Below are 55,249 nucleotides of genomic sequence, written 5' to 3' on the forward strand. Positions count from 1 at the left end.
CCGGCAGGCCTGGACAGGGCGAAGGCCGCAAAAGTGGGCCTGCGCATGTTCCTGGTGGTGGTGACCTCGCTGTTCCTGCTGTTCCTGCTGGCCTTCATCGCGCGTTCGCAAATGGCGGACTGGCAGCCGCTGACCGAGCCGTTGGCGCCGCTGGCCAGTGCCCGGCAACTCTGGCTGAACACGCTCCTACTGGTGCTGGGCAGTATCAGCCTGCAGTGGGCGCGAATGGCCGCCCGGCGGGGTGTGTCGAACGGGGCCAGCCTCGGCTTCGCCCTGGGCGGTGTTTTCGCGATCGCCTTTCTCGGGGGGCAACTCTGGGTCTGGAAGCAGTTCGTCGACTGGGGCTATTTCGTCTCCGCCAATCCGGCCAACAGCTTTTTCTATCTGCTGACCGGCGTGCACGGGCTGCACCTGCTGGGAGGCCTGGTGGCCTGGGGCAGAGTCGGCGCCAGGTTCCTGCGACGGGTTCCGTTGTCGCGACTGGCGCCCAGCGTGGAACTCTGCGCCATCTACTGGCACTACCTGCTGGGGCTGTGGATCGTCCTCTTCGCCCTGCTGACCAGCACGCCGGAAACCTATCAAGCCATCGCCGCGTTCTGCGGCCTGAGGTGAAGCCATGGCATTGCCCTCAGCAACAGCTCCGGAAGATCCCGTCCCGCCCCCACCCGATACGCTGGTAGCGGGGTGGAAGAGCATCGCCACCGACTGGGCCTCGGATCAGGATGTGTTCAAGCGGGTGCCCTGGGGCAAGGCGATGATGTGGATCTTCCTGCTCAGCGACACCTTCATCTTCACCTGCTTCCTGACCGGCTACATGTCGGTGCGCATCAGCGCCACCGTCCCCTGGCCGAACCCCAGCGAAGTGTTCGCCCTGACCATCGGTGGCGTTGAAATCCCCCTGATCCTGATCGCCATCATGACCTTCGTGCTGATCAGCAGCAGCGGCACCATGGCCATGGCCGTGAACTTCGCCTATCGCCGTGTGCGCGGCAAATGCGCGGCCCTGATGCTGGCGACCGCGGCCTTCGGTGCGACCTTCGTCAGCATGCAGGCGTTCGAGTGGAGCAAGCTCATCGCCGAAGGCGTGCGCCCCTGGTCGAACCCCATGGGTGCGGCGCAGTTCGGCGCTAGTTTTTTCATGATTACCGGTTTCCACGGGCTGCATGTATCGGTCGGCGTCATCTACCTGTGCATCGTCGCCTTCAAGGTGTTGCGCGGGGACTATGAGCGCTCCGGCAACTATCAGATCGTCGAGATCGCCGGGCTGTACTGGCACTTCGTGGATCTGGTGTGGGTATTTATCTTCGCTTTCTTCTATTTATGGTAGCCCGCAGAGGAGTACCGGCGATGGCACATGCACAAGGTCAACAGCATCCACTGAGCCTGTACCTGAAGATCTGGGGGCTGCTGTTCGTACTCAGTACCCTGTCCTACCTGGTCGACTACTTTCACTTCCAGGGCTACTTCAGGTGGTCGCTGATCCTGGTCCTCATGTTGTTGAAGGCCGGCCTGATCGTTTCCATCTTCATGCACATGGCCTGGGAGCGCCTGGCAATGGTCTACGCCATCCTCGTCCCGCCGTTGTGCCTGCTGGTGCTGGTTGGCCTGATGGCCGCCGAGGCGGACTACGTGTTTTCCACCCGGGGGATTTTCCTCGGGCAATGACCGGCTTCCGCCTCCGGCGCTCAAGCGCCGCGGCGTCCTATATCGTGCGCTTGAACTGATGCCATTTCTGCAGCCAGGCCACTATCCAGTGAGGCGCTGCTGCACCGGTCCCGGCGACCTGCAGTTGTGGGTGATGGCTGATGACCTGATCCAGGATCGGTTCCTGAGCGGGTTCGACGTCCACGAAGAAAATATGCTCGCCGTCTTTTATCGTCTTTTTCAAATTGCTGAAGTGGCTATTGGGCACCTGGATACCGAAGAAGCCGCCTTCCCAGATGCTGAAGCCCAGTATCACGATCGCCAGAAAGATGAACGGCACCCAGCCTGCCGCGGACTCGGTCCAACCTGCCAGATAGGCACCGAGCAGTACCAATGCCGCGAGCGGTAGGCCAATGACCGCGCCAATCTCGCCAGAGTGAACGACATCCTGCTTCATGAGTGAATTCACATCATGCAGGTGATGCTGTTCCACATCCGCATCCCGGTCGCTGAGCACATGAATCTGCTCGGTACTGATACCGCTGGCTTCCAGCTCGTTTTCAACGGTTTCCAGATCGTCGAGGTTATTGCTGATGTAAAAATGCCGGTTCATGAGTCACCTCCTACTTCATCGTCGCAGAGGCCCCCATTTTTTCTGCAGTCGTTATCTGAAATTCCAGACCGTTTTTCCTGCCGCTCTGGATAACACCGCACGCTGATTACTAGCTAAAAAAGTATAGCACCGCCCCTGTCAACGCCTCGCTGGAGGCCGCGGACTGCGGGCGTATGCAGTAATCGGAGGGGCCTGGATCCGTCTGTCCGGACTCTGTATCTGTGTGGGTAATCGGGCGAGTGACGGCCGTTGGATCTACCACGCCCTGCAAAGACAAGGACGCCAGTTGGCGCCCTTGTTTTAAGTTCTTCAAACGGTCGAATGACAGGCGAATGTCAGAGAGTGGAGGGGCTATTTATAAAAAACATCGATCGTCGCGGTGGCGTTGAATGGCCCGAGAATCGCCTTGCTGGTGCGCCATTTCAGCTGAGCCAGGAAGTCACTCACCACCACCTGATCACGGCTGTTCTCCACCAGGGTGAACTCTTTGTTGAAGGGTATGACACTGCGGCCCTGTTGCTTGAGCAGGCTGATGCCCACCGATGAGTTGTTGTTCGGCACCAGTGTGTAGCCATCCGCCACGGTAGCGGCGACCGGCGTGAGCCGTGCGTTCAGCCCGTAAGCGCTAGTGCAGTTCTTGAGCGCGGTGATGCTGAACGGGACTTCCTTGATCACCTTGTCGGCTTGCGCCAAGGCAGCAGCGATACTGCCAAAGTCGACGGTCTTGGGGGAGACAGACAGGGTCGATGAGCAGGCGATATAGCGCATCTTGTTCAAGCCGATCAGTGACATGAAAAAGTTGCTATCAGGGTTGATGTTCATACCGCCCCCTCCATCCAACTGGAACGCTGGATAAACCACGGCTCCTGTCAGGCTTCCCTCCTTGCCTGGGCTGGGCGAGCTTTTTTTGGAGATAAAGAAGTTGAAGTTCAATGGGAAGGTTTGAGCTTTGTCCTTACAACCGGCCCAAACGTAACAGCCTTGGAAAAGGATGGGGAGTTGCACCCGGCATCCCGACAATTGAGTACAACGCAGGTCGGTTCCGTTCAGGTTGATACCTACCTCCAGGTCTGGTCCCAATATAGTGAGGCCTTGGTCGCGAGGGCTTAGATAAAAGTAAACGTATTCTTTGCCATACCCGTAGTTGTCCTGCCAGCAGGTCACGCTGATGCTGTAATTATCGGAGCGCCAGAGCACGGTGTTCTTTGGCAGGGTATTGGGCACCGCGATGGTAGTGTTGATCGTGATCGCATCGGAGGCTTGGGTGCCATCTTTCTTGCAGGCCAGGGCATAGCTCTTCTGAGTCAGCGCCAGTAGCAGGGCCAGGCAAACCAACTGGTAGATTTTCTTCATCATGTCTCCTCCATTGACCTCAGAATTGAGCCGAGCCGTGGTTTTTCTTGTCGGCGGATAGTGTTGCCCCGTAGGGGCGCAGGTTGCCTGCGTCGCTGACGATCTGGTAACGCAGGCTGGCAGGTTGGCAGGCCGGCATGTCGACGGGCTGTGTCGAGAACGGCGGGAGCATCAGGTGCTCGATCGGCTGGCCGCAGGGTTGGCCATTCGGGCCTATGGCTTCGATATCGCTGAGGGTCAGGTAGTAGGGGGATGGGTTGTCGGCGATGAGCCTGCCTGCGGTTTCTCTCTGCGTTTCCCAGGACAATCCGGCCATGGCGTCGTCCAAGGTGTTCTTCAGCGGTGGGCGATAGAGCAGCTTGAAGCGGTGCCGCAAAGCGACGGTCATGGTGTGAGGCTTCTTGGCGGCCGGAGGCACGTCCAGGACGCTCAACAGAAGATAAGATTCGCGGTCAGTAGGCAGGCCTGTTCCCTGGTAGAAAATTTCCACGGTGGCTTTCTGTCCGCTGGAGATTTGCAGCAACGGTTTGGAGATCGCCAGGGGCAGTGTCTGGCTGCGCCCAGACTCTTTCTCTCCCCAGTCCAGCGAAATTTGCGCCAGGGCGACCCTCTTGCCGTCGTTGACCAGGGTTACAGCCATTCGCTGGCCCGTCATGATGAAGCGGTTCTTCCCATCGAAGGAGAGGTCCGCCAGGGCGGTACCGGATTGGTAGGCAAGGAGCAGTCCAATGACAAGAGAAGGCATCATGCACCTGTGTCGAGAGAGCGTTTCTCGTGCACAAGGATGCAGGGTGATGTTAGGTCTGGGATGCATTCCATTTCCCCATAGGTGTGAAAGCCTGCAGATATACCGGTGGCTTTATTAGTGAGCCCGGATATCGACTGAAGCCGGCATTCTGGTTTTGATGCAGTTGCACAAGAAATGAGACCTTTCTGAATCGGGCTCTCTATGGCGTATGCCTCAGGAAAATAAGATGGTCTGATCCTGCTTTTCCTCCATTTCCCTCTTCAAATACGCATATTCCAGATGAGCACTGTTTCCAATTCCTTAAAGTGGCAAGAGAACCGTCGTCACCGCTGGGCACGTTTTGACACTTACCAAGGGCTGATGCCTTTAAGGGGATGGCCCTGAAAAAATACGGCCGGGCGGATGTTCGTTTTCAGTAGCGATCAATTGAGGGGGGGGGGAATAGCCGCTGGGAGTGCTGACGATGGGGCTGGGCTCGACCGGAGGTTGCGATTTGCGCGCATTGATGGTCATAACCAAGAGACAGGGGCTTGTTACGTCGCTTGTTACGTAGACAGAAACAACCAAGCCCTCGCATTGCTGCGAGGGCTTGGTTTTGTCTCCGGACCTGCTGATTACAGAGCGCGCTTGGCAGTGTCTGTCTCAGCTCGGCCTGGCGAGCGCCTACTTGCTCAGTTTGACCGCCAGCTGGGCCACGTACTGGCCTTGATGACGGGCGATCTCCAGTTCCCGGGCATCAGGCTGGCGCGAGCCGTCACCACCGGCAATGGTGGATGCGCCATAAGGCGTGCCACCGCCGACACTGGACGTATCGAACAAGGCTGGCGAGCTGTAACCGATGGGCACAATGATCATGCCGTGGTGAGCCAGGGTGGTCCACGTGGAGGTAATGGTCATCTCCTGGCCGCCGCCGGTACCTGTCGAGGTGAATACACTGGCGAGCTTGCCAACCAGGCCGCCCTTGGCCCACAACCCGCCAGTCTGGTCGAGGAAGTTGCGCATCTGGCCGGACATATTGCCGAAGCGGGTCGGAGTACCCAGGATGATTGCGTCGTAGTCGCCCAGCTCGTTTGGCGTGGCAACCGGAGCGCTCTGATCCACTTTGCCATGGGCAGCCTTGAAGGCTTCCGGGTCCATGGTCTCGGGTACGCGTTTGAGGGTGACTTCAACCCCGGGAACGCTCCGGGCACCTTCCGACACGCTCTGGGCCATTGTTTCGATATGACCGTACATCGAATGATAAAGAACCAATACCTTAGCCATGCGTACTTCCTCTTGAGGTGTGTCTTGAGCTGACTGACGGCCTGTTAAAGAGGCGATCAGGTTAGTTATCCATCCCACTGTTTCACCCGCATCTGCGTGAGTCGTGGCGCATGATCGATCTAATTGGCTTCTGTGAATATGAGAAAATATCGAACGGGATGTTCGAAAAAACTGATCATGGAAAGCAACAAAGGCCAACCCGAAGGTTGGCCTTTGACGTACTACGTATGGGTACCAGAGAAAAACGTAATGACATGAAAGCCTCAGAATCGCCCACTGATCCCCAACAGTGGCCCCTTCTGGACAATGTCGTAGACAAAACCGTCATGGCGATAATTCACCCCCATGGCCCGGTAACCGGCCACCGCCGAAAAGCCCGGCAGGAACTCCCAGCCCGCCAGCGCGGCCAGGTCCCAGTCTTCCCGCGACTGCCCGGCGCCCGCCATGCCCCAGGACGACAACCAGAATCGCTCGTTCACGGCATAGTGCCCACGCAGCCCCGCCATGGCGTCGGCCCAGGTGGCCTTGTCGGACCCGGACAGGCCGCCGGCGGGCCCGCCGTGCAGGGTGATGGCGGTGCTGCTGTACCAGACGCGCACGCCGCCCGCGACGTCCAACCGATGATCGTCATCCCCCCACACCTGGTATCCGCCCCCCAGGAATCCCGAGGCCGTCTTGCTTTCCACCTCAAGCTTGGACGCCGGGGCGCCCGCTGGTAGACGGTTGCGGGTGTCGGTGTCGATGTACATCAGGTCGGCGAGTACGCTGTAGGGCCCGCGCCGCGCCTCGCCCATCAGCATCACCGACATATCGACGCTACGCGCGATGTCGGAGAAGTCGGATTTTATAAACTGGGTCCCGGTGCTGCGGTGGCCCACGTGCCCACGGATACCGGCGCCCCACAGGTAAGGCCCGCCATTGAACTGCCAGCCATCAGCGTCTGCCGCCATGGCCACCATCGGCAGACTGGAGCCCGCGGTCGTCAAGGCGCTGACCAGCAGCGCCAGGCGGGCCTGCTTGCACCGCAACAGCGAGCGTGGGTTGTCACTGTGCATCATGGTGTTTCTCCGATCAGTGCTGGGTCAGCGAGAGCGCCACGCCCTCGGCCGCACAGTCCTCTGTAGGCTTCAGGCCCGCCTTTTGCGCAGCCTTGACCTCCTCCTTCGCGGCCGCCAGGTCCGCCAGGAACGCCGGATTGCCATGCAGGCTCGCCACCGTGGCGGCCCCCATGATGCGGCCTGCATCCACGTCGCTCTGCCAGTGCGCATCGCAGATGACCCGGCTCTGGCCGTATGACAGGCCACGGGTCATCAATTCGGTGGCGCGTGCCGGATTGATTTCAGCCAATACCAGGCTCCAGGCCCAGCCCGCGGCAGAGTGGCCGGACGGCCAGGAACCATCCGTGCGCAGCAGTGGCTCCATGTCTTTGCGGCACGTGCTTTGGTTATGCACCACGAAAGGACGGGGACGGTTATAGGCATTCTTCCCGGCGTAGGTGGAGCCGCCCGCATCGGTCAGGGTGCGCTGCATCAAGGTGTAAAGATGCGGTGTACTTTTCTCGGTGATCGGCGTGCCCAGCGCGCAGGAGAATGTTTTCGCCGGGCCAGGGAATGACAGCGCCGCATCCGCTGCCGCGAGTTTCTCCCGAACGGTGCCACGCAGCGCCAGCGCCGCACGCCGTGCTTCCTCATCCCGCGCCAGCGCCGCGGAGTCTGGTTTGGGCGGGGCACCGAGCAGCGCCAGGCGCACTGGCAGGTCAGCCGGGTCCAGATAGCCTGGAGCCAGTTTGAAGTGAGGGTCCGTGACCTGGGTGGCGGCATCTTCGGCGAGCAGCAGTCCCGAGCCGAATAGGCCGGCCAGGGACACGGTCATCCCCAACTGCTTAGGTAGTTTTTTCATCGATCATTCCCTTATCTGTATCGGATGGCGCCGGTATTACCGGTTTATCAAAACCGGTATAGAGCGTTCAGATAGGCACCGGCACCGACCTTCTCACCCGTCAGCGGGCTGTCGCGGGCGTCGGCGACCAGGGCGTAGGTCTTGATGCCGCCTTCCAGTGCCAGCTGTGGCTGCCATTGCCAGGTGAGGCCCAGCTTCAAGGTCACGTCGCGCATCCCGCCACCCGGGCGGTATTCATCGAACCGGGTGCGCGCGGCTTGCTGGGCCGTGACGCCGAAGCGCGCCATCATGTCGTTCTCATTGCTCCAGGTGCCGTACAGCGTCGAGTCCAGGGTCAAGCTCGAAGACAGTGGGTATGCCGTGGCGACCCCGGCTTCCAGGTACGCCGTGCGCCCCAGGCTTTCGCCACCGTAATGACGGTTCTGGCTCGATTGCAGGCCGCGCACGAACAGGCGGCCGGCCGGCAGGATCCAGTACGCTTCCGCCCCGACCAGGGCGGTGCTGTCCAGGTTGCCCATTCCCTTCAAGTAGTCATCACGGCCGTCCAGGGTATGAATGCGTTCCTTGCGTCCCGGGTCATAACCGATCAACAAGGCCACTCCGAAAGGAGCCAGCCCCGGCAAGTCCCAACGCAGCCCGTCCGGGAAGGCCGCGGTAAAGGTGCCCCAGTCCTGGGTAGGCAAGAGCGCCTTCAGTTTCAGCGACGGGAACGCGGCATAGTGTGAAGAGCCTTGGTACAACGGGCCAACGGCAACTCCGCCGCCTACCGTCACGGATGGAGCGCCGTTTGAATCGTCAATGGCTGCATGTGCAGGCAACACCAGCGTCAATGCGAGGGCTGCACCCATGATGAACATCAGCGGGTGTCTAGAAGAATTTGAATGGTCTTTGCTTGTCATTGTTTAGTTCCTTTGGTGTGAACTCTGTAGTTCAGAGCCATCCCTGACTTAATAAGCCATATCAAACTTGGTAGCCGTGCGTTTAACGCTACTAAGGCGTCTGCCAATTGATCTAAATAACCAGTCGTTATTTGAATGATCGAACTTATAGAACGACGGGCTGCGGCTGTGGAAAACGCCATTGGCCATTTAGTATTTCGTTGCTCGGCTGATAAAGCCTGACCGTATAGTTCCAACCAGGCATAACGGGCAGGCAATTAGTGATCTTTGCGTCACAACCACCGAACTGAATGACAATTGAGCCATCATCGCTTTTCTTGGCAGTGAGGTTATTCAACGAGTAGGTGTCATATGGGTTTTTCTGAAAGTATCCCTCTGCGTTGTAAACACTCACAGACCAGAAACTGCGGACCGGAACCTGTCCAACTTTGAGACGGTAAACGGTTTTCCCATCGTTCTGCGGCATCACACCGCCGAGGTAGATGGCGTCCTTGCTCGGATTTCCGCCCCACCCCGTCGCGGTTCCGATCAGGTGCTGGATCGGATCGACGCTACCTTTAGGGCCAAAGGACTGGTTGTAGTTGGGGATTGTCGAACCCAGGACAGCCAGGGCATCACGCATCTTTTTCTGGCTCGCCTGATCCCACTTCGGTACTACGAACTCCCCTGGCTTGGCCTGGCTGACCTGGATTGCGTCCTGCAGCTCATGCACCTGCTCAAGGTCTTCGCGATCCGTGGGATCGAAGAAAATGCGCACAGCGACAAACACATAGCGTGTGCCGATATCCTCTTTCGTCAGCGTATGGCGACCGGCACCGTAAATGACGGCGGGTACGTAGTGATCTTCGTTGACCATTTGCATCGACATGAACCGCTCACCGGCCTCAGGCAATGTGATCGTGACTGGACCGGCATCGAGATCGAACACCGCTGATGAGTAGAGGGTGTCCCGATTCATTCGGACGACATTCTGAGCGTCGATAGGAACCGGTTCACGGTTATGAACAAACTGACCAAAGCCTCCACTCGTCACCGTTTTGCCCATGTACAGGTCGGACTCGGCACGAACAAAGTTATCGACACCCACCAGCGTCGCCGCGGCAGGGGATGACTGCGCGTTTGCACTGGCAAAAGTTGCCAGCGTCAGGGCGACGATGCAGGCCGTGGATGAGTAGGACATTTAAACCTCTTGATCTTATAAGAAGTGATTCCCTTCCCCGGCTTCAGGCTTTTCTTGTGCATGGATCGCTTGCTGCAGTGCTTGCTGGGGTTGGCATTACCTTTTAAAACTGTATAAGAACGCCTCGATGGAAACTTGCCATTTGATGCCAAAAGGCCAAGCCATTACTTACCGATCAGCTTGCCGGCGGCGCTCGTACAGAAATGGCTGCTCAGATCAGGACGGCAAGCCCTATCCCGGTAGTTCGAGGCTATTGGAAGGCTTAGCCCGAAGTGGGCCGAAGGGGCGGGTGGGAGAGGGAGCAAGTGGTCAGGCGAAGACGCTGTCTTGAATTTTAATAATCATGTTTCAAGGCCGAGCGGTAGCGCGACGGCGAGTTCCCGGTCCAGCGTTTGAAGGCTCGAGTAAAGTGCGCTTGATCGCTGTAACCCACCATGTAGGCAATTTCGGTTGCGGTGTATTTACCGCTGGCTATGAGTTGAAGTGCTTCGCTGCGACGCGTCTCGTCGCGTAGATCTTCGAAGTCGATGCCGCAATACTTGAGACGGCGCTGCAGCGTTCGAGAAGACAGTCCGATGTTTCTTGAGATAGCGGTAAGTTTGGATTGATCCTGATCCGATATCTGCTCGATGAGCACGCCCGCTGCTTGTGCTGTCGACTTCAAGGCTTCGGTGACTTTCCAGGCGTCATCCCGAACAGGTTGCAGAGGCGTGTCGAGCAGCTCACGGTCGAATTCGATCATGTTGTATTGCGCGTTCATTTCGAGATTCGGCCCCAGGTATTCTTCAAGCGCCTCATCGCCTCTTTCCCTCGGGTTTTGCAGATGCACGCGTATGGCGCCAGGCTCACCGGACATGAGCGGTACTTTTCTAAGCAGCGCAAGCGTGCCGAGAATGACTTGCTTCGGATCAGCCCCGTGCTGTCCGGTAAATTGGTGGATCAGTTTCGTCGTACGGCCTTCGGTGACGATTTCTACTTCTCCTCCTTGATGCAGCAAGTCGGTATAGATCGCCGCCGTTGCACAAGCCTGAGCGAGGTTGGTCGAGCCCAATATCAACTCGCCCCAGGCACCGAGCGAGCGTACTTCGATCAGGTGTCCCACACAGGCACCGCCGAAGGGGTCCTGTGCGATAGCCGCCATTTCATTGGCTATATGAAAACAGGCCGCTCGCGGTACCCAGGCATCGGGGTTTTGAAAAACATGAGGGGAAATGCCGTAACGCCGAAAGAACTCCAGCGGCGACACCCCACGCATGCTCAGGTAGGGGGCTATTTGCCGAAGAGTGCTGAGTTTGATGGATGGCGTGGCATTCGTCATAAGCGTTCGCACCTGTTTTTAAAGGCAATGCACGGGAAAACCGTCTTGGCCCGCAGGAAACACTAGCGCAAAACTTTTGCCAAAGTCGCGTTATTGACAGCACAGGCAGGTCGATTCAGCGACAGGATCATCGCTTTTGCAGAACCCCAAAACGAAAAAACCCGCCAGAAGGCGGGTTTTTCGGGGGGGCCAGAGATTTTGAAAGCCTTCTCTGCAACCTTGTATGGTGCCGGCACCAGGAGTCAAAATAAACTGTAATTAACTGAAACAGCGCGTTTTTTAAAAAGAACTTTTCGTCTCTATCCCTAGGAGTACCCTAAGTTAGGAAATTTGTTTGATGTTCAGATAACGAAATGTATGGGTGTAATAGTTATTATGCACTTGATTTATTGGTTGTGGTCTTTTGATAACTTAAAGCTATTAAGTGCTTTAGTATTTCCTGCGAAATGGACGCTTCTCGTAGAGTTAAATTTTAGCTTTGGCTCAGTCACCTACCATTAAATCGAGTATGGTTTCAGAAAACGTTTTCAGTTATATTGGGTGGAGTATTCTATTATCAGTTTTAGCTAATGGTAGTAGGCAGACTTGGATAAGCTGTTTCTCATGAGGCAATGATGCAGTCAGAACTTAAATCTTTATCGAAAATATTTTCGGAAGTTATTTTTAGAATACCTGACTATCAACGTGGATATTCTTGGGAGGAAAAGCATCTTAAAGACTTTTGGAGTGATATCGAGCAGTTGCCAAAAGATAAAAGCCATTATACAGGTGTTTTAACTCTCGAGCCTGTAACACAGGATAGTTATCAGCGCTGGGATGATGATATTTGGATTATTGAAGCCAAGCGTTATAGCCCAATGTACGTGGTTGACGGACAGCAGCGGCTTACAACGGCAGTTATACTGCTCCAGTCTATACTGGATAGAATTAATGATGGCGACCTTCTGAACTATACAGAAAAGGAAGATATTAGAAGGAAGTACATATGCGAGGTCAAGGGGAAGGGGATCTCAAGATCGTATATATTTGGCTATGAAAAAGATAATCCAAGTTATGAATTTCTTAAGCAAAAAATATTTGGTGATGAGTCCGTAAATCATTCGCTTTATGAAGAAACCATCTATACAAAAAATTTGCTGGCTGCTAAGAAATATTTTGCGAAAAAGCTTGAGTCTTTAGATGAGAATGGATTGGGGGAAATATATACTAAACTGACTCAGCATCTCCAGTTTAATATCTTCTATATCGAACAAGATCTTGATGTTTTTGTTACATTTGAAACAATGAATAATCGAGGGAAATTGCTATCTCATTTAGAATTGCTGAAGAATCGACTGATTTATCTTTCGACCAAGTTCGACGTTGAAAAACGGGAGAGTGAGCACCTCAGAAAGGCGATTAATGAAAGCTGGAAAGCAGTCTATCATTTTCTTGGCCTGATTGACTCCGAAAAATTCAACGATGATGTTTTTTTACGAACGCATTACGTAGTTTATTTTGGCGCTAAACTAGCCTCCTCAGAAGATAGGCCGAGGTCTTTTCAGCGCTACCTAAGATATGAGCAGCGATATAAGGATGCACTACTGGAGGAGGTATTCACACCTAAGCGCCTATTTTTGGATGACGACTCAGATCCTTTGTTGATCGAAGACGTTTACGACTATGCTGCTAGTATAAAATCTGTAGTTAAAGTCTTCTATGAAGTAGCCTATCCTGATCTAGCTAAATGGTCGGATCAAGAAAAGGTTTCTTTTAATCAGATTAATAGGTTGTCAGATTACAACTTGTTTTTACTGGTCGTGGCAAGTGTTTTATCATTTAAGCATACTCCAGACAGAGAGCATATGCTCATCTCTGGTGAGCGCTTTGGGTTTATATCTAGGCTTGTCCCTTACCATGCCGACCTTGAACTTGGTGAGCTAACCATGAAGGTCCTTTCTGGCGATGGGGCACCACTTCAAATTAGCAAGGTTATGGATGATGCGTGTGATAAGGTTATAAAGTCTTCTGAGTTCAAGGATGCTATTAAAGGGCTTGGGAAACATAGCAATGGATACTATGGATGGTATCTTATACGGTATTTTATGTTTGAATATGAACAGCACCTTAGAGTTCTGTCGAAAACAAGTAGACAGTTGCTTAGCTGGTCGGAGGACTCCTCGCGAGAAATTTATGCAGAAGACTATAAGACGGTCGAGCATATTTATCCACAGCAAGCTAAGGACGGATATTGGAAAAGTAAATTCGCGGGATATAGCGTGCCAGAGCGTAATAAGCTGCGTAACTCGATAGGTAATCTATTGCCGGTATCGCATGGAAAGAATGCGTCGCTGAGCAATAAATCATTTCACCTGAAAAAAGGGTCTGAAAAAAATCAAGTAGGCTATAAGTACGGATGTTTATCAGAAATACAGGTTTCTAACTCTGCAGAGTGGGGGCCTAAAGAGATACTCCGCCGTGGTATTTATCTCTTGGATTTCATGGAGAAACGGTGGTCATTTAAAATTGGAGATGCAGCTAAAAAGGCCCAATGGTTGGGGTTAAGTTTCGTTCTAGAACGAGAAAAGATATCCGTGGTTTCATTAGTCGCAGATGAACCGATAATTCCAACGGCGCCCGACGAGCTTGTCGAAGAGCGCTCGGATGCTTTGGAATTTTAGTTTTGTCTAAGTGGGCGCGTTTCTTTGATGCGTCCATTTTTATGTGAACATGAGTTTCTAAGTTTTTGAGTATCTCAAGGTTTCATATGAACTCTACTTGTTGGGATGTCTCCCGCACGCTATCCAAGTCTGCATTGCATTTTGGAGAGAAACTTCTCATGATGTAGGCTTAAACTTTCCGAGTCTTGTCTGTGCGGACTGGAAGAATTCGGATCGTGAATAATTAATAATGCGTGTCGAATCCGCTTGCTCTGCCAAGTGAAAATTTATAAATCAAACAAGATGCTTTCGTCTCCATCTCCATGGGTTATTTCGACCCCAGCGGTCAGCAATAGCTCCTTGGATAGCATTGGCTTGTCGTATGTGGCGCTTGCGAGTTGCATGAGTCCAGCCAACACTCGACCAAGGAACGCCTCCATATTAAATGACCTAGTCATCCTTGCCCCCTACGTAGGCGGCTAGTACGTCAACTCTACCGTGTCCGAGCTTGTAGCTGATTTGCGCTCTGGCCTCCTGATCTAATTATCGACCGAGCTGGTAGCACTTGCCGCCGTTGATAGGCGCAAGGTGTTGCGTGATTTGCTCATAGCGTTTGCACGCATAGGCCGTGCGCAGCTCATGGAAGCCTTTGAGGTTGTGCGTATGGAGGATATTTTGGGCGAGCCGGACGATTCCCTGTTGGAAGTCGATGTAGCTCTCGTTCGGTGCAAGCAGGTTGGTGAGTACGCCCTCGGCCAGCTCGTTGGCATCTGTCAGGGTGACGACCTCGATACCCCGCAGGCGGCACAGGTAGGCAGCGAAGTCTCCTGCGTCGAGGCGCCACCATGATGGTGCCCAAGACGTCGTCCTGGGCACCCTGGCCAGCGGAGAGAACGCCCTCGATATATGGCACGTACTCGCCAAGCATCGTGGCCTTGACTACGGCCTTACGCTGGGTCGACTGGACCTGCTTGAGGCGGAATTGGTCTTGCTGGAGCTTGGCCAGCATCACCTCATAGTTGGTGGCTCTCTCCATGAGAGCCAAGGGGGCGACGGCTGCTGCCTCCGCGGCTGCGCGTTTGCGTAGTTGGGTACGTTGGGCAAGGGGCAGGGTCATGGCTTTAGACCTTCTCGATGTTTTCGACCAGAGCGGAGGCGCCGAAGTCCTCGATGACATAGGCCTCGTTGGAGGACTGGTAGTCGGCGACCTGGTCGTAGTCCGGCTCGTCGCGGATATTGCGGCGGCGCTTTCCGGTCTGTACGTAGATTGACAGGTTGTTCAGTGGGGTGACGAACACACCGCCTTCGATGAAGAACGGAGCGTCGTACTCGATAGGCAGACCGCCGAGGCGGGTCTTGACCATGATCTCGTCGGCGGCGTTGGCCTCCTGGTTGGACTCCGCGCCCTTTTCCACGGCCTTGAGCTGCTTTTCATGCAGCAGAGCTAGGTCGACGATAACGACCAGGTCTTTGCGCTTGCGGTGCCATGGGTCCAGCAACTGGACGGCATCGAGCACCAGACCATCAAGGGTCTTGTAGTCGCCGGTAGGGCCCAGGGTGACTTTGCCGGCGACGGCGCCTTCATCGATCACACGATCAGGTGCGCCGGTACGGATTTTCTGGAGCCAACCAATGTTCACGTCTTGGAGCATTGGGTAGAGGGCCAGGTCGGTGTCATCAGCGGCAGTGGTGCCGTTGAAACCGACCATGATGCGGTCCAGGCCCTGCTGTACGGCAATGGAGCCGGAAAGGCGGGTCTGAAAGTCCTGGAACTTCGCCCAGGCGTCGAGCATGTTGTAGGGGAACGCGGTGTCAAAGTTCGTCTTCTTGCAGGCGTAGGCGTCCTTGCTCAGCGCGTGGACATCCCGCGGTTTGCGAGGTTTGCCCGGACCGGTTTTGGTACGGCTCGCGGTCGGGCCATTCACGCCCAGGAGAAGGGCTTCACCTTCGGTCTCGTCGACCGGAATGATGTTGATCTTCTTGAGGAAGGCGGAGGATTCCTGGATCGCCGTTTCCAGCTTCTGGGATGGGCTCGGGGCGACAGTGAAAGTCTCTGCAGCCGATGCTACGTCATTGATTCGCGCCTGCTGGCTCAAATAGGCGTTGAAGGCGACGCGGGTTTCTTTCTGCATGGTGTTTCTCCGAACTGGTGTCGTGGTGGCGGCTGGAAATTAGTACTCGGCGACGACTTGGCCGTTGCCGCCGGTTACCGGCGGGCGTGTCTTCTGACTGTGGTCTTCGGTATCACCCAGGCGCTTGACCAGGTCGGCGAATTCGCCGGCCAGTTTTTCGTGGGCGGATTTCAGGGCGACGAGCTGATTACGCTCAGTTGCAAAGGATTCACCCTGCTCCTTGGCGTGAGAGGCGAGAGCCTCGACCGCCGTGGTCAGTTCGGAGAATTGGGCGTCGTCCCTGACGGATTTATCCTTGCTCTTGCCGAGGGCTTCCATCACGCGAGCGAACAGGCCGATGGCCTTGTTCTCTGCATCAGGAAGCTCCTCGAATTCGATGACCGCTTCATTCTGCTGCGGTAAACAGGTTGTCCTTGTCCTGTTTGCGGTTGGCCAGGGTGCCGTGTTTGGCGCTGAACTGCAGCGCCTCGGTACCCAAGCTGGCCGGAGTGTCGGTGATGGCCAGACCGACCAGGTACGCCTTGCCGGTGTCGGCGAAGCTCGGGTTGATCTCGACGGAGGTGTAGACCTTCTGCCCTTGTTTATTCAGGGCGAGCAGCGCCTCGTTCGGCTCCAACTGAGCGAACAAGGCGAGCTTCTTCTCGTCGTTGATCTCAACCGCTTCGGCCTTGCAGGCCAGCACGTCGCCATAGGCGCCGAACTCGCCGCCAGGCCATGACCATTTGATGTGTTCACAGTTGATACGAGCGCCGTAGGTGTCAGGGCTCTACTGGGCTGCCATTTGCTCGATCCAGGCGCGTTCGATGTTGCGGCCGTCAGTGGTGGCGCCTTCCACGGCGACACGGAACCACTTAGAGCGGAATTTTTTGGCAGGTGCGGTGCTTGCGACCATGCGGGCTGTCCTCGATGCGGTGGCGGGGCATGGTTGACAGTGGCGCGGAGAGCGGCAACGAGGTGAGGTTGTAGCGCAAGACGTTACAGGGGACGGAGATAGGGACTCGCGCGCGCGAACGGCAGCATCGGCGCCATGAACGCTATCGTCGAACTGCCCACCGATCACCGCCGCCACGCCAGATACCTGTATTGGCAGGGCTACCGCGTGTGCGAGATTGCCGAGCTAATCGGCGAGAAGGAAAAGACCCTCCCACAGCTGGAAAGCCCGTGACGAGTGTGAGCCACGACGCGCTGCAGCAGGGGCGGTTGGTCGGGAAACCTCTACCTGGAGAAGCGCGACAACATGCTGCGCCAGGCCATCGGGCTACAGTCGTGCCTAGCCAAGTACATGCGCCGCGATACCGACCTGAAGACCTACTTCCAGGGCCGCGGAGGGAAGGACGAACATGAGTTCAAGCTCGGCAGCGTGTGCCAACTGCGCGTGGCCGATATCAACCAGAAGATTTACGGGTTGCCGGAGTGGCTGCCTGCCTTGCAGAGTGCGCTGCTCAACGAGAACGCCACGCTGTTCCGCCGTAAATACTTCGAGAACGGCAGTCACGCCGGCTTCATTCTGTACATGACCGACGCCGCCCAGAACGAGGACTTTGTTACCGACCTGCGTTCAGCGATGAAGAACAGCAAAGGGCCGGGCAACTTCCGCAACTTGTTCATGTACGCCCCGGGCGGGAAAAAGGACGGCCTGCAGATGATCCCGATCAGCGAGGTAGCAGCCAAGGACGACTTCGGCGCAATCAAAAACATCAGCCGCGACGATCAGCTGGCCATGCTGCGTATCCTGCCCCAGTTGATGGGGGTGGTGCCGCAGAACGCTGGGGGCTTTGGCTCTATCCGGGACGCGGCCACAGTCTGGGCAGTCAACGAGCTGGAGCCGGAGCAGGCAAGGCTGTTGCAAATCAACGATTGGCTGGGGGAGGAGGAGGTGCGCTTCCGGGAGTATGACCTTCCTGCGCAGGGCTAGTTTCGTCTACGCCCACCCGGTCATAGAGAAAGGCCATGTCATCCGTCTTGATGTGCCACTTGGTCGCCAGTTCAAAGGCTTCCCCGGAGTGTTCCAATATCTCTTTAGCTGTAGGAAACAGTTCGGCGTAAAAGTGGGAAAAGTGGCCGATCATCAAGAGGCTGATTTGTAACGATGCTACGCCGAGGGAGTACTGCACGTTTAAGGTCTGTGCCTGGCCGATCTGCAAGCAGCTAATGAAATCGCTATGCGTGTAGCCGCTCAGATACGGATAGATCGACGTGAAGTAAATGCGATGTAAGCCGGCTTTTTCAGCTAGATCATTCCAATTTGATCCCGCACTCCAGTTACCTTTACGCAAGCTCTTCTTGTCCGCGACGCTGTAGTCCTTGAAGTAGGGTGATGCCTCTATCCGTGCCATCAGCTCAGCGGCGGTATCCACAGCCTCCTGGTGGCTTATCTTGGCCTCTTCAATTGTAGGGACCAGCTTGCTTCGCTTCTTCCAGCCACAATATTTCCAGACTGTGTGACGGAACTCCCTGAGCGATTCATCCCCGTTGCTATAAAGCCAGTACATCACTAGGTAGTTCTCGACAGCCGTCCTTGTTAGGGCTGAGACCGATGAGTGGTCGATATACCCGAAGCGGGGTAGTGTGCCTGTTTCGAGTCCGCACGGCTTCAGAAGCGTTCGAATAGAGCATAGGTGCTTGAACAGCTTCATCGATAGTACATGCAGGTCGAGCGCCCACTTAGGAGGGTGGACATGTTGATTGGCTTCGGCATGCCCCATGATCATGTCTGCCATCAGCGTTATCAGCACCTCGAACTCCCTTTCCACCTCAGAGCTTCGTTCGTTCGTCAACGAATCGATCATTCTCGTCCCCTGCGTTTATTGATTGTCGGCGACCATTTTGCACCTGGCACTCGCCCTCGTCCCCCCGCCACGCCGGTGGGCTAAATGTGTCGTTTTTTCTGCGCCCCTGCGGAGCTATGCCGGCGGTGCAGGCGCTGGCCGGATAGGGGGGAGCTGGACCTGTTTTCCCTGCGAGTCCCTGCACAGAAGGGGCAAATACGGCTTATTCCTGGATGGCTTTCAGAGGTGGGATAGGGGGGCTTTGCAAAAAGAGTAATTTCAGTAATAGAGCGGGGAGGCTTGGCTGGAGCCCGCGTTTTACGGGACTTTGCTGATTACAAAAGGTAGTAACCAAGGAGTAATCAAGGAGTAATCAAAAAGATAATCGATTTATAAGGGTTTTAAGAATGAAGGAAATCACCTTTTTAAAGAGTAATCAGATTACTTCAAGGTTACTTAAAGATTATTCTTGCCTGTTCCTGAAAAGCATAGACTTTTCAATGGCTTGCGAGGTTATGGCGGGCAAGATTACCGATGTTACTCTTTTTGAAGACCCCCAGTATTAGAGAAAAAATCTTCTATTCCGGGGCGGGCGCGTGTGCTTCTAGGCTTGCATTGATGCGCTTCAACTGTGCACTAACCCACTGACACATCTCTGCCATGTTCATCGCATCGTTGAAGTTGACGCTCTCTTCGGTCACATGGACTGCTGTGTTCCTGATGCGCCGAAGATTGGCCAACGTCTGTATTGTCAACTGATCCAAAATCCCTTGCTCTCGCAGCGGTCGGAGCTGCCGCAATGCAGGCATGCCTGGCTGAATTTTGAGGCCACTCTTGGCCGCAATCTCGTTGAGCTCGATTTCCACTGGTAGCCAAGCGCTGAGGATGGCCGCACGGGGATCTGCTTGGGCCAGAGACCGAAAACTAATCGGTGGCTCCTCAATCAATGCGTTAGGCGTCTCGCTGTTGGCGTCTACCTGGTCTTTTACCCGTTCCAACTCCTCTGCAATGTCGAGATGCAGTTCCCCATATTTCACGCTGCGGAGTCGTGGGATTAATTTGGCTAGCGGCGCGCGAGCCAAGCAAGCAAGTGCGACGACTGCTGCTGGCCATGCAAGCGACCCAACGACAGAGGAGAAGAACTGCAACCAATCCATGGGCTTAGCACCTCTCAAATAGCACTTGTTACGTCGCTTGTTACGTGTGGTGCAAAAAACAAAGGCCTGCATCGCTGCAAGCCCTTGATTTGTCTGGTGCCGGCACCAGGAGTCGAACCCGGGACCTACTGATTACAAGTCAGTTGCTCTACCAACTGAGCTATACCGGCGTGTGGGCGACGATTATAGCGATTGGCGAGGTTCTGTAAACCCCTGAAATCTGACTATTTTTGCAGATGCTCCGGCTACCTTGGGATCGATGTTCATACGGAGGCTCTTGGAGTGGTCCCAGCGGAAAGTGGTGTAACTCTCATCGGAGTCGCGTTATACCGCCGAACTGGCCGGTCAGGGGGCGCTGCCGGGGCCGCTGCTTGTATAACCTTGAGCACGCAGCCGGTCCTTGAGCGTGTACTGGCTGCTGAGTGCGGGCTGTTCGTTGAGTTTGTGCTGATAGGCGCTTAGCTCGGACAGCGGCACATCAAAGCGTTTCAACCATTGATCCGCCGACCACCCGGTAAGACGAACTTCGCCATCATGAGAGCCACCATGAAGGTCGCCCACTGTTTCGTAGCGCAGTTCCTTGAGCTCATGGTTCAGCAGCACGTAGGCTGGAGGCCGTGGGAAGTCGGCATCGCCTATCACGGCCGGTTCGTTTCCGGCCTGGATGATCACGCCGGCACCGTAGTCATAAAAAGCGAAATGGCTGTCGGGCAGCCTGGCCTGCAGTGGTTTCAAACCTCCTGCGCTTTCCAGGCGTGGCTTGTTGAGTACGGTCAGCCAGCTCACGGTTTTGATTTTGTTCTTCTGGAACTCGGGCCGGTTGGCCAAGAGTGGTGCCAGGCCTGCATCCAGCCCGGGCATGCTTTCGCTCATGTAGGCTTCTGTTGCTTCGTTACCGTCTCTTTTGGTTACGGACAGGTTTAGCGCATAACCTGCATAGCCCTGCTCCGCTTTCAGGCGGGCTGCACAATCGAGGAACAAGCGCAGGAAGTCGAGACGGTGCTTCTCGAAGAAGAGGATCGGGACTGAAAACTCCAGCACGCTGAGGTCATCCCCCATTTTTGCTTCCCAGCCACGCTGGCCGAATAACTCGAAAAACCAGGGACTGGCGTCGACCGCTTCACGGCCACCGGTGTAGTAGAAACTCAGGTGATCGTTTTCCTTCATGGTGGCCAGCATCTCGGTCAGGGATCTGGCCTTGTTGTAAGGGGTCAATGCTGAACCTTCAGGTGGTTCTTCCCGCCATAGCCATCTCAACTCCGGCTCTGCCAGGCGCTTGTAGTCGTTGAAGCATCGACCCAGTTCTTCGCGTACCGGAATGGTATGGGCATCCTTGAAATACAAGGTGCCTCGGATGCAGAGCGCTGCTCCAATGTAGTCTTGCCGCCCCCCCTTCATCAGCAAATGGCCCGGTATCTCCAGGGCGAAAGGCATTTTTTCCAGCTCGGCGGCTAAGTCGAAAGGTTCACTCATGGTCGGTTCCTTTAAATCACATGGCGCCGGCGGGTACCGGGAATCTCGGGGCGGGCGTCTTGCCACGGCTCAGTAGCCACGCAGCGGCGGCGGCAATCGCTGCGGCCCATCCCAGCTCTTCAGACGGAACTTTGGACGTTTGCTCTTCCTGGGTGCAGTCGCATTCTCTGGCATCGAGGGTAACGACCTTATTGCTGCCCCCTGCAATTTTCGCGTATTCAGCAGCCTGTTTCGTGTTTGGAGAATCGGGTGGAAATTTCATTTCCACAACCTGTTTGATGTTGTCCTGGGTCGGGGGTTTTCTAGGGTCATTCACGATGACGACGTCCGGACGGCGAATCATGCCCGTACCTGCTTCGAACGGTGGGTGATCTGGGCCCTGATCCCAGTATTTCTTGATCCAGCCAGGGATCCAGCTATGAGGGTTATCGCCACTCTGACTGTCCATGATCGGAACGGGCGGTTTTTTGGTCATGTCGTAGCTGACTTCCGGCCTCAGCGTGCTTCGCCCCATAAGGAGTTTGTCCAGCCCGTTCAGGCGCGCGGCGACGCACTGCTGTTTCAGGTTTTTACCGTCCACCGCTACGTTAGGTGTCGCCTGGCAGTAACAAGCCGCCGAACAGAGAACTTTTTTGTCTCCAGGGGAGAGCCTGGGTTTTGTCAGGCCTACATCCGTTGTCTGCCCTGGTGCTGACATGCCGCCGGTCGACAAGGGGTTATCACCGCTCATTGATCATCTCCATAGATCAGGTCGAACTTCAGTGTTTCCGGCTGTTCGTTGTTCACCCAGGATGTGTAGCCTTCGGCATCGGTACTTTGTATCGACTCCCCACTGCTGGAGCTGATACGCACTCGTTGGCCTGCGATGGCCTTGCCGGTTTCTCTGTCGAATACCCGGAAGCGGCCCTTGAATGGACTTGTGCTCATGCCCTGGATCGGTGCCATGGGGCTGGGGACGAAGGTATCGCCAATGATGATTGTCCCGGAGCCACCGATCACTACGTTGCCATGGGTGCCGAGGCTATCGACCGTTGCAGCGTTTTTCCCGTTTATGAATACCGTTGCCGAGAGGTTGCCGGACAGCTTTCCTCCACATGCTGAAGGGTCATCCAGGCGAGCGGCCGGTAGTCCGTCGAACAGCACATCGGGGGAGCCTGAGGTGATTGGATTGGTACCGTGGCCGGGTAGTGGGCAGGCGGTAGGGTCGGTAACGCGAGCTGCAGGTTTTCCGCTCATATCGGGCTCCGTGCCAGGTCGGGCAGAAGAGATTGAATACGTGGCAGGCAGGTGTTTGGTCTGCGCGAAGCAGGGAGCGTAGCGAGGAGAGCTGGTGCCTTGGGATGACGCACGCTGTTCAGATGGCGCGATAGACGCCCAACCTGAGGGCCATGCCGCGTTTGTGGGCAAAAAGAAGTCATGGTCGTCTCGTCCTTGTGACCGTGTGTGTCTGATAACATCTCGCTGAAACATATCCCTGTCTGAGCTGAGGTAGTCGGAAATACTCTGTCGTCGGGACTGTTTTTGCAAGTCTGCTGGGAAAGTGCGAGTCAAGCAGTCACAGCGCAGCACGAGGTTATTGCTTGATTGACGCTCTCAGCGACGTCCGCCGCGGACCAGCACTTTCTTGAGTTTTTCGAGGGCGCGCCACGAGCGGCTGTTGCGCAGGGCGTGCAGTGCAGCTTCGGCGCGGTCGGCGCGTTGGCGTTCGGCGATCAGGGCCTGTTCCAGGTCGGTGGCGGGGGCGACGAAGCGGTGGCCGGGGTTGAACTGGAACTCGTCGAGGTTGCACGGCGGGATGTCGAAGGCGCCCTTGAGGTTCAGGTGTTCTTCGGCCAGGTAGAAGGTGTTGATGCCGTCGAACACCACCGGGTGGTAGCCCGCGCCGGTGACCAGGGTTTCCCAGGCCTGGTCGCGGTTCCATGGGGTTTCGATCAGCAGGATCCACGGCCGCCAGCGGTTGAAGTCCATGCTGCGCAGCACGGTTTCTTCGTGGCCTTCGACGTCGATCTTGAGGAAGTGGATGGGGCCGCCGACGTGGGCCTCGCAGATGTCGCTCAGGGTGCGTGAGCTGACGATCTGGGTCTGCACCTGCATGCCGGCGTCCTTGTGTTGCTGGGCGATGGCGGGGTCGAGGGTGGACAGGCCGGTGTCGGCGATGCCATAGAAGGTCAGGGCCTCGGCGTTATCGCCGGCAGCGCATTGCAGGTTGGTGTCCCTGGGCCGCTCCTGGCACAGGGCGTGGTAATAGCTCGGCACCGGTTCGACGTTGATGCCGCGCCAGCCGCGATCGTAGAAGGCGCGGGTCACCGAGTCGGCAGTGGGGTGGTTGGCGCCGACGTCGATGTAGAAGCCGTTTTCAACGTGTTTGAGCGCGCGCCACAGGCGGATGTCTTCGAAATTTTGTGCATAAGAAATGAACGTCACTGTCTTTTCCCGTTAATCACAAAGGTTCTGGGCGCCCGCGAGCGCCTGCGTCTGTATAACAAGCGTCGCCGACCGGCGCAATTTGCCTCGCCTGTGGTGCCGGTTTTCGGCTGTTATGTCCTTTGGCATTGACGCTTATGCACAATCGATGGCTGTCGCGCGGCTGTTTTCGCTGATTTTGTGGATCCGTTCTCAACTCGCCGCAACTGGCTGTTTTTTCGCTGATTTATTTTTATGAACAAAAAATGACCAGCTCTGTATTGAGGCTGTAGCAGGCGCTTTCAGCGGCTTTGGCGGGATTTCATCAACAGAGTTATCCACAGGCTGGATAGGATGATGGATCCAACTTATCCACGTTCCGCCAGCAGCATCAGATTGCGTGGGGTGAGTGGTGCCGGGCAGAACAGGCCCAGTTGCACGCGGTAACCCTGTTCCTGCAAAAACAGCCCGCGATCGAGCACCAGCCACAGCTCCAAGGGCCGGCGAAACAGGCCGCGCAGCAGCTCCAGGTTGCGGACCCGGGCCAGGCGCTGCCAGCCGGCGGCTTCCAGCGCCGGCCAGTCCTGCGAACCGACTGTGGGTAAGTCCTTGAGGGCCGCCAGGTCGCGGCAGTAGTCGGCGAAGGGTTTGTCCAGCCAGCTGGCGGGTAGCGACGGGGTGGGCAGGTATTCGTCGACCCCGCGCAGCCGGCGTTGCAGCAGGTCGAAGGCCAGGCGGCGGGCCATGGAGCTGTCGCGTTGGCGGCGCACCCGGGCGCCGGCGGTGACGGTCTCGCTCAGGGGCAGGCCCAGGTCGTCGAGGGACAGTTGCAGCGCCGAGCCCTTGGCCGGGCCGGAGAGCGGCTGGTACTCGGCATGGCTGATGCGGTTGTAGCAGCAGGGCGCGATAGCCAGCTGGCGGCAGCCGCGTTCGCTGGCCAGTTGCATCAGGCGTACATGCAGGTCGCCGCAGGCGTGCAGGGCCACCGGTGTGTGTTCGGCGCTGAGGCGGGCAGCGGCGTCGGCGGCGAGTACGTCCTGCTGCAGGTGGCTGGCCGGCAGCCGATGGTGTTCGCTCAACTGCCGGCCGCTGGCGACCAGCGCCGGGTCGTATTCCAGGCAGGTCAGCCGTTGCCCGGGTTGCAGCAGGCGGCGGCCGAGATGGCCCTTGCCCGAGCACCAGTCCAGCCAGTGGCCGGGTGCCCGGGTGAACTCCAGGCAGGCGGCGAAGGCTTCGATCTGCTGCCATTTGCGCCCGGGCACATCGACGTTGAGGCGCTGGCGGGCGGCTGGCACCTCGTGCATCGGCAGCTCGGCCACGGTACCGAGCGCGGCGGCGGTCCGAGCCAGATCGGGGAAGGGCGCTGGAGCATCGAGCCGTTCTGGGTGGTTATGGCTGACCTCGGCATCGTCCAGGCTGCGCTGGCGCAGCCACTGGGCGAGTTCGCGGTGTCGGGCTTCCCAGGGCAGCTGCGGCTCGGTGAAGGGGCGTGGGCGCCAGAGCGGTTGATGGTCCAGCAGGAAGCGGTCCAGGGCCTGGAAGCGGCTGAGGAGTTCGGGGCCTTGGAGGATGGAGGGCATGCTGGGCTCGGCGGGGTCTGGGGAGGGCGATCGCGAGCAAGGCTCGCTCCTACAGGTTAGCGGGACGCCGGTAGGAGCGAACGGCTCAGCGGCCTTGGCACTGCTCGACGCGCAGCCAGCGTTCCAGCAGCTTGAAGCCTTGCACCAGCACATAGGACATCAGCAGGTAGAACACCCCGGCGGCGAAGAAAATCTCCACCGGCAGGTAGGTGCGGGCAATGATGGTGCGGGCCATGCCGGTCAGTTCCAGCAGGGTCACGGTGCTGGCCAGGGCGCTGGCCTTGAGCATCAGGATCACTTCGTTGCTGTAGGCTGGCAGGCCGATGCGCGCCGCCCGGGGCAGGATGATGTAGAACAGCGCCTTGGGCTTGGACATGCCCAGCGCCCGCGCCGCTTCGATCTCGCCCGGCGGGATGGCCTGGATCGCCCCGCGCAGGATCTCGGCGATATAGGCTGCGGTGTGCAGGGTCATGGTGGCGGTGGCGCACCAGAACGGATCGCGCAGGTACGGCCACATCGCGCTGTTACGCACTGCGTCGAACTGCGCCAGGCCGTAGTAGACCAGGAACAGTTGCACCAGCAGCGGCGTGCCGCGGAAGAAGAAAATGTAGGCATAGGGCAGGGCGCGCACGTACCACAGGCGCGATGAGCGGGCGATGCCCAGCGGAATGGCCAGCAGCAGGCCGGCGATGACCGCGATGGCCACCAGCTCCAGGGTCAGCGTGGCGCCCTGGGCCAGCTTGGGCAGCCACTTGATGATCACTTCCCAGTTCATTGGGCGCTCCTCGCGAAGCCGCGGGCGGCGCGTTTTTCCAGGAAGTGCATGCCGGTCATGGCCAGCACGGTCAGGCCCAGGTACATGAAGGCCGCCACCATATAGAAGGTGAAAGGTTGCTTGGACACGGTCACGGCGATCTGCGAGTGACGCATGATTTCTTCCAGGCCGATCACCGACACCAGCGCGGTGTCCTTCATCAGGATCATGAACAGGTTGCCCAGGCCCGGCAGGGCGATGCGCCACATCTGCGGCATGATCAGCCTGGTGAAGATCCGCCATTTCGACAGGCCCAGGGCCACGCCGGCCTCACGATGGCCCTTGGGAATGGCGAGGATCGCGCCACGGAACACTTCGGTGGCGTAGGCACCGAAGCACAGGCCGAGGGCGATGACCCCGGCGGCGAAGGCATTGAGTTCCAGCTCCGGGTTGCCGAAGAACTCACCCAGGGCGCGCATCAGGTTGACGGTGCCGAAGTAGATCAGCAGCACCCAGAGCAGTTCGGGAACGCCGCGCACCAGGGTCGAATAGGTGCCGCCAAGCCATTGCAGCGGCTTGTACGGGGAAGTCTTGGCCAAGGCGCCGAGCAGGCCGAGCACCAGCCCCAGGCACAGCGCCGAAAGAGCCAGCTTGACGGTCATCAGCGCGCCAGCGGCGAGCGCCGGGCCGAATCCGTAGAGATCGATATTCATGGATGGTTATTCAAGTCGCGGCAGGCTTTGCTAAGGACCGGCGCCCTCGGGGAAGGGCGCCGGGCAGGCCAGTCAGTATCAGTAGATGCTGAACGGGAAGTACTTGTCGTTGATCTTCTTGTAGGTGCCGTCGGCCACGATTTCCTTCAGGGCGGCGTTGAGCTTCTCGCGGATCGGATCGTTCTTGCGCACGGCGATGCCGATCTTGTCGCTTTCTTCAACCGGGTCGCCCTTGAACTCGTAAGGCTTGCCCGCTTCGCTTTTGAGCCACTCGTAGTTGACGTACTTGTCGGCCAGGATCGCGTCCAGGCGGCCGGACGTCAGGTCGAGGAAGGCGTTTTCCTGGGTGTCGTAGAGCTTGATGGTGATGTCGTCGCCCAGGTTGTCTTCCAGCCAGGTGCCGGCCAGGGTGGCGCGCTGCGCACCGATGATCTTGCCCTTGAGGGAAGCCTTGTCGGTCTTGAAGTCGGCCTTGTCTTTAGGCGCGATGAACTGCAGCTTGTTGGAGTAGTACGGGTCGGTGAAGTCCACCGCCTGCTTGCGCTCGTCGGTGATCGACATCGAGGAGATCAGGAAGTCGAACTTCTTGGCGTTCAGGGCCGGGATGATGCCGTCCCAGTCGGAGGTGACCACTTCGCACTCGACTTTCATCTTGGCGCACAGGGCGTCGCCGATGTCTTTGTCGAAACCGACGACCTGGCCGCTGGCATCCTTGTTGTTGAATGGCGGGTAGGCCGCTTCGATGCCCATCTTCAGTTTGTCGGCGGCCATCGCGTTGGCCGAGAACACCAGAGTGGCGGCAGCGGCCAGGAGGAATTTCTTATAGCTCTGCATGCGTGTTGCTCCGTTAGCGGTTGCTGGACATGAATTGTTTGCAGCGTGCCGAAAGCGGGTTCTCGAACACCTGCTGTGGCGATCCTTGCTCTTCCACCAGGCCCTGGTGCAGGAACACCACTTCACTGGAGACCTGACGGGCAAAGCCCATTTCGTGGGTGACCAGCAGCATGGTCCGGCCTTCTTCGGCCAGGGCGCGGATCACGTTGAGCACTTCCTGGACCATTTCCGGGTCCAGTGCCGAGGTCGGCTCGTCGAACAGGATGACTTTGGGCTGCATCGCCAGGGTGCGGGCGATGGCGGCGCGTTGCTGCTGGCCGCCGGAGAGCTGAGCCGGGTAGGCGTGGCGCTTGTCGGCGATGCCGACCTTGGCCAGCAGCGCTTCGGCCACTTCGATGGCTTCGGCCTTGCTCTGGCCGAGCACCCGGCGCGGCGCCTCGATGATGTTGTCGAGCACGCTCATGTGCGGCCAGAGGTTGAAGTTCTGGAACACGAAGCCGATTTCGCTGCGCAGGCGGTTGATCTGCTTGCCGTCGGCGGCAACCAGTTCGCCGTTCTTGGCGGCCTTGAGCTTGAGTTCTTCGCCGGCCACCAGGATCTGGCCCTGGTGCGGGTTTTCCAGGAGGTTGATGCAACGCAGGAAGGTGGACTTGCCGGAACCGGAGGAACCCAGGATCGAGATCACATCGCCGTCGCGCGCGGTCAGCGAGACACCCTTGAGTACCTCCAGCGAGCCGTACCGTTTGTGCAAGTTGCGGATTTCAAGCGCGGGCGTGGCCTCAGCCATGTGCGGTCCTCATGAGTTCATTGCGCTCCTGCTGGTAGCGGCTTTTCTGGCGAGGCGCCAACCTAGCATAGCGTTCGAATGACAGCCAACAGCGCTTCAGGGTGTAAGCAGACGGCGTGTGACAGGTTGTCGCATCGGCACAGCAGACTGTCGCCCCGTCAACAACCGAACGCCCGTTTGAACCCTGTTCCCAGCGGGTGTCGCGTAAAAAAAGGCGCGATGGTGCCAGCTTTGGCCAGGTGTTGGAAGGGTAAAACGGCCAAAGGTTGCGTATCCGCCCTCTATTTGTGCGTCGCATACTTTTTATGTGTGTTTCTGGTGCGCTGCTTCGTTCTACAAATGGGTGGTGCGGTAACGTTCTGGCGCAAGGCCATTAATCTCAAGGACTTGCGCTCATCCGTCGGTCACCTTTGCAGCCCGCGCCCGCTGGGAGCCTGTAACATTTTGGCGCAAATCTTGCGTAAGAAATAAAGAACGCCCTGTTGGATTCTTTTTACGAGAAAGAATATCCAGGCCGGGTAGACGCTTTCGCTTTCTTCGCAAAGGTAGTTTCAATGAGCAGTACGCAGACCTCCAATGACCTCGAACAGGGGCTCAAACCGCGGCATGTCACCATGCTGTCGATCGCCGGGGTAATCGGCGCCGGGCTGTTCGTCGGTTCCGGCCACGCCATCGCCGAAGCCGGCCCTGCCGTGCTGCTGGCCTATGCGGCCGCGGGCACCCTGGTGGTGCTGGTGATGCGCATGCTGGCCGAAATGGCCGTCGCCTCGCCGGACACGGGCTCCTTCTCGACTTATGCCGACCGCGCCATCGGCCACTGGGCCGGTTTCACCATCGGCTGGCTGTACTGGTGGTTCTGGGTGCTGGTGATTCCGCTGGAGGCCAACGCCGCCGCGACCATCCTGCATGCCTGGTTCCCTGATATAGCGATCTGGGCCTTTACCCTGGTCATCACCTTGCTGCTGACCGCGACCAACCTGTTCAGCGTGAAGAACTACGGTGAGTTCGAGTTCTGGTTCGCCCTGATCAAGGTCGTGGCGATCATCGGCTTCGTGGTGCTCGGCCTGCTGGCAATCTTCGGCCTGCTGCCGACCAGCAATGTCAGCGGCGTTTCGCACCTGTTCGATACCCAGGGCTTTTTGCCCAACGGCATGGGCGCGGTACTCGCCGCCATGCTGACCACCATGTTCTCGTTCATGGGCACCGAGATCGTCACCATCGCCGCCGCCGAATCGAAGAACCCGGGCCAGCAGATCAGCAAGGCCACCAACTCGGTGATCTGGCGGATCGGCCTGTTCTACCTGGTATCGATCTTCATCGTCGTGGCCCTGGTGCCATGGAATGACCCGAGCCTGGCCCAGGTCGGTTCTTATCAGACCGTGCTCGACCGCATGGGTATCCCCAACGCCAAGCTGATCGTCGATCTGGTGGTGCTGGTGGCGGTGACCAGCTGCCTGAACTCGGCGCTCTACACCGCCTCGCGCATGCTGTTCTCCCTGGGCAAGCGTGGCGATGCCCCGGCCGCGGCCAAGCGCACCAACACTAGCGGCACGCCTTACTGGGCGGTGATCCTGTCCACCGCGGCCGCCTTCCTCGCGGTATTCGCCAACTACGTGGCACCCGCCGCGGTGTTCGAATTCCTGTTGGCCAGTTCCGGCGCCATCGCCTTGCTGGTGTACCTGGTGATCGCGGTATCGCAGCTGCGCATGCGCCAGAAACGCACGGCGGCCGGCGAGAAGATCGCCTTCCGCATGTGGCTGTTCCCGGGCCTGACCTACGCGGTGATCGTGTTCATCGTCGGGGTGCTGACCATCATGCTGTTCCAGGAAGGGCACCGCATGGAGATCATTGCCACCGGCCTGCTGAGCATGGTCGTGATCGCGGCGGGCCTGCTGGTTGCGCGTCGGCGCAAGCTGGAGAAGCAGGCGGCCGGTGTATTGAGCCGCGCCTGAGTTTTTCCCGCTAACGAAAAAGGCCGCTGTCAGTGCTGACAGCGGCCATTTTTATGGCCTGTACCGGCGCTTTCGCGGGCAAGCCTCGCTCCTGCAGATCGTGTTGAAGCTTATTTCTGCATCAGTGCTTCCGAAGCGGCCAGGTAGGCGGCCTGGAATTCCGGGCTTTCGATCCAGGCCAGGGCGCCGGCCTCGTCGGTCTCGGTGGACCACTGGCGGTACTCGATCAGCGCGGCGAGGATGAAGTCCATGGCGCCTTCCTCGCCTTCCTGCTCGTAGACGATCTCCAGCAGCGGGTCCTCCAGGAACGCCGCGCACATCGCCTGCTGGCTGATCTTCTCGGCGTCGATCATCTTCTTGAACAGCTCGGTCAGGTCCACCGATTCGAAGTCGATGCGGTCGTCGTTCGGGTCCAGTTCCACTGGCGCGGCGTTGCGCTGGGTGCGGTTCTGCTTGGCCTTGGTTTTCGCCCGCTGGGCTCTTTTGTGTTGCTTGTTCGCAGATGCCATGGGCGTCGTACCTTTTGCGCAAATTGGGGGCCAGGGATGGATACAGTGTCCGGCCTGGCTTTCAGGCGGCAGAGAATGCCAGTAAATGCGCTGCCTGGCACGTTCAACGGCTACCGCTGATCAGGCGTCCCGGGGTGTCGCTGGGCAATGTGGCGTGTTGCAGCCAGGCCAGGGCGATCGGCCATAGGCGGTCCTGGTAATGGCTGCGGAAAAACGCGAAGTGCCCGACTTCCTGCTCGCCGATGTCCGCAGGTTCGATGCGCCAATGGCTGCGCTGGCTGGCGGTGAAGTAGCCCAGCAGGCGCTCGATGGCCGGCACGGTGCCGTAAGGGTCGTCGCTGATGCTGATGGCCAGCAGCTGTGCCTTGACCCGGGCGAAGGGCAGCGCCGGATCCCGGCGCGCCAGGTGGCGCCCGCTGGGCCGCCGTTGATAGTGCGCGGTGGGCGTGGCCCAGTCGCGCACCACGCCGGCGGGGGTGTCCTCCAGCCAGCCCAGGCGCTTGCCGGGGAAGTAACCGTAAATCGCCGTCAGCAGCGGCATTACGACATGCCATTTGCCCAGCATGCGCCAGCGGCTCGCCGGGGCGTAGTCGCGCCAGTAGGCGAACTGCGCGCCCACTGTCACTACGCGGCGGATCAACTGCCCGGATGCGCCCAGCCCCGCCGCGCAACCGCCGAAGCTGTGCCCGACTACGTCGATGGGCTGTCCGGGGAATTCCCGCTGCGCGCGTTGCAGCATGGCTTCGAAGTCCAGGCTGCCCCAGTCCGACCAGGACGCCTTCAGCTTGCGCATCGAGGCCGGCCGCGACTCGCCGATACCGCGGTAGTCGTAGGTGATGACGTCGAAGCCATGGCTGAACAGGTAATCGGCGAACCGCGAATAGTGCCGACAACGCACGGAGGTGGCGGCATTGATGATCACCACCGCACGCGCGGGGTCCGGTTCGGCATGGCGCCAGGTGAAACCGCCCAGGATAAAGCCATCGGCGGCGGGCTCGCGGAACGCCGTGCCGGGGCTGCTGGTCGCGGTGCTGGCCGGGTGCAGGGGCGAGGGCGGGGATTGCACGGTCATCGGCGCGTATTCCTTTGCGGGCGAAAAGGCGTGTCGGCTCTTTTTAGGTGCAAGCATTAATAACCGCCTTGTCCGCGCGCTGGCAACCGTCGGGATTGGCGCCGCTGCTAGGTACTTTTGGTTAAAAGCCTCACACCGAATCGATCTAAACGGCCTGGCATCGGGGCGTACACTGAATATCAGGGCCTGGGGGCGATCACGGATGCATGACGCTCACGGGCTGTTCATTCGAGCATCGTTTGCCTGAGGCGTAGCTGGGCCATTCAAGATGAAAAGGGGAGACCCGGACGCCGCCGTTCTGGGGCTGGGCTCTTGGCGGTGGCGTTCCCATTCAGTGGTTCGAGACGAACCCGGGAGTGCTCATCATGAAGTCCTTTTACTTGTGTGTCGTAACAGGCGTTCTCGCGGCGTTCCTGTCACTCGCGCCGTTCAGCGTACAGTCCGCCACCCCCAGCAACGAACCCATCGACCCGGCGGGCGTGCAGCTGGAACCTCAACAGCAGAACGGCATTACCTATCTGTCCGGCGGTATCGGCCTGGACGAATCGCGGGCGCTCTTGCAGACCAAGGGGTACAACCTGCACATGACCTTTTCCGTCGGCCCGGAAAACAAATACACCTCGGATGTCGACCTGGCGATCCAGAACCCGCAAGGGCAGCCGGTCCTGACCCTGAATCAGGTGGGCCCCATCGTCTTTGTGCAACTGCCGGCCGGCAAGTACCAGGTTATCGCCACCCGTGGCGGACATACCGAGCGCAACACGGTGGATATGAAAGTGGCGGGTATTCGCGACCTCAACCTGCACTGGAATGACAGTTATTGAGTGAAGGCTGCAATGCTGAAAACAGGCGCATCAAATCGCAGGCAATAAAAAACCCCTGAATCTTGCGATTCAGGGGTTTCGGTATTAGTGGTGCCCAGAGACGGAATCGAACCGCCGACACGGGGATTTTCAATCCCCTGCTCTACCGACTGAGCTATCTGGGCAACGGGGCGCATTAAACGGGTTTTTCGGGGGGGCGTCAAGCAAGTTTTGAAAAAAAGTTTAATTATTACCGCCGCTTACGTTCCCGCCCCGATTTGAGTGCAATTACTCGGACGGCGGCACGTAGCCGTCGGCCTTGGCGTATTCCTCGCCGGAGAAGAACTTGTCCATCTCGCCCTGCAGGTATTTGCGGTCTTCGGCGTTCATCATGTTCAGGCGCTTTTCGTTGATCAGCAGGGTCTGGTGTTTCTGCCAGTCGGCCCAGGCCTTGGCGGACACGTGCTCGAAAATCTCCTGGCCCTTGGCGCCCGGATACGGAGGACGCTCCAGGCCCGGCAATTGTTCTTTGTACTTGCGGCACATTACGGTGCGGGTCATTGCAACTCTCCTGCGTTCAATACGTCGGCCGCGCGTTTGAGCAGCTTTTTCACCGGGGCGGCAAGGCCCAGGCGCGGCGGGGTGGCGAGGTTATACCAGAGCCAGTCGGCCTCGGCCACGTGATGGGCGGATGCCTGGACCTGCACCAGCCAGGGCTCGATGGCCAGTTGGAAGTGACTGAAGGTGTGCACCAGCCCGGGCATTTCCTGTTGCTTGCCCAGCTCCAGCGAGTGCTGCGAAGCCAGGTGTTCCAGGTCCGCCAGATCGTCCAGCTCCGGCAGGCTCCACAAACCGCCCCACAGGCCGGTGGAGGGCCGGCGGTACAGCAGGATGGCGCCTTCGTGGTTGGCCAGCATCGGCATGAGCGTGCGTTTCTGCGGGACCGTCTTGCGTGGCTTGGGAATCGGGTAGCGGGTTTCCAGGCCCAGCATGTGCGCTTCGCAGCCTCTTTCCAGGGGGCACAGCAGGCAGCTGGGTTTGCTCCGGGTGCAGAGGGTGGCGCCCAGGTCCATCATCGCCTGGGTGTAATGGTTCACCCGGGTCTGCGGGGTGAAGCGCTCGGCCGCGGCCCACAGCTGCTTGGCCACCTTGGGTTCGCCCGGGTAGCCCTCCTGCGCGGTAAAGCGCGCCAGCACCCGCTTGACGTTTCCGTCGAGGATCGGCGCGCGCAGGCCCATGCTGATGCTGGCGATGGCGCCGGCGGTGGACAGGCCGATGCCCGGCAGCTCGGTGAGTTTTTCCACGTCGCGGGGAAACTCGCCGCCGTATTCGGCGACCACGATCTTCGCGGTCTTTTGCAGGTTGCGCGCGCGGGTGTAGTAACCCAGGCCGGTCCACAGGTGCAGCACTTCGTCTTCCGGCGCGGCGGCCAGGGCCTGGACCGTCGGCAGCGAGGCCATGAACCGGTCGAAGTAGTTGAGCACAGTGCTGACCTGGGTCTGCTGCAACATGATTTCCGAGACCCATACGCGGTATGGGTTGATCTCTTGCTGCCAGGGCAGGTCATGGCGGCCATGGCGGTCGTACCAGTCCAGTACTGCCGGTGCGAACTGCTCGGCCCTCATCGTTTGAACAGCCCTTTGAGCGCGTTTTTCAGTTCCGGGCTGACCTTGTCGCCCAGCTTCTCATCGAGTTTTTCGCTGAGGCGATCGCCGGCCAGTTTGGCCGCGACCTGGCCGAGACCGTCGCGGTCCAGGCGGCAGGCCTTGGCGCCCAGTTCCAGCGGGCCGCGGCAGCGCAGCGGCAGTTCGATGCCGACAAAACGTTCGCCGACCTGGCAGGCCGGGTCCGGCATGTCGCTCTTGTCGCCTTCGACGACGATGCCGACGCGGTAATCCATGCCCAGTACGCGCAGGTCGATGTCGCCATTGCCTTTGACGCTCATGCCCGGGATGCGCACTTTCAGGTCCGGGTTGCTGGCCACGCCATTGCGCAGGGTCAGGTTGCCCTTGAGTTCCTGGAAGGGTGTGTCCTTGCCCCGCGGCTCGCTGCTCAAGGTCTTGCGGTTCAGCGTGGCGATGCCCTGGCACACTTGCTGTTCGAGGTTGGCATTGAGCAGCACGCCGTTGTTGACGACGAAGCTGGCGTTGCCGTTGAGGCCGTCGACCAGCGCCTTCTGGCTGTTGCCGCTGCTGGTCAGGTTGCTGTCGAGGGTCACCAGGCCCTTGACCGGCGGGGTCTGCCCCTGGCTTTCCAGGATGCGTTCCACCGGTACTCGGTTGATCCTGGTCTGCAGGCTCAACTGTGGCGTTGGCTGGCGCACATCGAGGTTGCCGTTGGCTTCGAAGCTGCCGTTGTACAGCTCGCCGCGCAGGCCCTCGAGTTTCAGCAGGCCGCCCTGGCCGTTGGCCTTGAGCGTGGCGTTCTGGATCGGCAGCTTGTTGAGGGTCAACTGGCCGAAGCTCAGGTCGGCGTCCACATCCAGCTTGCTCAGGCGTTCCACTGGCAGCAGGCGCTCGGTGCTCCAGGCGCCCTTGGTCGGCGCGTCCGGCAGCGGCGAGTTGCCGGCCCCGGCGACGGCGCTGGCTTCGCTGCTCTGTACTTCGGCCTTGCGCGCGACCGCGGCGCTGTTGGCTTCGGCGGATTTCGGCGGCAGGTAGCGGTCGACGTCGAAGGTGTCGGCCTTGAGCTGGGCGCGCAGCGATTGCTTGGCCAGGTCTTCGACCGCCAGGCGGCCGCTGAAGCTGCTGTCGTCGAGTTTCAGGTTGATGTTTTCCAGGGCGATGCTGTTCGGCGTGGCGGACAGGCGGCTGACCAGCTCGACCTTGCTCAGGCTGCCTTCGGCCATGGCCGGCAGGGTCTGGCCGATGCTGTCGACGAACTTGGCCAGGTCGAATTGGGCGATGGAGATGCCGCCGTTGAGCTGCGGGGTCTTGTCCAGGTCATTGACCTTGAGCTCGCCAATGGCGCGCAGCTGGTTGAGCGAGAGCTTCAGGCTGTTCCATTCGGCGACGTTGGCGGCCTTGTCCAGCAGCAGCTGGCCCTGGGCGGCGAAGGTCAGGGTCTTGCCTTGCAGCGGATCGCCGGCGGCTTCGCCAGACAGCTTCATGTCTTCGAACTGGTAGCGCTTGAGGACGCGGTCGAAGCGCAGCTCGCCCTTCAACTCGGTGCGCACGCGCACGGCCGGCTGGGTGCTGGCGAGGAAGGCGGTGAGCTTGACCGGGGTATTGGTCGCTTCGTGGATCGGGCCGGTGCTCAGTTGGATGCTTTCGGCGGTGAACTGCTTGCCGCTCTGTTCGTCGTTGTATTCCACCCGGGCGTTGTTCACGGTCAGGCTGTCGATATCCAGGCGGATCGGCTGCGCCGGTTTTTCCGTGGTGGCCGGGGTCGTGGTTGTGGTTTCGCCGGTGCTGGTGGCCGGGGTTGCGGCTTGCTTGTCGGCGGGAGCGACCTTGCCGATGTCTTCCCAGTTGCCGTGGCCATCCTTGTTGCGGGTCAGGCGCAGGTTCAGGCCTTCGACACGCACATCGCTCATCTGCACTTCGCGGCGCAGCAGCGGCAGCACGCGGACCGACAAACCGAGCATCTGCAAATCGGCGAACGGCTGGGTCGGGTTGGCCAGGGTGGCGACCCCGGCTTCATGCAGTTCGAGGCCGAGCCAGGGGAACAGGCTCCAGCCGATATCGCCATTGAGCGTCAGCTCGATGTGGGCCTTGTCGCGGGCTATCTGGCGAATTTCTTCTTTGTAGTCGTTGGGATCAAACAGGTGAGTCAGGGCGAAGCCGAGAGCCACGATGATCAGCAACAGCCCGAGAAGTACCAGACCCAGGATTTTGCCGAACGCTTTCATGGGCGAGTCCTTGTAGTGTCGAATTCGAATTTAGCCGGGGAGTATAACGCCCCGGACCTGGCCACTGGTCACTGATCGTTTTGCAGCACATCCAGCGGTATCTGCAGCTTGGCCGCCAGGGCCTGGGCTTCGAGGTGCCCGGCGGGGGCCAGCAGGCGCAAGGTGGCGCCGTGCCGGGCGGCCATTGTCCGGGCTTCGCTCACCAGTCGCTCGGCCACGCCGCGACGCCGGGTGATCTTGCGCACACACATTTGGGACAGGTGCCAGACGTCTTGGTGCCGTTGCAGGCGGGCGGCGCCCAGCAGGCGGTCGTTGAAGCGCCCGGCGATCAGGCTGCCGTCGCCCAGGGCGGCCTCGATCAGTTCCATATCGTCGCGCTGCGGCGCGAACAGCCAGGGCGGGGCGTCGCGGTAGATCTTCTGCAGGTCCTGCTGATCCTGATAGCTGATTTCTTTCAGCGACTCGACAACGATGGGCATGGGGAATCCTGTGCAGAGCGAAGGAATGGCTGGCCATTATCGACAGCAGCGCATGGGCTGGCGAGGGGGCAAGCGTCGTCGGCGGGGCCGCGCGCTTCTGTAGGAGCGCGCTATTGCCGTCTTCCGGTACAGATGACGCAGAAAAGGTGATGGCAGTTTGCTTTTTCTGTCACGAGCAAATGGTAATCTTTCGCCGTTCATCTGCCCTTCCGCGACCAAAAGTCGCACTCTATGGAGCTTCACTCGATAAAACGACCACGTCTGCGTGCAAAAGTCGTGAGTGGAGAGTGGCCGGTGAATAATTCCAATAATTGGGGGAAACACTCATGAGCACTAGCACCGAGGCGGGCGCGATTGCCGCCCAGCCGGCGTTCTTGTCCAAAGAACGCATCATCGCCAAGCCCGGTTTCAACCGTTGGCTGGTTCCACCGGCCGCTCTGGCCATCCACCTGTGCATCGGCATGGCCTACGGCTTCTCGGTGTTCTGGTTGCCGCTGTCCAAGGCCCTGGGCGTGACTGCTCCGGTGGCCTGCGCCCCGGACATGGGCTTTATCGCGCAGGTCTTTTCGTCCCAGTGCGACTGGCCGATCTCGATGCTCGGCTGGATCTACACCCTGTTCTTCATCTTCCTCGGCTGCTCCGCGGCGATCTGGGGCGGCTGGCTGGAGCACGCCGGCCCGCGCAAGGCCGGTGTGGTGTCGGCGCTGTGCTGGTGCGGCGGCCTGCTGATTTCGGCGCTGGGTATCTATACCCACCAGATCTGGCTGATGTGGCTCGGCTCCGGCGTGATCGGCGGTATCGGCCTGGGCCTGGGTTACATTTCGCCGGTGTCGACCCTGATCAAATGGTTCCCGGACAAGCGCGGCATGGCCACCGGCATGGCGATCATGGGCTTCGGCGGTGGCGCGATGGTCGGTGCGCCGCTGGCGGCGGCACTGATGAGCCACTTCGCTTCGCCAACCGGCGTCGGCGTCTGGCAGAGCTTCCTGGTGATGGCGGCGATCTACTTCGTGTTCATGATCGGTGGTGCGCTGTCGTACCGCGTGCCGCCGACCGGCTGGAAGCCCGAGGGCTGGACCCCGCCGGCGAAAAAAGCCGCGAACGCGATGATCACCCACCGTCACGTGCATGTGAACGTGGCCTGGAAAACCCCGCAGTTCCGCCTGGTATGGCTGGTGCTGTGCCTGAACGTTTCCGCGGGTATCGGCATCCTCGGCATGGCTTCGCCGCTATTGCAGGAAGTCTTCGCCGGCAAGCTGCTGGGCAATGAACTGGCCTTCGGTCAGCTGGACGCCTCGCAACTGGCGTCGATCGCCGCGATCGCTGCCGGCTTCACCGGCCTGCTGAGCCTGTTCAATATCGGTGGTCGCTTCTTCTGGGCGTCGTTCTCCGACTACCTGGGACGCAAGAACACCTACTTCGTGTTCTTCGCCCTGGGTTTTGCCCTGTATGCGCTGATCCCGAACCTCGGGCACCTGGGCAACGTCGCGCTGTTCGTGGCGGCGTTCTGCATCATCCTGTCGATGTACGGTGGCGGTTTCGCCACGGTTCCGGCCTACCTGGCGGACCTGTTCGGCACCCAGATGGTGGGCGCGATCCACGGTCGTCTGCTGACTGCCTGGGCAGCGGCAGGCGTGCTTGGCCCGGTGCTGGTGAACTACCTGCGTGAATATCAGTTGAGCATCGGCGTCGAACGCGCCGCGGCCTACGACATCACCCTGTACATCCTCGCCGGTCTGCTGGTGCTGGGTTTCCTGTGCAACCTGCTGGTGCGTCCGGTGGCCGACAAGTACTTCATGACTGACGCCGAGCTGGCCGCCGAACAGGCGCTGGGCCATGACAAGGGCGCGGACAGCACCACCGTGTTGGAGTGGAAGGCCTCGTCCGGCAGCGTGCCGCTGGCGGTCGCCGCCTGGCTGGTGGTGGGTATTCCGCTGGCGTGGGGCGTGTGGGTCACCCTGCAGAAGACCGCGGTGTTGTTCCACTAAGCAGCGCTTGTGGTAGGAGCGAGCTTGCTCGCGATCAGTTCTGCCAGGCACCGCGTTCTTTCTGTCTGAGCGCGTTGTCTGGGGATTTTTCGCGAGCAAGCTCGCTCCTACAGAAAACGGGGTGGTTACTTGTCATGACAGGTACAGCCCCGGCTTTATTGGGTTGCGCCCGTCAGGATCTTGTCCTGCGTGTTCCTGTTTAGCCGCCGTCCGGCCTATAATGTTCGCCTTTTTCGCCCAATGATTTTGCGGAGCTGGTGATGGCCGAACGTAAGGCGTCCGTCGAGCGCGACACTCTGGAAACCCAGATCAAAGCCTCGATCAACCTGGATGGCACCGGAAAGGCCCGATTCGATATCGGGGTTCCCTTCCTTGAGCACATGCTGGACCAGATCGCCCGTCACGGGCTGATCGACCTGGATATCGAAAGCAAAGGCGACTTGCATATCGACGACCACCACACCGTGGAGGATGTCGGTATCACCCTGGGTCAGGCCTTCACCAAAGCCATCGGCGACAAGAAGGGCATCCGTCGCTACGGCCACGCCTACGTGCCGCTCGATGAAGCGCTGTCGCGCGTGGTGATCGACTTCTCCGGCCGCCCTGGCCTGCAGATGCATGTGCCTTACACCCGCGCCACCGTGGGCGGCTTCGATGTCGACCTGTTCCAGGAATTCTTCCAGGGCTTCGTCAACCACGCCAACGTCACCCTGCACATCGACAACCTGCGTGGGCACAACACCCACCACCAGATCGAAACCGTGTTCAAGGCTTTCGGCCGCGCGCTGCGCATGGCCGTGGAGCTGGATGACCGCATGGCCGGGCAGATGCCTTCGACCAAGGGCGTTCTGTAATGCAGACGGTCGCGGTTATCGATTACGGCATGGGCAACCTGCACTCGGTGGCCAAGGCCCTCGAGCACGTTGGCGCCGGCAAGGTGCTGATCACCAGCGATGCCGATGTGATTCGCGAAGCCGACCGGGTGGTATTCCCCGGCGTCGGCGCGATTCGCGACTGCATGGCGGAGATCCGTCGCCTGGGCTTCGACGCGCTGGTGCGTGAAGTCAGCCAGGACCGTCCGTTCCTCGGCATCTGCGTGGGCATGCAGGCCTTGCTCGACCGCAGCGAAGAGAACGACGGCGTCGACTGCATCGGCCTGTTCCCCGGCCAGGTGAAGTTCTTCGGCAAGGGCCTGCATGAGGACGGCGAGCACCTGAAAGTCCCGCACATGGGCTGGAACGAAGTGAAACAGGCGGTGAGCCACCCGCTGTGGCACAACATCCCGGACCTGGCGCGCTTCTACTTCGTGCACAGCTACTACATCGCCGCCGGCAACGCGCGGCAAGTGGTAGGTAGCGGCCACTACGGCGTCGATTTCGCCGCGGCACTGGCCGAGGGCTCGCGCTTCGCCGTGCAGTTCCACCCGGAGAAAAGCCATACCCATGGCCTGCAATTGCTGCAGAACTTCGCGGCGTGGGACGGTCGCTGGTAAATGGCGGTCAAGAAGAAGGCGCCGATCCTGACCCTCACGCCCGAGCAGGAGAGTGAGGCCAATCACAAGATCCAGCGCTTCATGGAAGATCGCTTCGAGCTCGACCTGGGCTCGTTCGAGGCGGCCGAGATTCTTGAACTGTTTACCCGCGAAATTGCTCCGCACTATTACAACAGGGCGATTTTCGATGTGCAGGCCCAGCTCAAAGAGCGGTTCGAAAGCATCGAAAGCGACCTGTGGGCGCTCGAGAAAAATTAGGAGCAGCTGCAAGCCGCAAGCTTCAAGCTGCAAGAATTGGTACACCGCATGCTTGCAGCTTGTCGCTTGCAGCTTGCCGCTCTTTTGACGAAGGAAAAAGCATGCTGATTATCCCCGCTATCGATCTCAAAGACGGTGCCTGTGTACGTCTGCGCCAGGGCCGCATGGAAGATTCCACGGTGTTCTCCGATGACCCGGTGAGCATGGCTGCCAAGTGGGTGGAGGGCGGCTGCCGCCGTCTGCATCTGGTCGACCTGAACGGCGCCTTCGAAGGCCAGCCGGTCAACGGTGAAGTGGTCACCGCCATCGCCAAGCGCTACCCGAACCTGCCGATCCAGATCGGTGGCGGCATCCGCTCGCTGGAAACCATCGAACACTACGTCAAGGCCGGCGTGAGCTACGTGATCATCGGCACCAAGGCGGTGAAAGAGCCGGAGTTCGTTGCGCAAGCCTGCCGCGCCTTCCCGGGCAAGGTGATCGTCGGCCTGGACGCCAAGGACGGCTTCGTCGCCACCGACGGCTGGGCCGAGGTCAGCAGCGTGCAGGTCATCGACCTGGCCAAGCGTTTCGAAGCCGACGGCGTGTCCGCCATCGTTTATACCGACATCGCCAAAGACGGCATGATGCAGGGCTGCAACGTACCCTTCACCGCAGCCCTGGCCGCTGCCACCAGGATCCCGGTGATCGCCTCCGGCGGTATCCACAACCTGGGCGACATCAAGGCCCTGCTGGATGCCAAGGCTCCGGGGATCATCGGCGCCATCACCGGCCGCGCGATCTACGAAGGCACCCTCGACGTCGCCGAGGCGCAAGCCTTCTGCGATTCGTACCAAGGCTGAGGACTCACCATGGCGCTGGCTAAACGCATCATCCCTTGCCTGGACGTGGACAACGGCCGGGTGGTCAAGGGCGTCAAGTTCGAGAACATCCGCGATGCCGGCGACCCGGTGGAAATCGCCCGTCGCTACGACGAGCAGGGCGCGGACGAGATTACCTTTCTCGACATCACCGCCAGCGTCGATGGCCGCGACACCACGCTGCACACCGTCGAGCGCATGGCCAGCCAGGTGTTCATCCCGCTGACCGTGGGCGGTGGCGTGCGTACCGTGCAGGACATCCGTAACCTGCTCAACGCCGGGGCGGACAAGGTCTCGATCAACACCGCGGCGGTGTTCAACCCCGAGTTCGTCGGCGAAGCGGCGCAGCATTTCGGCTCGCAGTGCATCGTCGTCGCCATCGATGCGAAGAAGGTGTCCGGGCCGGGCGAAACCCCGCGCTGGGAAATCTTCACCCATGGCGGGCGCAAGCCTACCGGGCTGGACGCGGTGGAGTGGGCGAAGAAGATGGAAGGCCTGGGTGCCGGCGAAATCCTGCTGACCAGCATGGACCAGGACGGCATGAAAAACGGCTTCGACCTGGGTGTGACCCGCGCCATCAGCGATGCCCTGGGCATTCCGGTGATCGCCTCGGGCGGTGTCGGCAATCTGCAGCACCTGGCCGATGGCATCCTCGAAGGCCACGCCAGCGCGGTGCTGGCGGCAAGTATCTTCCACTTCGGCGAATACACGGTTCCGGAAGCCAAGGCTTATATGGCGCACCGCGGCATCGTCGTGCGGTAGCCACTGGACAGCATGGCGGGCTCGCGGCACTCTTGGGCACGCCATGGATTCCGGTAGCCCGTCATGTTCAAACGTCTTCTTCTTGTTCTTGTCAGCGCTTCGGTCCTCTTCGCCGCAGGCGCTCGCGCAGCGCAAACGCCAGGCACCTCCCTGGTGCTGCTGACGGAAAACTTCCCCCCCTACAACATGGCCAAGAACGGCAAGAACTTCGCCCAGGGCGAGAATATCAACGGCATCGCCGTGGATATCGTCCGCGAAATGTTCAAGCGTGCCGGGATCAATTACAGCCTGACCCTGCGTTTTCCCTGGGAGCGCATCTACAAGCTCGCCCTGGAGCAGCCGGGGTATGGCGTGTTTGTCATGGCGCGGCTGCCGGACCGGGAGCCGCTGTTCAAATGGGTCGGCCCCATCGGCCCGGATGACTGGATCATGCTGGCCCGGGGCGATAGCAAGATCGCCCTGCAATCCCTGGAGCAGGCGCGCAAATACCGGATTGGCGCCTACAAGGGCGACGCCATTGCCGAGACCCTGGCCAAGCAAGGGCTCAAGCCGCTGGTGGTGCTGAGGGACCAGGACAACGCCAGGAAGCTGGTCGGCGGCCAGATCGACCTATGGGCCACTGGCGATCCCGCCGGGCGCTATCTGGCCAGGCAGGAAGGCGTGACCGGGCTCAAGACCGTGCTGCGCTTCCACAGCGCCCAGCTGTACCTGGCGCTGAACAAAGAAGTGCCGGACGAGACCGTCGCCCGGCTGCAGGCCGCGCTGGATCAACTGCGCGAGGAAGGCGTGGTGGAAGAGATCATGGGGCGCTATCTCTGATTGCTCCCCTGTAGCCGCTGCCGCAGGCTGCGATCGACGGCGCAGCCGTCGCCAACGATATGTCATGCCACCCAGGATTATGTGCTGGCCGCATTAGCGGCCGCTGCGCGCCCGATCGCAGCCTGCGGCAGCGGCTACAGGGCATGTTGGTGTCAGCGGTAAACCCCATCCTTGCCGTGCCCGGCCATGGCCTTGTTGCTGCGCACGCTGATCATCAACTTGATATCGATCCAGTCGATGCCCTGGGCCTTGAGCCTGGGCAGTTCGCGTTCGAGCACCGCCAGGGTCTGCGGGTAGGGATGGCCGATCACCACCGCCGAACCCTGCTTGCGCGCCAGGTTGATCGCGGTCTGCAGCTGGATGCCAATCGCCGCTTCGGTGCGTTCGTCGTCGAGAAACACATCGCGGGACACGCTGGCCAGGCCGATCTTCTGCGCCTCGGCGGCGGCCACGGTCTTGGCGCTGGTGCGGCTGTCGACAAAGAACTTGTGGCGGCGCTGCAACTCGGCCATCAGCCAGGCCATGGCCTGGGGCTGGGAGGTCATGCGGCTGCCCATGTGGTTGTTGATGCCGCTGGTGTAGGGCACGGCCTTGAAGGCGGCGTTGAGGCGCTTTTCCAGCTCTTCGATGGGCAGCTCGGGGTGCCAGGCGAAGGGGCCGGTAGCCGGGTCCATGGGCATGTGCAGGATGACGATCTTGCCGGCGCGATGGGCTTCGCGGGCGAACTCGGCGGCGTGGGGCGTGTCGGGCATGATCGCCGTGGTCACCGGCCCGGGCAGGGCCAGTACGCGGCGATCGCGGGGCAGGTTCTGCCCGAGGTCGTCGATGATCAGGCTCAGGTAGGCCTTGCGCGGGGCGGGCTCGGCGGCCTGGAGCGAGGTGAAGGCGAGGAGGCACAGAAGCCCGATCATGAGCCTCCACGACAACCGTGGGAGGGGTTGGCGGTGAGTGATCATGGAAGTTTGAAGCATAGGGTTCGGGTAAAGCCTTGGCAGGGTGTGGCGGTCATCAGGGCGCCATCGCGAGCAAGCTTCGCTCCTGCAGAGGAGGCGGCGGGCTTGCTCGCGATGGGCTCCATCACTTGCTGCGGGTGATGCTCAGGCCCTTGAGCAGGCTGAGGGCCTGGGCCAGCTGGTAGTCGTCGTCCTGCGGCATCGGCTTGGGCTTGCTGCCGGAAGCGGTCGGCTTGTCGGCGCCGCCGTTGCCATTGCCCAGGTGGCCTTGCAGGTCGGCTTCCTTGAAGTACTCGTTGTCCTGCGCTTCGCTGGTGATCTTGGCGCGGCGCACCTCGATGTCCGGCACGATGCCCTGGGCCTGGATCGAACGGCCGTTCGGCGTGAAGTACAGCGCAGTGGTGATCTTCAGCGCACGGTCGTTGTTCAGCGGCAGCACGGTTTGAACCGAGCCCTTGCCGAAGCTGGTAGTGCCCATCAGCACCGCGCGTTTCTGGTCCTGCAGGGCGCCGGCGACGATTTCCGAAGCCGAGGCGCTGCCACCGTTGATCAGCACCACCATCGGCACCGCTTCGCTTTCGTCCTTGCCGGTGGCGGAGAAGCGCAGCTCGGAGTTGGCGATGCGGCCCTTGGTGTAGACGATCAGGCCCTTGGTGATGAAGTGGTCGACCACTTCCACCGCCGATTGCAGCACGCCGCCCGGGTTGTTGCGCAAGTCGAGGATGATGCCGTTGAGCTTCTTGCCGTTGTCCTTGCGCAGCTTGGCCAGGGCCTTGGAGACTTCCTCGCCGGTCTTGACCTGGAACTGGGTGATGCGGATGTAGCCGTAGCCCGACTCCAGCAGCTGGCTCTTCACGCTCTTCACCTGGATGGTGGCGCGGGCCAGGGTCACGTCGAACGGCGCACCGCCGTCGCGTACCAGGGTCAGGGTGATCTTCTGGCCGATCTTGCCGCGCATCTTGTCCACGGCTTCGGTCATGCTCTGGCCGCGGGTTGGCTGGCCGTTGATCTTGACGATCAGGTCGCCGGCCTGGATGCCGGCCTTGGACGCCGGGGTGTCGTCGATCGGCGACACCACCTTGATGATGCCGTCCTCGGCGCCGACTTCGATGCCCAGGCCGCCGAACTCGCCGCTGGTGCTTTCCTGCAGCTCGGCGAAGTCTTCAGGGCCCAGGTAGGCCGAGTGCGGGTCGAGGTTGCTGAGCATGCCCTTGATGGCGTTTTCCAGCAGGGTCTTGTCATCGACGGGTTCGACATAGGCGGCCTTGATCCGGTCCATGACCTCGGCAAAGGTGCGCAGCTCTTCGAGCGGCAATGGCGCCTTGGTGGTCGTGGCGGCTGCCGACTGAGCGGTTTCGGCGGCGAACGCCAGGGGCGCACCGATCACCAGAGCGATCGTCAGGGCCAGCGAGGTGAGGCGGGACAAATGCAGCATGTCGAACGAACTCCTGAATGAGATGGCGCGCTTATCCTTGCGCGCGGCACCATTGTGCCGGGTCGCTTGGGCGACCCTGCTGGCGAATAGCGAAGTACAGTGCCGGCGCGCCCTGTCCGCCACTGCTACCGACAGTGGAGATGGACTCGCCGGCCTTGACGATATCGCCCGCTTCTTTAAGCAGCGTCTGGTTGTGTCCGTAGAGGCTCAAGTAGCCGTTGCCATGGTCGAGGATCACCAGCAGGCCGGCGCCGCGCAACCAGTCGGCGAACACTACACGGCCGCCATGGACGGCATGCACCTGGCTGCCGGCCGAGGCGCTGATCATCACCCCGTCCCACTTGGTCCGGGCATCGTCGCCGCGGCTTTCGCCGAAGCGCGCCAGCAGTCGACCATCAACCGGCCATGGAAGTTTTCCCCGGGATGAAGCAAAAGGGCCTCCATAGGAGGCGCCTGCGCTGGAAACCAAGGGGCCGGGCGTCGCTCGGGGCGGCTTGCTCGGGCTCTCGTCGGCACTGGCCTGGGCCTCACGCAAACGCTTTTTTTCGGCTTCCTGCTGGGCGATCAGCGCTTTCTGTCGCGCTTCTTCCGCCTCTCGGGCCTGGCGGGCCAGGGTTTCCTCGATGGTTTTCAGGACCTTGCCCAGATCGGCCTGGTCCTGTTCGCGGGCCTTGAGCTTGTCGCCACGGGCCTTCACGTCGTCATTGAGCTTGGCCAGGGCCACCTGGCGTTCCTTGCGGACCTTGTCGAGCTCTTCACGCTGGGTGTCGAGGCTGCTTTTCTGCACTAGCAGCTGGGCTTGCTGCAGGGAGATTTCCTTTTCGACATTGGCCAGCTGGCGCAGGGTCTCGTTGAAATTCTTCAGTTGCTCCAGGCGGGCCTGGCTCAGGTAGTCGTAATAGGTCAGGGTGCGGGCGAATTTTTCCGGGTTCTGCTGGTTGAGCAGCAGCTTGAGGTACTCCTGACGGCCGTTCTGGTAGGCCGCGCGGGCCTGGATGGCGATCAGTCGTTGCTGTTCAATGCGCGCGCTCTGGAGTTTTTTTTTCTCCTCATCGAGTCGCTGCAGCTCGGATTCGCTTTTCTTCAGTTCTTTTTGCAGGGCATCGACCTGCTTTTCCAGCTTGCCCATCTCGGTTTCGGTGCCGCGCAGGTCTTTCTGCACGCCGGACTTTTCTTCCTGCAGCTTGCCCAGCAGCTTTTTCAGCTCGGCAATATCCTGACGCGTGGCGTCCAGCTGCTGTTGGGTTTGCGCGCGCTCGTCGGCGAAGGCCGGTTGGAGCAGGCAGATCAGAGCAAGGGTAATCAGGGCGCGAAGCATAGAGGCGGGCGACACCAGGGAAAGGGACGGCCTAGTATGCCCGCCCCTCGCTGCAAAAAAAACGCCTCAAAGCCAACTGCTTTGAGGCGTTCGTCATAAAAAGCCGTTTGCGGCCCATTATTTGGTCTTTTTGATATCAGACCAGTATCGAAGTGCCAGTCATTTCCGCGGGCTGCGGCAGGCCCAGCAGTTTCAGCATGGTCGGCGCCACATCGGCCAGGACTCCGCCTTCACGGACTTTCAGGTCGCGCTTGCCCACATAGATGAACGGCACCGGCTCGCTGGTGTGGGCGGTGTGGGCCTGGCCGGTGGAAGCGTCGGACATCTGCTCGACGTTGCCGTGGTCGGCGGTGATCAGGGCTTCGCCGCCGACCTTTTCCAGGGCATCGACGATGCGGCCGACGCACAGGTCCAGGCACTCGACGGCCTTGACCGCGGCGTCAAACACGCCGCTGTGGCCGACCATGTCGCCGTTGGCGTAGTTGACCACGATCACGTCGTAGCGCTGGTTTTCGATGGCGTCGACGATCCGGTCGGTGACTTCCGGTGCGCTCATTTCCGGCTGCAGGTCGTAGGTGGCGACTTTCGGCGACGGAATCAGGATGCGTTCTTCGCCCGGGAACGGCTCTTCGCGGCCACCGGAGAAGAAGAAGGTCACGTGGGCGTATTTTTCGGTTTCGGCGATGCGCAGCTGGGTCTTGCCGTTTTTCGCCAGGTAATCGCCCAGCACGTTTTCCAGGCTGCCCGGGGCAAAGGCCGAAGGGGCCGGAATGCTTGCCGCGTACTGGGTCAGCATGACGAAACCGGCCAGTTTCGGCTGGCGGGCGCGCTCGAATTCCTTGAAACCGTCCTCGACGAACACCCGGCTCAGCTCGCGGGCGCGGTCGGCGCGGAAGTTCATGAACACCACGGCGTCGCCGTCTTCGACTTTCACCGGCTCGCCGAGGGTGGTGGCCTTGACGAATTCGTCGCTTTCGCCACGCTCGTAGGCGGCCTGCAGGCCTTCCTGGGCGGTGGCGGCGTTGAATTCGCCCTTGCCGTCGACGATCAGGTTGTAAGCCTGGGCCACGCGGTCCCAGCGGTTGTCGCGGTCCATGGCGAAGTAACGGCCGATCAGGCTGGCGATGCGGCCCTTGCCCAGGGTCTTGAAGGTTTCATCCAGCAGTTCGATCGACGAGGTGGCGCTTTTCGGCGGGGTGTCGCGGCCGTCGAGGAAGGCGTGCAGGTAGATCTTCTCGGCGCCACGCTTGAAGGCCAGTTCGGCCATGGCCACCAGATGGTCCTGGTGGCTGTGCACGCCGCCATCGGACAGCAGTCCGAGGATATGCACGGCCTTGCCGGCGGCCACGGCTTTATCCACGGCGGCGCAAATGGTCGGATTCTCGAAGAATTCGCCATCGCGGATGGCCTTGGTGACACGGGTGAAATCCTGGTACACCACGCGGCCGGCGCCGAGGTTCATGTGGCCGACTTCGGAGTTGCCCATCTGGCCGTCCGGCAGGCCGACATCCATGCCCGAACCCGAGATCAGGCCGTTCGGCACGCTGGCGCACAGGCGGTCGAGGACCGGCTTCTTGGCTGCATAGATAGCGTTGGATTCGTGGCTCTCGCTGTGACCGAAGCCATCCAGAATCATCAGGACCAAAGGTTTAGGCGTGGTAGTCATAGATTCCACTCGTGGCTGGATTGGGAGAATGTTGGAAAAAGGGAGTGGCAGTTTAAAGCGAAGTTCCGGTGGCGTCACCGCCGGGCGGGGTTTGGCCGACCCGGAGGGCTGTGTATACTGGCCGACATTTTAACGCCCTGGAACCTCCTTGATGGTTGCTCACCTGATTCAATTCGCCACTGAACACTACTTGCTCGTCGGCGCCTTCGTCATCTTGCTGGCTCTGTTGATCGCTCACGAGTTGAGCCGCGGCGGCCGCAGCCTCAGCACCCGTGAACTGACCGCGCTGGTGAACAGCGAGCAGGGCGTGGTGATCGATATCCGTCCGACCAAGGACTTCGCCGCGGGCCATATCGTCGGCGCGTTGAACATCCCTCAAGACAAACTGGCCGCCCGCGTGGGCGAGCTGGAAAAGCACAAGGCCAAGACCATCATTCTGGTCGACGCCCTGGGTCAGCACGCCGGCACCCACGCTCGCGAGCTGATGAAGTCCGGCTTCACCGCCGCCAAGCTGTCCGGCGGCGTTGGCAGCTGGAAAGCCGACAACCTGCCGCTGGTGAAGTGATATGGCTACTGTCGTCGTCTATTCCAGCGATTACTGCCCCTACTGCTCGCGGGCCAAGTACCTGCTCGAGAACAAAGGCGTAGCCTTCGAAGAGATCAAGGTCGACGGCAAGCCGCAGGTTCGCGCCGAAATGGCCCAGAAGGCCGGGCGCACGTCCGTGCCGCAGATCTGGATCGGCAGCACCCATGTGGGCGGTTGTGACGATCTGTTCGCCCTGGAGCGCGCCGGCAAGCTCGACGCGCTGCTCGCGGCCTGACTGACCACCCAAGTTCAGCAAACCCTACATGACCCCGAGATCAAGAAGGATCTGAGATGACTGACCAACAGAACACCGCTGCGACCGAAGACGAATCCGCACCGCAATTCTCGCTGCAGCGTATCTATGTGCGTGACCTGTCTTTCGAAGCTCCGAAAAGCCCGGCGATCTTCCGCCAGCAGTGGGAGCCGAGCGTCGGCCTGGACCTGAACACCCGTCAGAAGGCGCTGGAAGAGGGTTTCCACGAAGTCGTGCTGACCCTGTCGGTCACCGTGAAGAACGGCGACGAAGTGGCGTTCATCGCCGAAGTGCAACAGGCCGGTATCTTCCTGATCAAGAACCTGGACGACGCTTCGATGAGCCACACCCTGGGCGCGTTCTGCCCGAACATCCTGTTCCCGTACGCTCGCGAAGCGCTGGACAGCCTGGTGACCCGCGGTTCGTTCCCGGCCCTGATGCTGGCTCCGGTGAACTTCGACGCGCTGTACGCGCAAGAGCTGCAACGCCTGCAGGCGGCCGGTGAAGGCACCGTTCAATAAGCTGCCGGGTTCCATGAAAAAAGCGCCGTTTCAGGCGCTTTTTTCATGTTCGGGCCCAAGGTTTCGAGGTTGACGCCGATAGCCGGCGCCAAACCTGTAGCCGCTGCCGAAGGCTGCGATCGCCTCCAAAGGGGCGCCAGGTCTTGAGCACGCTGAAGGCCTTCGGCCTTATCGCAGCCTGCGGCAGCGGCTACAAGGAGTCGTGCAGAGATGGGGGCTTATTTGAAGCCCAGCTGACGCCAGGCTTCGTAGACGGCCACCGCCACGGTGTTGGACAGGTTCAGGCTGCGGCAGCCTTCGCGCATGGGCAGGCGCAGGCGTTGCTCGGCGGGCAGGGCGTCCAGTACCTCGGCGGGCAGGCCACGGCTTTCCGGGCCGAACAGGAAGGCATCGCCCTCGGCGAAGCTGGCGTCGTGGAAAGGTCGCGAGCCCTTGGTGGTGAAGGCGAACAGGCGCGGATGGCCTAGGCTTTCAAGACAGCTGGCGAGGTCGGCATGGCGCTGTAGGGTGGCGTACTCGTGGTAGTCGAGGCCGGCCCGGCGCAGGCGCTTGTCGTCCATTTCGAAACCCAGCGGCTCGATCAAATGCAGGTGGCAGCCGCTATTGGCGCACAGCCTGATTACATTGCCGGTATTCGGCGGAATTTCTGGTTGAAAAAGGATGACGTGAAACATGCACGGCTCCGAAGAAAAAGACAGGCCGCATTCTACGCCTGAAGCGGACGTCCGGCCGAAGCTAATGCTGCGGGTATTCGGCTCGCTGGCGATCTTTGGCGTGATGGTCGGGTTGATGATTGGTCGCCTCACCACCCCGGACCCCACCGAGTTGCAGGAGGTGCAGGTCCAGCCCAATGCCCTGGTGGTGTGGTTCAACAACGAGCCCAAGGTTCATGGCGAGCACATCGACGGGGCCGTGGCGCTGTTGTTCGAGGCCGAGGGGCGAGCGCAAAAGGGCCAGTTGAAGATCAACGACAAGGATGCCAACTGGCGGGTGCGGGCGGCTGAGGAAGGGTTGCTGCTGAACGTGGTCGCAGCAAGAGCGCTGCACGCCGAATGGTCGGGCAGCGAGGTCGACGGGCGCTGGCGCCTGGAGATCCAGCTGCGCGAGGAATAAAAGAGGGGATTCCCGGCCTGCCTGTACCAAGGTCCCCAAAAGCGTGAGGGCGGGGCGCTGATTGCGCCGGGCCCGGTGTAAAGAGGGGAAGCCCCGGCCTGCCTGTACCAAGGTTCCCGAAACGGGTGGGGCTCGTCGCTGTGAGCGTGATGAGCCCGGGTGTTAAAGAGGGAATCCCTGGCCTGCCTGTACCAGGGTTCCCCAAACCGGCTGGAACCCGTCGCTGCGAGCGGTATGGGTTCGGGGTGTAAAGAAGGGGATTCTCGGCCTGCCTGTACCAAGGTCCCCAAAACGGGTGAGTGACTGCACTCATGATCTTGTCTTTGCAGGGGGCGTGCCAATTTCGGCTTAAACGGTTAAGCGAATTTTCAAGAAAAGCTGAAAGCCCCGGTTTACGGGGCTTTCGCCGTTTTGTGGATATGTTCTTGCGAGAAAAATCGAGATCGCCCACGGGGAAATCCCACGCCCAGCTGCGCATTCGGGCAGTGCAGGCTCACCATTGCGGTGCACAAAAAGCATCGCGGGCAAGCCCCGCTCCCACGACCGCATCTTAGGAGCGAGGCTTGCCCGCGATTGGATCTGTCATTCGGCACAACACGAATGTCTTGCCCTGTAGCCGCTGCCGAAGGCTGCGATCGCGACCGAAGGGCGCGCAGGATCTCAAGATCGCTGAAGGCCTTCGGCCTTATCGCAGCCTGCGGCAGCGGCTACAGGGGGTGATGCGGCTCAGCCCTCGTCGCTGTCGTCGTCATCCCCGCCGTCGACCTTCATCCCCAACTCCTTGATCTTGCGCGTCAGGGTGTTGCGGCCCCAGCCCAGCAGCACGGCGGCGTCGCGGCGGCGACCGGCGGTGTGCTTGAGGGCGGTCTCGATCATGATCCGCTCGAAGCTCGGCACCGCGCTGTCCAGCAGGCTCGACTGGCCGCGTGCCAGGGCCTGGTCGGCCCACTGGCGCAGGGCCTGTTCCCAGTTGGTCACCGGCGCCGAATCCTGCGGCAGGCTCAGCAGTTCCGGCGGCAGGTCGCTGATATGCACCTCGCGCCCCGAAGCCATCACAGTGATCCAGCGGCAGGTGTTCTCCAACTGGCGCACGTTGCCGGGCCACGGCAGGTTCTTCAGGTATTCCTCGGTCTCGCTTTTCAGCAGCTTGGGCTCGACGGCCAGCTCCTGGGCGGCGCGGCTGAGGAAGTGCTTGGCCAGGGTCGGAATGTCTTCGCGACGGTCCGACAGGCGCGGGATATGGATGCGGATCACGTTCAGGCGGTGGAACAAGTCCTCGCGGAACTTGCCGGCGTGCACCAGGGTTTCCAGGTTCTGGTGGGTCGCGGCGATGATGCGCACGTCGACCTTGACCGGCGTATGCCCGCCGACCCGGTAGAACTCGCCGTCGGCCAGCACCCGCAGCAGGCGGGTCTGGGTGTCGGCCGGCATGTCGCCGATCTCGTCGAGGAACAGGGTGCCGCCGTCGGCCTGTTCGAAGCGCCCGCGCCGCAGGTTGGCCGCGCCGGTGAAGGCGCCCTTTTCATGGCCGAACAGCTCGGATTCCATCAGGTCCTTGGGGATCGCCGCCATGTTCAGGGCGATGAACGGCGAAGCCGCCCGCGGGCTGTGGCGGTGCAGGGCGTGGGCCACCAGTTCTTTACCGGTACCGGATTCACCGTTGATCAGCACGGTGATGTTGGAATGGCTGAGGCGACCGATGGCGCGGAACACCTCCTGCATCGCCGGCGCTTCACCGATGATTTCCGGGGTGCGGGCCAGCGCCGGGATCACTTCCAGGCCCTGCTGCTCCTGGGCGTGCTGGTTGGCGCGCTTGACCAGGGACACCGCTTCGTCGACATCGAACGGCTTGGGCAGGTACTCGAAGGCGCCGCCCTGATAGGAGGCGACAGCGCTGTCCAGGTCCGAATGCGCGGTCATGATGATCACCGGCAGGCGCGGGTGCTGCTCGCGGATCCGCGCCAGCAGGTCCAGGCCACTGGCGCCGGGCATGCGGATGTCGGAAATGATCACGTCCGGTTGCTGGCGGGCCAGGCGACTCATCACACCATCGGCGCTATCGAAGCTCTGGGTGGTCATGCCTTCCTGTTGCAAGGCTTTCTCCAGAACCCAACGGATAGAACGGTCGTCATCGACGATCCACACGGTTTCACTACGGCTCATGTCGATGGGGCTCCTTGTTCCAGTGGCAGAAAGATCGAGAACGTGGTGTGGCCGGGATGGCTGTCACACTCGATCAGGCCCTGGTGCTGGCTGATGATGTTCTGGGTAATGGCCAGGCCCAGCCCGGTACCGTCCGGACGGCCGCTGACCATGGGGAAGAAGATGGTTTCCTGGAGTTCCGCGGGGATCCCCGGGCCGTTGTCGATGATCTCGATCTTGGTCACCAGGCGGTGGCGCACGTGGCCGATGGTGAATTGGCGCATGGTGCGGGTGCGCAGGCTGATGCGGCCCAGGCGCAGCTCGTTCTGGCTGCTGATGGCCTGCATGGCGTTGCGCACGATGTTGAGCACCGCCTGGATCATCTGTTCGCGGTCGATCAACACATCGGGAATGCTCGGGTCGTAGTCGCGCACCAGGGTGATGCAGCCCTGGCTTTCGGCTTCCACCAGGCTGCTCACGCGCTCCAGCACTTCGTGCACGTTGCACATGGCCAGCGACGGCAGCTTGTTGGAGCCGAGCATGCGGTCCACCAGGTTTCGCAGGCGGTCGGCCTCTTCGATGATGACGTTGGTGTAGTCCTTGAGGTTCTCGTCCGGCAGTTCGCGGGCCAGCAACTGGGCGGCGCCGCGAATCCCGCCGAGGGGGTTCTTGATCTCGTGGGCCAGGCCGCGCACCAGCATTTTGCTGGTTTCCTGCTTGGACAGCTGGGCCTCTTCCTTGGTGATCCGCAGCAGGCGGTCACGGGGGTGGACTTCCAGCAACAGCAGGGTGTCGCCATTGCTCAGGATCGGCGTCACCGCGTAGTCCACGGTCAGGGTCTGGCCGGTCAGCGCGGTGAGCATGGCTTCGCGCTTGGTGAACGGGTGCGCCTGTTCCACCGCCTGGCGCAGGGAGCTCAGGGCTTCGGCCGACTCGGTGAACAGTTCGCTGATGAATTGCCCATGGCTGCGCTGGCCGCTGATGGCCAGCAACATTTCCGCCGCCGGGTTCATGTACTCAAGGCGCAGGTCGGCGTTGAGCAGGATGGTCGCGGTGGTCAGGTTGTCGAGTAGCAAGCGGTGCAGTTGATCGCTGATGGTCATGGGTAAATGTTGACCTCTTTTGAAACAAGGCAATCCTGGGCCGGCCCAGGATTGCGCGCGCGAATAAGGCGCTGCTATCGAGAAAATGCAAAAACCAAACCAAGGCTCCGAAAAGAAGCGCTCGAGCCCTGAAACAGACGTTTAAAGTTCTGTTTCGCAGCGTTTTGCCGGCTGCGCTGGGTACTTTCGAACCAAAATGGGCTGTGGATGGGTGCGGGTGCAGCTTGATGCACCAATATAGTGCGATTTATCCGAGGCTGCGCTAAAGAATAGCCAGCCGTGCGCCGGTCCAGAATTCGCCGCGCACGCAAAAAGGCCCGCTTGCTGGCGGGCCTGGAAGCGTGCGGCGGATGGCGGATCAGTGGGCGGGCTGGGCGTCCTTGTCGATACCCGGTGGTAGCGTGGCGGGGGCCTCGGTCAGCGGCGTGGCACGGGGTTCCCGGGCCAGTTCGTCGGCGTCCGCCTGCTCGGCGGTGGACAGGTCGGCGGCGTTGTGGCCGATGCGCTTGAGCAGCAGGAGCATGCACACCAGGGACACCAGGGCATAGCCAGCGGAGGCGATGGCCACGCCGAGAATGCTCCCGGTGTTGTTGAGAATGCCCTGGGCCAGGACCGGCGTGGCGCCGCCCACCAGCAAGGAACAGAGCTGGTAGGAAATCGACAGGCCGCTGTAGCGCACCCTGGTCGGAAAGGCGCGGGCCAGGATGCCGCCGACGGCGCCATAGAACATCGAGTGCGGCACGGTGGCCAGGCACATGCCGAGCACGGCGATCCAGTAGACGCCGGTTTCCACGGCGAAGAACATCGCCGGCATCAGGAAGAACTCCGGCAGCAGCATCAGCACCACGGCCTTGCGCATGTCCATCCTGGAAACCAGCACCGCGCCCAGGGGCTGGGTGATGAACTGCACCACCAGAGCGATGACGATCACGCTGAGAAAGGTGCTCTGGCTGTAGCCCAGCTCCTTGGTGGCCCAGGACAGGGCAAAGGTGCTCTTGAAGTAGGTGACATGGATGACCGGCAGCACGCCGGCCCCCAGCAGCACGATCTGCCAGTGTTTGCGCAGGACCTCCAGGATCGGCAGCTTGACGGTCTTTTTCTGCTGGATCAGGCGCTTCATGTCGTCCGACTCTTCGAGCTTGAGGCGAATCACCATGCCCA

53 protein-coding genes, 2 tRNA genes and 4 pseudogenes (2 of these 59 only partly in view) are annotated in these 55,249 nt (G+C 60.2%); 19 read left to right on the forward strand and 40 right to left on the reverse strand.

Annotated features, from left to right (window positions below):
- The 3 genes in view from BM019_RS16680 to BM019_RS16690 are tightly spaced (at most 20 nt apart) and all read left to right on the forward strand, a layout consistent with a single transcriptional unit that may run on beyond the window.
- Nucleotides 1-612 carry the 3' portion of a cytochrome c oxidase subunit 3 gene (locus BM019_RS16680; RefSeq protein WP_092418950.1) on the forward strand. Its footprint begins 81 nt before the window's first position, so 612 of the gene's 693 nt are visible here — the last part of the coding sequence; the start codon falls outside the window, past its left edge; it ends in the stop codon at nt 610-612.
- Between the two features lie 4 nt (nt 613-616).
- Complete coding sequence (locus BM019_RS16685; RefSeq protein WP_053259293.1) at nt 617-1,327, forward strand: heme-copper oxidase subunit III family protein; 711 nt, start codon at nt 617-619, stop codon at nt 1,325-1,327.
- 20 nt (nt 1,328-1,347) lie between these two features.
- On the forward strand, nt 1,348-1,665 hold the full coding sequence (locus BM019_RS16690) for a cytochrome C oxidase subunit IV family protein (protein WP_007922565.1): 318 nt from the start codon (nt 1,348-1,350) through the stop codon (nt 1,663-1,665).
- Between the two features lie 37 nt (nt 1,666-1,702).
- On the opposite strand, the gene BM019_RS16695 is transcribed toward BM019_RS16690, so the two are convergent.
- From BM019_RS16695 to BM019_RS16735, 9 genes are all read right to left on the reverse strand, one after another.
- On the reverse strand, nt 1,703-2,257 hold the full coding sequence (locus BM019_RS16695) for a hypothetical protein (protein ID WP_062823967.1): 555 nt from the start codon (nt 2,255-2,257) through the stop codon (nt 1,703-1,705).
- A 351-nt stretch (nt 2,258-2,608) separates the two neighbouring features.
- The gene (locus BM019_RS16700) at nt 2,609-3,610 is read right to left on the reverse strand and encodes a fimbrial protein (RefSeq protein ID WP_092418951.1); all 1,002 of its coding nucleotides are present in this window, start codon (nt 3,608-3,610) and stop codon (nt 2,609-2,611) included.
- A 19-nt stretch (nt 3,611-3,629) separates the two neighbouring features.
- A complete protein-coding gene (locus tag BM019_RS16705) occupies nt 3,630-4,358 on the reverse strand; it encodes a fimbrial biogenesis chaperone (RefSeq protein ID WP_092418952.1) in 729 nt (242 codons plus the stop codon).
- Nucleotides 4,359-5,021: 663 nt separating this feature from the next.
- A complete protein-coding gene (gene wrbA / locus BM019_RS16710) occupies nt 5,022-5,621 on the reverse strand; it encodes an NAD(P)H:quinone oxidoreductase (protein ID WP_053259295.1) in 600 nt (199 codons plus the stop codon).
- Between the two features lie 263 nt (nt 5,622-5,884).
- Complete coding sequence (locus tag BM019_RS16715; protein WP_092418953.1) at nt 5,885-6,679, reverse strand: hypothetical protein; 795 nt, start codon at nt 6,677-6,679, stop codon at nt 5,885-5,887.
- Between the two features lie 13 nt (nt 6,680-6,692).
- Complete coding sequence (locus BM019_RS16720) at nt 6,693-7,520, reverse strand: acid phosphatase (RefSeq protein WP_092418954.1); 828 nt, start codon at nt 7,518-7,520, stop codon at nt 6,693-6,695.
- Between the two features lie 47 nt (nt 7,521-7,567).
- Nucleotides 7,568-8,419, reverse strand: a complete 852-nt coding sequence (locus tag BM019_RS16725; protein WP_092418955.1) for a MipA/OmpV family protein — start codon at nt 8,417-8,419, stop codon at nt 7,568-7,570.
- A gap of 145 nt (nt 8,420-8,564) precedes the next feature.
- Entirely contained in the window at nt 8,565-9,599 is a 1,035-nt protein-coding gene (locus tag BM019_RS16730; protein WP_009041743.1) for a DUF1254 domain-containing protein, read from the reverse strand.
- Nucleotides 9,600-9,933: 334 nt separating this feature from the next.
- Entirely contained in the window at nt 9,934-10,917 is a 984-nt protein-coding gene (locus BM019_RS16735) for a helix-turn-helix domain-containing protein (protein ID WP_092418956.1), read from the reverse strand.
- A gap of 614 nt (nt 10,918-11,531) precedes the next feature.
- Between BM019_RS16735 and BM019_RS16740 the strand changes: the two genes are divergently transcribed.
- Nucleotides 11,532-13,577: a DUF262 domain-containing protein gene (locus tag BM019_RS16740; RefSeq protein ID WP_175510670.1), complete on the forward strand. Its 2,046-nt coding sequence runs from the start codon at nt 11,532-11,534 to the stop codon at nt 13,575-13,577.
- Between the two features lie 429 nt (nt 13,578-14,006).
- Here BM019_RS16740 and BM019_RS31050 read toward each other — a convergent pair.
- The 4 genes and pseudogenes from BM019_RS31050 to BM019_RS16760 form a co-directional block, all read right to left on the reverse strand.
- Nucleotides 14,007-14,294 (reverse strand): annotated as a pseudogene (locus tag BM019_RS31050) (integrase); the annotation flags it as partial.
- Entirely contained in the window at nt 14,194-14,733 is a 540-nt protein-coding gene (gene gpM, locus BM019_RS31055; RefSeq protein WP_345788666.1) for a phage terminase small subunit, read from the reverse strand. The gene gpM and the pseudogene BM019_RS31050, both read right to left, overlap by 101 nt.
- Nucleotides 14,678-15,688, reverse strand: a complete 1,011-nt coding sequence (locus BM019_RS16755; protein ID WP_092418958.1) for a phage major capsid protein, P2 family — start codon at nt 15,686-15,688, stop codon at nt 14,678-14,680. The genes gpM and BM019_RS16755 overlap by 56 nt, the downstream gene beginning before the upstream one ends.
- Before the next feature lie 39 nt (nt 15,689-15,727).
- Nucleotides 15,728-16,580, reverse strand: a pseudogene (locus BM019_RS16760) (GPO family capsid scaffolding protein).
- Between the two features lie 135 nt (nt 16,581-16,715).
- On the opposite strand from BM019_RS16760, the pseudogene BM019_RS16765 reads away from it, so the two are divergent.
- Together BM019_RS16765 and BM019_RS16770 are read left to right on the forward strand one after the other, a co-directional pair.
- Nucleotides 16,716-16,857, forward strand: a pseudogene (locus tag BM019_RS16765) (hypothetical protein); the annotation flags it as partial.
- A 29-nt stretch (nt 16,858-16,886) separates the two neighbouring features.
- Nucleotides 16,887-17,603: pseudogene (locus BM019_RS16770) on the forward strand (phage portal protein); the annotation flags it as partial.
- Here the strand turns inward: BM019_RS16770 and BM019_RS16775 are convergent.
- From BM019_RS16775 to BM019_RS16830, 12 genes are all read right to left on the reverse strand, one after another.
- Nucleotides 17,539-18,477 carry a DUF5677 domain-containing protein gene (locus tag BM019_RS16775; RefSeq protein WP_175510672.1) on the reverse strand — a complete coding sequence of 313 codons (939 nt, stop codon included), beginning with the start codon at nt 18,475-18,477 and terminating at the stop codon, nt 17,539-17,541. The pseudogene BM019_RS16770 and the gene BM019_RS16775 overlap by 65 nt on opposite strands.
- A 557-nt stretch (nt 18,478-19,034) precedes the next feature.
- Nucleotides 19,035-19,613 (reverse strand): hypothetical protein, encoded by a 579-nt coding sequence (locus tag BM019_RS16780; RefSeq protein WP_175510674.1) that lies wholly within the window; start codon nt 19,611-19,613, stop codon nt 19,035-19,037.
- A gap of 94 nt (nt 19,614-19,707) precedes the next feature.
- Nucleotides 19,708-19,783, reverse strand: a tRNA-Thr gene (locus tag BM019_RS16785).
- A gap of 175 nt (nt 19,784-19,958) precedes the next feature.
- On the reverse strand, nt 19,959-21,086 hold the full coding sequence (locus BM019_RS16790; RefSeq protein ID WP_085533445.1) for a type VI immunity family protein: 1,128 nt from the start codon (nt 21,084-21,086) through the stop codon (nt 19,959-19,961).
- Between the two features lie 16 nt (nt 21,087-21,102).
- The gene (locus BM019_RS16795; protein ID WP_204840179.1) at nt 21,103-21,816 is read right to left on the reverse strand and encodes a VRR-NUC domain-containing protein; all 714 of its coding nucleotides are present in this window, start codon (nt 21,814-21,816) and stop codon (nt 21,103-21,105) included.
- Complete coding sequence (locus BM019_RS16800; RefSeq protein WP_085533447.1) at nt 21,813-22,322, reverse strand: PAAR domain-containing protein; 510 nt, start codon at nt 22,320-22,322, stop codon at nt 21,813-21,815. Before BM019_RS16800 ends, BM019_RS16795 begins: the two co-directional genes overlap by 4 nt.
- 357 nt (nt 22,323-22,679) lie before the next feature.
- Nucleotides 22,680-23,510 (reverse strand): FkbM family methyltransferase, encoded by an 831-nt coding sequence (locus tag BM019_RS16805; RefSeq protein WP_092418961.1) that lies wholly within the window; start codon nt 23,508-23,510, stop codon nt 22,680-22,682.
- Between the two features lie 347 nt (nt 23,511-23,857).
- Entirely contained in the window at nt 23,858-25,069 is a 1,212-nt protein-coding gene (locus tag BM019_RS16810; protein ID WP_092418962.1) for a methyltransferase, read from the reverse strand.
- Nucleotides 25,070-25,154: 85 nt separating this feature from the next.
- Nucleotides 25,155-25,844, reverse strand: a complete 690-nt coding sequence (locus BM019_RS16815; protein WP_007922607.1) for an ABC transporter permease — start codon at nt 25,842-25,844, stop codon at nt 25,155-25,157.
- Complete coding sequence (locus BM019_RS16820; RefSeq protein ID WP_007922609.1) at nt 25,841-26,536, reverse strand: ABC transporter permease; 696 nt, start codon at nt 26,534-26,536, stop codon at nt 25,841-25,843. Before BM019_RS16820 ends, BM019_RS16815 begins: the two co-directional genes overlap by 4 nt.
- A 78-nt stretch (nt 26,537-26,614) precedes the next feature.
- Nucleotides 26,615-27,370, reverse strand: a complete 756-nt coding sequence (locus BM019_RS16825; protein WP_009046513.1) for an ABC transporter substrate-binding protein — start codon at nt 27,368-27,370, stop codon at nt 26,615-26,617.
- Between the two features lie 13 nt (nt 27,371-27,383).
- On the reverse strand, nt 27,384-28,157 hold the full coding sequence (locus BM019_RS16830) for an ABC transporter ATP-binding protein (RefSeq protein WP_007922616.1): 774 nt from the start codon (nt 28,155-28,157) through the stop codon (nt 27,384-27,386).
- A gap of 554 nt (nt 28,158-28,711) precedes the next feature.
- Here BM019_RS16830 and gabP point away from each other — a divergent pair.
- Complete coding sequence (gabP, locus tag BM019_RS16835; protein ID WP_092418963.1) at nt 28,712-30,109, forward strand: GABA permease; 1,398 nt, start codon at nt 28,712-28,714, stop codon at nt 30,107-30,109.
- A 110-nt stretch (nt 30,110-30,219) separates the two neighbouring features.
- Here gabP and BM019_RS16840 read toward each other — a convergent pair whose 3' ends face one another.
- Both BM019_RS16840 and BM019_RS16845 read right to left on the reverse strand, forming a co-directional pair.
- Complete coding sequence (locus tag BM019_RS16840) at nt 30,220-30,618, reverse strand: hypothetical protein (RefSeq protein ID WP_062823953.1); 399 nt, start codon at nt 30,616-30,618, stop codon at nt 30,220-30,222.
- A gap of 103 nt (nt 30,619-30,721) precedes the next feature.
- The gene (locus tag BM019_RS16845) at nt 30,722-31,690 is read right to left on the reverse strand and encodes an alpha/beta hydrolase family protein (protein ID WP_092418964.1); all 969 of its coding nucleotides are present in this window, start codon (nt 31,688-31,690) and stop codon (nt 30,722-30,724) included.
- Between the two features lie 365 nt (nt 31,691-32,055).
- Between BM019_RS16845 and BM019_RS16850 the strand changes: the two genes are divergently transcribed.
- Nucleotides 32,056-32,514 (forward strand): hypothetical protein, encoded by a 459-nt coding sequence (locus tag BM019_RS16850; protein WP_009041751.1) that lies wholly within the window; start codon nt 32,056-32,058, stop codon nt 32,512-32,514.
- Nucleotides 32,515-32,602: 88 nt separating this feature from the next.
- Here the strand turns inward: BM019_RS16850 and BM019_RS16855 are convergent.
- The 5 genes from BM019_RS16855 to BM019_RS16875 form a co-directional block, all read right to left on the reverse strand.
- Nucleotides 32,603-32,678: transfer RNA gene (locus BM019_RS16855), tRNA-Phe, on the reverse strand.
- Nucleotides 32,679-32,781: 103 nt separating this feature from the next.
- Nucleotides 32,782-33,054 (reverse strand): oxidative damage protection protein, encoded by a 273-nt coding sequence (locus BM019_RS16860; RefSeq protein ID WP_007921798.1) that lies wholly within the window; start codon nt 33,052-33,054, stop codon nt 32,782-32,784.
- The gene (mutY, locus tag BM019_RS16865) at nt 33,051-34,118 is read right to left on the reverse strand and encodes an A/G-specific adenine glycosylase (RefSeq protein WP_092418965.1); all 1,068 of its coding nucleotides are present in this window, start codon (nt 34,116-34,118) and stop codon (nt 33,051-33,053) included. Before mutY ends, BM019_RS16860 begins: the two co-directional genes overlap by 4 nt.
- Nucleotides 34,115-36,343 carry an AsmA family protein gene (locus tag BM019_RS16870; protein WP_092418966.1) on the reverse strand — a complete coding sequence of 743 codons (2,229 nt, stop codon included), beginning with the start codon at nt 36,341-36,343 and terminating at the stop codon, nt 34,115-34,117. The genes mutY and BM019_RS16870 overlap by 4 nt, the downstream gene beginning before the upstream one ends.
- A gap of 68 nt (nt 36,344-36,411) precedes the next feature.
- The gene (locus BM019_RS16875) at nt 36,412-36,822 is read right to left on the reverse strand and encodes an acetyl-CoA sensor PanZ family protein (RefSeq protein WP_092418967.1); all 411 of its coding nucleotides are present in this window, start codon (nt 36,820-36,822) and stop codon (nt 36,412-36,414) included.
- Nucleotides 36,823-37,148: 326 nt separating this feature from the next.
- On the opposite strand from BM019_RS16875, the gene BM019_RS16880 reads away from it, so the two are divergent.
- The 7 genes from BM019_RS16880 to BM019_RS16910 all read left to right on the forward strand — a co-directional run bounded on the left by BM019_RS16880 (nt 37,149) and on the right by BM019_RS16910 (nt 42,998).
- The gene (locus BM019_RS16880) at nt 37,149-38,810 is read left to right on the forward strand and encodes an OFA family MFS transporter (RefSeq protein ID WP_092418968.1); all 1,662 of its coding nucleotides are present in this window, start codon (nt 37,149-37,151) and stop codon (nt 38,808-38,810) included.
- 260 nt (nt 38,811-39,070) lie between these two features.
- Complete coding sequence (gene hisB / locus BM019_RS16885) at nt 39,071-39,664, forward strand: imidazoleglycerol-phosphate dehydratase HisB (RefSeq protein ID WP_007921806.1); 594 nt, start codon at nt 39,071-39,073, stop codon at nt 39,662-39,664.
- The gene (gene hisH / locus BM019_RS16890; protein ID WP_009041756.1) at nt 39,664-40,302 is read left to right on the forward strand and encodes an imidazole glycerol phosphate synthase subunit HisH; all 639 of its coding nucleotides are present in this window, start codon (nt 39,664-39,666) and stop codon (nt 40,300-40,302) included. The genes hisB and hisH overlap by 1 nt, the downstream gene beginning before the upstream one ends.
- Nucleotides 40,303-40,560, forward strand: a complete 258-nt coding sequence (locus BM019_RS16895; RefSeq protein WP_007921810.1) for a DUF2164 domain-containing protein — start codon at nt 40,303-40,305, stop codon at nt 40,558-40,560. It begins immediately after the preceding gene.
- A 101-nt stretch (nt 40,561-40,661) separates the two neighbouring features.
- Complete coding sequence (gene hisA, locus BM019_RS16900; RefSeq protein WP_009041758.1) at nt 40,662-41,399, forward strand: 1-(5-phosphoribosyl)-5-[(5-phosphoribosylamino)methylideneamino]imidazole-4-carboxamide isomerase; 738 nt, start codon at nt 40,662-40,664, stop codon at nt 41,397-41,399.
- Nucleotides 41,400-41,408: 9 nt separating this feature from the next.
- Nucleotides 41,409-42,179, forward strand: a complete 771-nt coding sequence (gene hisF / locus BM019_RS16905) for an imidazole glycerol phosphate synthase subunit HisF (RefSeq protein ID WP_007921812.1) — start codon at nt 41,409-41,411, stop codon at nt 42,177-42,179.
- A gap of 63 nt (nt 42,180-42,242) precedes the next feature.
- Nucleotides 42,243-42,998, forward strand: a complete 756-nt coding sequence (locus BM019_RS16910; RefSeq protein WP_062823944.1) for a substrate-binding periplasmic protein — start codon at nt 42,243-42,245, stop codon at nt 42,996-42,998.
- Nucleotides 42,999-43,150: 152 nt separating this feature from the next.
- Here BM019_RS16910 and BM019_RS16915 read toward each other — a convergent pair whose 3' ends face one another.
- From BM019_RS16915 to gpmI, 4 genes are all read right to left on the reverse strand, one after another.
- Nucleotides 43,151-43,909: a divergent polysaccharide deacetylase family protein gene (locus tag BM019_RS16915; protein ID WP_092418969.1), complete on the reverse strand. Its 759-nt coding sequence runs from the start codon at nt 43,907-43,909 to the stop codon at nt 43,151-43,153.
- Between the two features lie 166 nt (nt 43,910-44,075).
- Nucleotides 44,076-45,386, reverse strand: a complete 1,311-nt coding sequence (locus BM019_RS16920) for a S41 family peptidase (RefSeq protein ID WP_009041761.1) — start codon at nt 45,384-45,386, stop codon at nt 44,076-44,078.
- 31 nt (nt 45,387-45,417) lie between these two features.
- The gene (locus tag BM019_RS16925) at nt 45,418-46,704 is read right to left on the reverse strand and encodes a murein hydrolase activator EnvC family protein (RefSeq protein WP_053259311.1); all 1,287 of its coding nucleotides are present in this window, start codon (nt 46,702-46,704) and stop codon (nt 45,418-45,420) included.
- Nucleotides 46,705-46,840: 136 nt separating this feature from the next.
- The gene (gene gpmI / locus BM019_RS16930) at nt 46,841-48,370 is read right to left on the reverse strand and encodes a 2,3-bisphosphoglycerate-independent phosphoglycerate mutase (protein WP_007930819.1); all 1,530 of its coding nucleotides are present in this window, start codon (nt 48,368-48,370) and stop codon (nt 46,841-46,843) included.
- A 151-nt stretch (nt 48,371-48,521) separates the two neighbouring features.
- Here gpmI and BM019_RS16935 point away from each other — a divergent pair, with 151 nt between their 5' ends.
- Genes BM019_RS16935 through secB form a run of 3 tightly spaced genes read left to right on the forward strand, consistent with a single transcriptional unit; the run spans nt 48,522 to nt 49,730 of the window.
- Nucleotides 48,522-48,935: a rhodanese-like domain-containing protein gene (locus tag BM019_RS16935; RefSeq protein WP_007930821.1), complete on the forward strand. Its 414-nt coding sequence runs from the start codon at nt 48,522-48,524 to the stop codon at nt 48,933-48,935.
- A gap of 1 nt (nt 48,936) precedes the next feature.
- Complete coding sequence (gene grxC, locus BM019_RS16940) at nt 48,937-49,191, forward strand: glutaredoxin 3 (protein ID WP_009041764.1); 255 nt, start codon at nt 48,937-48,939, stop codon at nt 49,189-49,191.
- A 56-nt stretch (nt 49,192-49,247) separates the two neighbouring features.
- Entirely contained in the window at nt 49,248-49,730 is a 483-nt protein-coding gene (gene secB, locus BM019_RS16945) for a protein-export chaperone SecB (protein ID WP_007930826.1), read from the forward strand.
- A 218-nt stretch (nt 49,731-49,948) separates the two neighbouring features.
- On the opposite strand, the gene trmL is transcribed toward secB, so the two are convergent.
- The gene (gene trmL, locus BM019_RS16950) at nt 49,949-50,404 is read right to left on the reverse strand and encodes a tRNA (uridine(34)/cytosine(34)/5-carboxymethylaminomethyluridine(34)-2'-O)-methyltransferase TrmL (protein WP_007930832.1); all 456 of its coding nucleotides are present in this window, start codon (nt 50,402-50,404) and stop codon (nt 49,949-49,951) included.
- Here trmL and BM019_RS16955 point away from each other — a divergent pair.
- Nucleotides 50,403-50,843, forward strand: a complete 441-nt coding sequence (locus BM019_RS16955; protein WP_009041765.1) for a hypothetical protein — start codon at nt 50,403-50,405, stop codon at nt 50,841-50,843. The two genes, trmL and BM019_RS16955, sit on opposite strands and share 2 nt — an antisense overlap.
- A 726-nt stretch (nt 50,844-51,569) precedes the next feature.
- Here the strand turns inward: BM019_RS16955 and ntrC are convergent.
- The 3 genes from ntrC to BM019_RS16970 form a co-directional block, all read right to left on the reverse strand.
- Nucleotides 51,570-53,006 carry a nitrogen regulation protein NR(I) gene (gene ntrC / locus BM019_RS16960; protein WP_007929941.1) on the reverse strand — a complete coding sequence of 479 codons (1,437 nt, stop codon included), beginning with the start codon at nt 53,004-53,006 and terminating at the stop codon, nt 51,570-51,572.
- Nucleotides 53,003-54,088: a nitrogen regulation protein NR(II) gene (glnL, locus tag BM019_RS16965; protein WP_009041766.1), complete on the reverse strand. Its 1,086-nt coding sequence runs from the start codon at nt 54,086-54,088 to the stop codon at nt 53,003-53,005. Before glnL ends, ntrC begins: the two co-directional genes overlap by 4 nt.
- A gap of 358 nt (nt 54,089-54,446) precedes the next feature.
- On the reverse strand, nt 54,447-55,249 hold the 3' portion of the coding sequence (locus BM019_RS16970; RefSeq protein WP_092418970.1) for an MFS transporter. 610 nt of this gene lie beyond the right edge of the window; the window shows 803 of its 1,413 coding nt (coding positions 611-1,413); its start codon lies off the right edge, out of view; the stop codon is at nt 54,447-54,449.

The sequence above is a fragment of the Pseudomonas sp. NFPP07 genome, assembly GCF_900115645.1.
In the GTDB taxonomy this organism is placed as follows: Bacteria; Pseudomonadota; Gammaproteobacteria; order Pseudomonadales; family Pseudomonadaceae; genus Aquipseudomonas; species Aquipseudomonas chlororaphis.

Bases quoted from the DNA above. Each gene is read 5' to 3' on its own strand.
- BM019_RS16860 (WP_007921798.1), bottom strand. From the start codon at position 33,054: ATGACCCGCACCGTAATGTGCCGCAAGTACAAAGAACAATTGCCGGGC.
- BM019_RS16910 (WP_062823944.1), top strand. From the start codon at position 42,243: ATGTTCAAACGTCTTCTTCTTGTTCTTGTCAGCGCTTCGGTCCTCTTC.
- BM019_RS16700 (WP_092418951.1), bottom strand. From the start codon at position 3,610: ATGAAGAAAATCTACCAGTTGGTTTGCCTGGCCCTGCTACTGGCGCTG.
- BM019_RS16705 (WP_092418952.1), bottom strand. From the start codon at position 4,358: ATGATGCCTTCTCTTGTCATTGGACTGCTCCTTGCCTACCAATCCGGT.
- BM019_RS16955 (WP_009041765.1), top strand. From the start codon at position 50,403: ATGCACGGCTCCGAAGAAAAAGACAGGCCGCATTCTACGCCTGAAGCG.
- BM019_RS16880 (WP_092418968.1), top strand. From the start codon at position 37,149: ATGAGCACTAGCACCGAGGCGGGCGCGATTGCCGCCCAGCCGGCGTTC.
- BM019_RS16915 (WP_092418969.1), bottom strand. From the start codon at position 43,909: ATGATCGGGCTTCTGTGCCTCCTCGCCTTCACCTCGCTCCAGGCCGCC.
- BM019_RS16935 (WP_007930821.1), top strand. From the start codon at position 48,522: ATGGTTGCTCACCTGATTCAATTCGCCACTGAACACTACTTGCTCGTC.
- BM019_RS16920 (WP_009041761.1), bottom strand. From the start codon at position 45,386: ATGCTGCATTTGTCCCGCCTCACCTCGCTGGCCCTGACGATCGCTCTG.
- BM019_RS16775 (WP_175510672.1), bottom strand. From the start codon at position 18,477: ATGATCGATTCGTTGACGAACGAACGAAGCTCTGAGGTGGAAAGGGAG.
- BM019_RS16840 (WP_062823953.1), bottom strand. From the start codon at position 30,618: ATGGCATCTGCGAACAAGCAACACAAAAGAGCCCAGCGGGCGAAAACC.
- gpmI (WP_007930819.1), bottom strand. From the start codon at position 48,370: ATGACTACCACGCCTAAACCTTTGGTCCTGATGATTCTGGATGGCTTC.
- hisB (WP_007921806.1), top strand. From the start codon at position 39,071: ATGGCCGAACGTAAGGCGTCCGTCGAGCGCGACACTCTGGAAACCCAG.
- BM019_RS16755 (WP_092418958.1), bottom strand. From the start codon at position 15,688: ATGCAGAAAGAAACCCGCGTCGCCTTCAACGCCTATTTGAGCCAGCAG.
- BM019_RS16820 (WP_007922609.1), bottom strand. From the start codon at position 26,536: ATGAATATCGATCTCTACGGATTCGGCCCGGCGCTCGCCGCTGGCGCG.
- BM019_RS16695 (WP_062823967.1), bottom strand. From the start codon at position 2,257: ATGAACCGGCATTTTTACATCAGCAATAACCTCGACGATCTGGAAACC.
- BM019_RS16850 (WP_009041751.1), top strand. From the start codon at position 32,056: ATGAAGTCCTTTTACTTGTGTGTCGTAACAGGCGTTCTCGCGGCGTTC.
- ntrC (WP_007929941.1), bottom strand. From the start codon at position 53,006: ATGAGCCGTAGTGAAACCGTGTGGATCGTCGATGACGACCGTTCTATC.
- hisH (WP_009041756.1), top strand. From the start codon at position 39,664: ATGCAGACGGTCGCGGTTATCGATTACGGCATGGGCAACCTGCACTCG.
- glnL (WP_009041766.1), bottom strand. From the start codon at position 54,088: ATGACCATCAGCGATCAACTGCACCGCTTGCTACTCGACAACCTGACC.
- BM019_RS16795 (WP_204840179.1), bottom strand. From the start codon at position 21,816: ATGAGCGGTGATAACCCCTTGTCGACCGGCGGCATGTCAGCACCAGGG.
- BM019_RS16875 (WP_092418967.1), bottom strand. From the start codon at position 36,822: ATGCCCATCGTTGTCGAGTCGCTGAAAGAAATCAGCTATCAGGATCAG.
- BM019_RS16685 (WP_053259293.1), top strand. From the start codon at position 617: ATGGCATTGCCCTCAGCAACAGCTCCGGAAGATCCCGTCCCGCCCCCA.
- grxC (WP_009041764.1), top strand. From the start codon at position 48,937: ATGGCTACTGTCGTCGTCTATTCCAGCGATTACTGCCCCTACTGCTCG.
- BM019_RS16810 (WP_092418962.1), bottom strand. From the start codon at position 25,069: ATGCCCTCCATCCTCCAAGGCCCCGAACTCCTCAGCCGCTTCCAGGCC.
- BM019_RS16800 (WP_085533447.1), bottom strand. From the start codon at position 22,322: ATGAGCGGAAAACCTGCAGCTCGCGTTACCGACCCTACCGCCTGCCCA.
- gpM (WP_345788666.1), bottom strand. From the start codon at position 14,733: ATGTCATCGAGGACTTCGGCGCCTCCGCTCTGGTCGAAAACATCGAGA.
- BM019_RS16730 (WP_009041743.1), bottom strand. From the start codon at position 9,599: ATGTCCTACTCATCCACGGCCTGCATCGTCGCCCTGACGCTGGCAACT.
- secB (WP_007930826.1), top strand. From the start codon at position 49,248: ATGACTGACCAACAGAACACCGCTGCGACCGAAGACGAATCCGCACCG.
- wrbA (WP_053259295.1), bottom strand. From the start codon at position 5,621: ATGGCTAAGGTATTGGTTCTTTATCATTCGATGTACGGTCATATCGAA.
- BM019_RS16895 (WP_007921810.1), top strand. From the start codon at position 40,303: ATGGCGGTCAAGAAGAAGGCGCCGATCCTGACCCTCACGCCCGAGCAG.
- BM019_RS16740 (WP_175510670.1), top strand. From the start codon at position 11,532: ATGCAGTCAGAACTTAAATCTTTATCGAAAATATTTTCGGAAGTTATT.
- BM019_RS16715 (WP_092418953.1), bottom strand. From the start codon at position 6,679: ATGATGCACAGTGACAACCCACGCTCGCTGTTGCGGTGCAAGCAGGCC.
- BM019_RS16845 (WP_092418964.1), bottom strand. From the start codon at position 31,690: ATGACCGTGCAATCCCCGCCCTCGCCCCTGCACCCGGCCAGCACCGCG.
- BM019_RS16780 (WP_175510674.1), bottom strand. From the start codon at position 19,613: ATGGATTGGTTGCAGTTCTTCTCCTCTGTCGTTGGGTCGCTTGCATGG.
- BM019_RS16725 (WP_092418955.1), bottom strand. From the start codon at position 8,419: ATGACAAGCAAAGACCATTCAAATTCTTCTAGACACCCGCTGATGTTC.
- trmL (WP_007930832.1), bottom strand. From the start codon at position 50,404: ATGTTTCACGTCATCCTTTTTCAACCAGAAATTCCGCCGAATACCGGC.
- BM019_RS16830 (WP_007922616.1), bottom strand. From the start codon at position 28,157: ATGGCTGAGGCCACGCCCGCGCTTGAAATCCGCAACTTGCACAAACGG.
- BM019_RS16870 (WP_092418966.1), bottom strand. From the start codon at position 36,343: ATGAAAGCGTTCGGCAAAATCCTGGGTCTGGTACTTCTCGGGCTGTTG.
- BM019_RS16735 (WP_092418956.1), bottom strand. From the start codon at position 10,917: ATGACGAATGCCACGCCATCCATCAAACTCAGCACTCTTCGGCAAATA.
- BM019_RS16790 (WP_085533445.1), bottom strand. From the start codon at position 21,086: ATGAGTGAACCTTTCGACTTAGCCGCCGAGCTGGAAAAAATGCCTTTC.
- mutY (WP_092418965.1), bottom strand. From the start codon at position 34,118: ATGAGGGCCGAGCAGTTCGCACCGGCAGTACTGGACTGGTACGACCGC.
- BM019_RS16690 (WP_007922565.1), top strand. From the start codon at position 1,348: ATGGCACATGCACAAGGTCAACAGCATCCACTGAGCCTGTACCTGAAG.
- BM019_RS16825 (WP_009046513.1), bottom strand. From the start codon at position 27,370: ATGCAGAGCTATAAGAAATTCCTCCTGGCCGCTGCCGCCACTCTGGTG.
- BM019_RS16720 (WP_092418954.1), bottom strand. From the start codon at position 7,520: ATGAAAAAACTACCTAAGCAGTTGGGGATGACCGTGTCCCTGGCCGGC.
- BM019_RS16815 (WP_007922607.1), bottom strand. From the start codon at position 25,844: ATGAACTGGGAAGTGATCATCAAGTGGCTGCCCAAGCTGGCCCAGGGC.
- hisA (WP_009041758.1), top strand. From the start codon at position 40,662: ATGCTGATTATCCCCGCTATCGATCTCAAAGACGGTGCCTGTGTACGT.
- hisF (WP_007921812.1), top strand. From the start codon at position 41,409: ATGGCGCTGGCTAAACGCATCATCCCTTGCCTGGACGTGGACAACGGC.
- gabP (WP_092418963.1), top strand. From the start codon at position 28,712: ATGAGCAGTACGCAGACCTCCAATGACCTCGAACAGGGGCTCAAACCG.
- BM019_RS16925 (WP_053259311.1), bottom strand. From the start codon at position 46,704: ATGCTTCGCGCCCTGATTACCCTTGCTCTGATCTGCCTGCTCCAACCG.